Origin of the sequence: Prevotella sp. P6B4, from assembly GCF_000619985.1 — a bacterium.
Taxonomy (GTDB): domain Bacteria; phylum Bacteroidota; class Bacteroidia; order Bacteroidales; family Bacteroidaceae; genus Prevotella.
In genome coordinates, this window is sequence record NZ_JHVE01000008.1 from 57,672 (window position 1) to 115,342 (window position 57,671).

Sequence of the window (57,671 nt, forward strand, 5' to 3'; positions counted from 1 at the left end):
GAGACCTAACGAACGGGGCTGATCGCTCCAAGGTGCAAACGAGCCTCCACTATGGCTGATGCAGGCACGGAACAGGCCCTTAGCCAAGGGTGAGGCACAGAGCATGCTACAGCTGATGGCACCTGCCGATTCACCGAAAATAGTCACCTTCGAAGGATCGCCACCAAACTGCTCAATGTTACGCTGAACCCACTGCAGGGCAAAGATCTGGTCGAGGATACCGTAGTTGCCGGAATGACCTTCCTTGTCCTCCTTAGAGAGTTCGGGATGCGCCATAAAACCTAAGGCACCTGTACGATACTCGATGCTGACAATAACGACACCGCGCTGAGCCAGACGTTTCCACAAGTCGCCACCATACCATTCGGTCTGGAAGCTACCGCCATGGATCCATACCATCACTGGCAGTTTCTCACACTTGGCCTTGGCCGGCGTAGCGATACCGAGATAGAGACAGTCCTCGCTCATCATATCGGCAGTACGACCAGGACGTGTGGGTTGCGGAGGCAGTGGTCCGAACTTGTCGCACACACGTACACCCTCCCAAGCCTTAGCAGGCTGAGGCGCACGCCAACGCAGATTACCAACAGGGGGAGCAGCATAAGGAATAGCCTTGTACACGGCCAGACCTTCGTCGAGAACACCCTGTACATCACCAGTTTCTACATGGGTAGCCAATAGTGGCTGCTCCTGTTTACAGCAAGCTTTCTGAGCCTGCACACCGACTGCTGCCATCACAATGGCACACAGCACAAGTTTTCTAAGTAACAGATTCATAAATCGTTTTTTTAAATAATTATTTTTTAGTTGTTGTACATTCATTGACCAGATAAACAATACTCATATAAGGAATACCCGTATTCGTTTCGAGACCAATCTCGCAAGTACGGCTGTTCGAGTAGCCCACCTCAATATGATTGGCCTCAATCTGTGGACGAAGCTTACGCAAGCCATACTTATTCAACTCGGGGAAAGTAAATCCTCGATCGCCGGCAAAGCCGCAACAGCCCACACCCTCAGGCAGATATACCTGGGTTGAACACATCTTTGCCAGATTGATCAGATCGTCGGCCACACCCATCTGACGGGTAGAACAGGTGATATGCAGTGCGATAGGCCGATGGATAGGATGGAACTCCAATCGGGGCACCAGATACTTCATGATAAATTCAGCGGGTTCGTAGAGTTTCATCTTATGCATCACCTTTTTCATACGGTGCAGACACGGACTCTGCGCACAGAGCACTGGATACTTACCCTCTTCGGAGGCCTTCCACAGAGCAGCCTCAAGTTCGGCACTCTTACGGTCGGCAATATCGAGCATACCCTTCGATTCCCAGATCTGTCCGCAGCACATACGCTCCATACCCTCTGGGAAGATCACCTCATAGCCAGCCTTAGCCATCAGCTGGATCACCTCATCCACCAGGTCGTGAATCTTACCACCTCCCCTCGACTGTCCCATGGTCTGATTGATACAGCTGGGGAAGTAAACCACCTTGTATTCAGAGTGTTCTTCCTCCTTATGCGGAATTGACTTTTCAATAATAAATTGTGTCAGGTCGCTCTTCTTCGGCTGGCGATGCTTCTTCGGCATAGCGGTAGTCCATAGCGGCAGTCCCATCTTGTTCATGGTACGGCAGACGGTCGTCATCAGCGTAGGACCGAGGGTGACGTGGGCAGCATGCGCCACATCGAGAACGACACGCAGTCCACTCTTGATACCCGCCATGTGGTTAGCGGCAAACTCGCCCAGCTTATAGCCCATCGGGCTCTCGTTCATATCCATCTGACGAATCAGGTGGGTCAACTCACCCGTATTGATCTTCATCGGGCACGAGGTTGAACACAAGCCATCGGTAGCGCAGGTCTGGTCACCGTAATACTTATATTGTTTCTTCAGCGTGGCCAAGCGCACAGGATCGGAGCCCGTCTTGGTAAGATAACGGATTTCGCGCTGAACAGCAATACGCATACGGCTCGATAGTGTGAGTCCGCACGACATACAGTTCACCTCGCAGAAGCCGCACTCAATACACTTGTTGGCACGCTTCACCTGCTCGATAGTTTCCTTGGCTGTAGAGAGCGAAGCATCCATCAGATAATGCCCACCATCAGGCACGCTGTCGAAATCGAAGTCAAGCACAGGCAACGGTTTCAGACACTTGATGAAACAATCGGGATCATCGTTGAAGATCACGCCCTGGTTCAGCAATCCATCCGGATCGAAGATAGCCTTCAGTTCCCGCATCACCTCATAAGCCTTCTCGCCCCACTCGTACTTCACGAATGGTGCCATATTACGACCTGTACCATGCTCAGCTTTCAGCGAACCGTCGTAACCCTCAACCACCAACTTAGCCACATCGCGCATCATCTCGGCATAGCGTGCCACCTCATGCTCATCGGCAAAGCTCTGGTTCAGGATAAAGTGGTAATTACCCTCAAAGGCGTGACCATAGATACAGGCATCATCATAGCCATGGTCGGCAATGAGTTTCTGTAACTTCACCGTAGCCTCAGGTAGCGACTCGATAGGGAATGCCACATCCTCAATCAGGCATGAGGTGCCTACCGGACGGGTACCGCCTACCGATGGGAAGATACCGCTTCGGATAGCCCAGTACTTGCCATACACAGCAGGATCTTCGGTAAACTCGGCTGGGATATAGAGTCGGAATGCGCCTAAGCATGCCTTAATCTTCTCTATCTTCTGGAGCAGCTGCTCGTGGGTGATGCCCTTGGTCTCTGTCAGGATGGCGGTCAGGTTGTGATAGTCGCCTGGCTCCACGCCCTCTATCTTACCGGCATCCACATCCTGCTTGTACTGCAGATATACCGGATCATCTACAGATGATAGCGACTTATAGTCGAGCATCTCGGCACTCTTTACCATCAGGTTCTCGGCACTCATCTCGATATCCTCATCGCCAGCCTGCAGTTTCTTCATGGCCACCACAGCCTCGCAACTCTCCTTCATGGTCAGGAAGTAAACCATGGCCGAAGCCTTGAACGGATAGTCCTTCAGCGTCTTCATCGTCACCTCCGAAAGGAAGGCGAGTGTACCCTCAGAACCAACCATCGAGTGGGCAATGATGTCAAACGGGTCATCGTATGCCACCAGCGGACGCAGGTTCAATCCAGTCACATTCTTGATACTGTATTTCTTCGTGATACGGTCGGCCAGCTCCTGGTCGGCACGAACCTTATCACGCAGCGCCTCAATCTTCTGCAGGAATTCCGGATGCGACTTCCGGAAAGCCTCGCGACTCTTCTCATCGCCAGTATCCAGAACGGTACCGTCGGTCAGGATGATACGAGCCGAAATCAGCATGCGGTCGCTATTGGCATGCACGCCGCAATTCATACCCGAAGCATTATTCACCACGATACCACCTACCATCGCCGAGCCGATAGAAGCGGGATCTGGCGGGAACACACGTCCGAAAGGCTTCAATATCTGATTTACCCTTGCACCTACGATACCCGGTTGCAGCTTGATCGACTCCAGATTCTGCCCCAGCTCATACTGCTCCCAATGCTTACCAGCCACAATGAGCACCGAGTCGGTACAACTCTGTCCGCTCAGCGATGTGCCTGCCGCACGGAAGGTGAACGACAGCTGGTGCTGCTGGCACAACTTGACAATCTGCGATATTTCCTCCTCGCCATCGCTACGGATAATGACCTTCGGAATCTGACGATAGAAACTGGCATCGGTACCCCATCCTAAGGTACGAAGCTCATCGGTATAAATACGGTCTGAAGGCAAGAATTGCCGCAGTTCAGAAAGGAATTGTTTCAGCATAGGGCACGTAAGTATTTAGTTAGACTTTAATTTTGTGAGCAAATATACAAATTTTTTTATTACCAATGCACAAATTAAGAAAAAAAACGTATCTTTGCCCCCAATAAATGTCTAACGGCGTTATGTACCATCGACTATTGCCCATACTAACCATGTGGTTTTGCGCCCTATGTTGTAATGCGCAGAACTTCGAACTGAAGAAGGAACACGACAGTCTGTTTTTCTTGAATGACTGGCGCCTGCCCTACCCCGTATATCAGTTCCAGACGGGCGATGTGGATGGCGACGGCCAACAGGATGCCATCGTAGGCGTAGTGAAAGGCACGCGATTCTATCCTGAAAAGGGGCGCCGTATCTTTATCTTCAAATCCGTGAATGGTAAGGCACGCCCCCTGTGGCTCGGCTCAAAGCTGGGCGGCATACTCGAGGACTTCCGCTATGTCGATGGGAAGATACGAGCCATAGAGAAGACAACCGACGAGCACTATGTTGTATCCGACTATCATTGGGGCGGCTTCGGCATGGTTTTCGACCACTATATCGTAAAAGGAGTAAACAAAGAAACAGCAATAAGTACCTTCAATCAATGAAAAGTAAAGTATTCGTATGGGTATGTGTGGCAGGCTTGATAGCCGGCTGCAGTCAGAAACAGAATGTAGTCATGCCAGTATCGACCATTGATGCCGAGAAACTGGGCGACAGTATCGATTATAACATGGACGTAAGCGGGCTGAACCTCAGCGATGTGCGCCTGCTACGTAACGCACCTGCAGCACAGAGGGGCTATCCCTTCAAGGACTCATATCTGCGAGGCATCTACGAAACTACCTCTTGGTACGACTCGTTAGTTTGGAAATTCGATGAGAAAATGCCGGATGTCAAGTGCAAACAGAACGAGAGCTGGCGAGATGCCTATATGCGCACCATCGACGAGCAGCAGCTCATCAGCTATACCGATGAAGAGAAGAACTTTATCCAGCGACTGAAAGACCGCGAGGACGAGTTGGCCAAGCAGAACTTTGAAGTAGGCGATGGCTTATTGGTGAACATGGCGAACCTGCTGAACCCGAAACAGTTGAAAGATTTTGACTCCACACTCTGTCAGAAGCTCGGTGAGGAAGGATTTGCCATTGTACCGTCGAACCACGCACAACTGTTCCATATCTATGAGCAGAACGACTACAACAACTTCCCCAACTTCGTTACTACCGACCTCTATCTGCAGCTCTATCATCTGTATATCGACTGTATGTTTCGCGAACTGGAGGAATACCAGTTACTGCCTTTGATGACGGCATTCACACAGGATATGAAGGAGGCGCTGACCACCATCATCCGTCATGCCAATGGCGATGCAGAGACCATCCGTATCGCAGGTCGTAACATCCAGTTCTTCGATGTGGCCCTGCACTTATTTACTGGTCAGCCGGTTGCCGATGCATCACTCAACCGCACAGTGGCCGAAGAGGTGAACCATTGCATAGAGGCCACAAATGCCCGTAGCGGCATGCTGATGGATTACATGGGCGACGTGAATTTTCCATACAGTCTTTTCCGTGCTCGTGGACACTACACCCGCAACGATGCGCTGAAGCGCTACTTCCGAGGCATGATGTGGTTGCAGTCGGCCCCCATGGGTATGGATCACGATACCGAAGTAAAGCAAGCGGTGCAGATGGCTTATATGCTGAAACTGAATAAGAACATGCGCCAGAAGTACGACCAGATAAACGAGTTGATAACCCTGCTGATGGGACAACCTGACAATCTGAGTCTGCCACAGGTCTTGGCCGAAGTCGATAAGACAGGTATGGCAATGGAGAAACTCCTGAACGACAATCAGGCGATGAAGGCTATCACAGACAAGCTGAACGATATCGGCAACAAGCAGACCCGTATCCGTCCGAAATACGAGAAGACCAGTCATAATAAGATATGTGTGATGCCACAGCGCTATCAGCCCGATGCCGAGGTGTTACAGGAGATGGTTGACTATCAGAACTGTCCGCCCCAGCGTGCCACCCCAAAGGGACTCGATGTGATGGCAGCCATGGGTGTCACGGCTGCCGAACAGATCCTGAAGGAAGAAAAGACCGACTGGAAGTTCCTGCTGCCCACCCTCGACAAGATGAAGAGCCGTATGGGTGAGATCAACTGGCAGGAAACCATCGCCACCCAATGGATGGCCACCCTGAAAGATATGTGTGTAGCCAATGCCGCAACAATCAACTCGGAGAATACGCAAGCCACCGCCCTGCCTTACTTTATGCAGAATCCCGCCTGGGGCAAGAAAGACCTGAATGCCGCCTTGGCCTCGTGGGCAGAGCTGAAACACGACGCAATCCTCTACGCCAAACAGCCAATGGGTGCCGAATGCGGTGGTGGCGAAAATGTGCCCGATCCTGTCGTCAAGGGCTACGTGGAACCCAACGTCAAGTTCTGGAAGAAAGCCGCCGACCTGTTAAAGAATACCGCTAAGCTACTGGAGGAGCAGCACATGATGACGGAGAAGATACAAACCGTGACCGAACGTATCAGCGACGAAGTGACTTTCCTGCTACGTGCAAGCGAGAAGGAACTGGCTGGTCAGGAACTCACCGACGAGGAGTACGACCAGATAGGCTATATCGGCGCCGTCTTCGAGAATATCTCACTTGAACTGCTCCGCTCGCCCGATCATGAGCTGTACGGCTGGACCGATATAGAGGGAGCCGACCGCAAGGTGGCAATCGTAGCCGATGTATATACAGCCAATGCCGACAACAACGACAAGAAATCCATCCTCTTCGAGGGTGTAGGCGATGCCGACGAAATCTACGTCGTGGTGGAGATTGGCGGCTATCTGTATCTGACTCGTGGCGCAGTGCTGAGCTATCGCGAGTTTATCCAGCCCATCAACGAGCCTCGTCTGACCGACGAGGAGTGGCAACAGCAACTGGAAAAGAACCCACGCAAGGGTACACCCGAATGGATGAAACGTATCATCGTGCCACTCAACAAGAAGCCACAACCCAATGAAGAGGTATTTTATAGCTCTGGTTGTTAGTATACTGAGTGTACCGGCCTTGGGTGCCGACACACTTAGCATCGTATTCACAGGCGACATCCTGCTCGACCGCGGGGTGCGACGAGTGATTGAGAGAAAAGGCATCGACCATCTGTTTTCCAAAAGCATCGACTCCTTGTTCCAGTCGTCACAGGTGGTGGTGGGCAATCTGGAGTGTCCGGCAACCAAACGGATTGCTCCCGTACAGAAACTATTCATCTTCCGTAGCGAACCCGAATGGCTCGAAGCCCTCCACCAGCATGGCATCACCCACCTGAACCTGGCCAACAACCACAGTATCGACCAAGGACGCGAGGGCCTGATGGACACCCGCCGCCACATCATTGAGACCGGCATGGTGCCGGTAGGTGCCGGTCGCAACATGTCAGAGGCCGCAGAACCCGTTCTGCTGGCATCGAGTCCACGCAAAGTATGGCTGATATCCTCGCTCCGTCTGGCACTCGAAAACTACGCCTATCTGCCCGACAAGCCCTGCGTGAGTCAGGAACCGATGGACTCGCTGCTCAATCATGTACACCGCTTGCGCCAATCCGACTCGACTGCCGTCATCATCGTTTCGCTGCACTGGGGCGGCGAACATACGCTGAACCCCATCAACCGACAGCGGTGGGATGCCCACCAGCTGATACGTGCCGGTGCCGATGCGCTGATCTGTCATCACACCCACACCCTGCAGAGCATCGAGGAGTTCCAAGGCAAAAAGATATACTACAGCATCGGCAATTTCATCTTCGACCTATCCAAACCACTCAACACCAAAGGCTGTGTTGTCAGACTGAAAGTGACGCCTCACAAAGTAGAAACAGAGACCATTCCTATTGAAATTCACAACTGCATACCAACAATCGAAGGCCATTTTTGATTTTTTCACTAAAATATTGAATATGATTTAAGAATATTTCGTATATTTGTCCGCAGAACTTATATATTTAAAACGAATAACTAAAACCTATGGCAGCAATTGTATCTGTTATCCCTATTATTCTGCTCTTCGTATTAATGATGGGTCTCAAGATGTCAGGCTGGAAGAGCGCGTTAATCACACTGATAGTAACCATCCTGCTGGCAGTACTTGTTGCTCCGTCGATGGGCATCGTTCCTGAAAAATACTCGGGCACATCCATCTATGGCATCACCTTCTGGTCAGTGGTCGAGGGCTGTCTCAAGGCTTGTTTCCCCATTATCCTGATTATCATCTGTGCGATTTTCAGCTATAATATTCTGGTGGAGACCAAGGAGATTGAGACCATCAAGACCCAGTTTATCCAACTGACCAGCGACAAGGGACTGCTGGTACTGTTGCTCACATGGGGCTTTGGCGGTGTGCTCGAAGGTATGGCCGGATTCGGAACAGCCGTGGCAATTCCCGCTGCCATTCTGATCGGATTGGGCTTCAAGCCGATGTTCTCAGCCGTTATCTGTCTGGTAGCCAATACGGTAGCCGTAGGTTTCGGTGCAGTAGGTCTGCCTGCCACCACTCTGGCCAATCAGGTAGCCGATGGAACCGCTTCGCCCGAGATGCTGTGCGAGGTGGCCACCTTTATCATCCTGCAGCTCTCGCTGATGTTCTACATCACGCCGTTCCTTATCCTGATGATGACCGACCGCACCAAGGTGATGAAGAATATCACGCTGGCACTGTTTGTAGGCACATTCTCTATCCTCGTACAGTTCTGCTGTGCCCACTTCTTAGGTCCCGAAACACCAGCCATCTTAGGTTCGGTAGCGGCTATCATCGCCATGCTCATCTACAACAAGCTGTTTATCCGTGATGAGAATCCTAACGACGAGGTACATATAGAGAAGAAGAAGTTCGGCATCGCCAAGACGCTGAAGGCTTGGAGTGTGTATGGTCTGATTATCTTCTTCATCCTGATTTCAAGTAAGATTGTACCAGCTATGAATGAGTTGCTCAAATCCACGCTGGTCACCAAGTTTGATATCCCCGTGATTGGCAACACCTTCTCGTTCGGCTGGCTATCGAATGCCGGACTGATGATATTCCTCGGCGCTATGATTGGCGGTCTGATTCAGGGACTGAGTTTCAGCAAGCTGATGAAGATGCTGGCCAAAACCACCATCAACCTGCAGAAGACAGCTATCACCATCTGCTGTCTGGTAGCACTGGCCATGCTGATGAACAATACTGGTATGACGTTGGCCATCGCCACTGGTCTGGTAGCTTTGACGGGTGTAGCTTTCCCATTCTTCGCCCCACTCATCGGTTCTATCGGCACCTTCGTCACAGGCTCGGCTACATCGGCCAACATTCTGTTCGGCAAGCTGCAGGCTGCTGCCGCTGGTCAGTTAGGGCTGGTAAACGATGCCCACTTCTTCGGTGTGAGTGGTAACGAGACCAACTGGCTGGCTGCTGCCAACTGTGCCGGTAGTGAGGGAGGTAAGCTGCTGTCGCCACAAAGTATCGCCATCGCTACCGCAGCATGTGATATGGAGGGGCAGGATGGCGACATTATGCGTAAGACCATGCCGTTCGCTATCTTCTGGATATTGATGAACGGCCTGATGGTATTCCTCGGACTACACGTTATTTAGCCGGTTTCAGATACCAGCGAACCGTCCAATCAAGCGATTCACCGGGAGCCAAGGTTGTGTATGCACCTTGGCTCTCGATTTCTATATACGTCTTGCCACGGTTCACGTAAACCTGAATCTCAGCTTCGTTGGGTGCAGGCTGTCCGGCTTGCAAATCGGCAAACTTCTTGGTCAGCACCAGCCCGTTGTTCTTGTAACTCAGCCATCCCTTACCATCAGCGTTTATCTTTCGGTTCTCGGGCGCTTCATCGGCCTGGTAGCATACCACGCCATCCTTCTGCTCAAACTTCAGCAACCCGGCAGGCGTGATACTCTCTAATGGAGCATCAAAGAAAATGGCGCCCTCGTTGGGCACACGGGTAATCTCCCATGGAGCTACCTTGCGTTCCTCGTCGCTCTCGTTGATAATCGAATAGGTTATCACAATGGCGCCATCCTTAGCATCGGTACTGAAGTCCTTACGGATGCGGTACTTGAGTTTCTCGGATACAGGACTGGTCATCACCAGGTGTCCGTCTTTCTCTACCACCTCGTAGTTACCCTTGTCAATTTCGGGTACAGGCGGCCAGTACCACTCCTTCTGCGGACTGGTCCAGAAGGTGCTGCCAAACGATTCCGGCCAGCGCAATTGGGAAATCACTTCCTTGTCCTGATACTTGAGCGACAGTATCTTCGCACCCTTCTCGGGGTTGATGGTCATCGTCACGTCGCCCACTTTCACTTCTCTGTTCTGTGCCATCACGGCCGATGACATCAGCATCGCCATGGCGGATAGTAATACAGTTCGTTTCATACTTATAGTTGATAGTGCTATTTTTGATGTTAGACGTATACAGAGGTCAAAAGTTAAGTCGCATTATACTTCGTTAACGTTAGTTCTTTTGTTTTATGCTCGCTTAATCGTACCTTTGCACCCACAATGGAAAAACTCTGGAATAGGAATTACTGCAAGGTAATGGCGGCCAACTTCACGTTGTTTTTCGCCTTCTACGTGCTCACACCACTGTTGCCACTCTATCTGAGCGAACACTTCGGTGCCACCAAGGACGTCATCGGACTGGTGCTGTCGGGCTATACCATCACCGCCCTGCTGTTCCGTCCGTTCAGCGGCTATGTGGTCGACTCATTCCCTCGCAAAATGGTGCTGATGATCAGCTTCGGTGCCTTCGCTATCTTCTTTGCCGGCTATCTGGCAGCCTCTACCCTACTGTTGTTCACCATTGTCCGCACGCTGCATGGCGGTCCCTTCGGTGCCCTCACCGTATCTAATTCTACGGTGGCCATCGATGTGCTACCAAGCAGTCGCCGCACCGAAGGCATCGGCTATTACGGGCTGAGCAACAATCTCGCCATGGCTATTGCGCCCACCATCGGTATCTTTATCTATCAGCTCACCGATAGTTTCGAGTTCCTGTTCTGGCTCGCCCTTATCGTGGCATGCCTCGGTTGGCTCATCGACTCAACGGCGAAACTGCCTAAGAAGGAGATTGTACGCGAGAAATCCGCTTTATCGCTCGACCGATTCTTCTTGACTCGTGGTTGGCTGCTTGGTCTCAACATGGTAGCCTTCGGTTTCAGTTTCGGTGTTCTCAGCAACTACCTCGCCATCTACGGCAAGGAGGTGATGGGTATCACCGGCGGCACCGGCACCTACTTCATGCTCTGTTCGGTAGGTCTCATCCTATCACGCTTGCAAGGCGCCAAGGCGCTCCGTAATGGCCGCGTCACCCACAATGCCGCCACAGGCATGGTCATCTCATTAGTAGGCTACACCCTCTTTATCCTGATGCCCACCCTGTTCCCCCATCAGCATGTCCCTATCATGCTTGGCTATTACGGCTCTGCTTTGTTGATTGGCTTAGGCAACGGACACATGTGGCCCGCCTTCCAGAATATGACCATCAACGTAGCCACTAACAACCAGCGTGGCACCGCCAACAGCACCATTCTCATCTCGTGGGACATAGGCATGGGTCTCGGCATCCTCGTAGGCGGAATCGTTTCCGAGCTCATCAGCTACAGCGCAGCCTTTTGGACCGTAGTGCTTATCAACGCTACTGGTGTCACCACTTTCTTCCTTGCTACCCGTGCCTTCTTCACCCGCCGCAATCTCAACCCCACCGTGCGGTAGAGATGACCAACTCCCTAAAATCTAATATCTCTTCACCCATGCCTAAAACTATTTCTGCCGCAAAGATACAAATAAAATCTCAAACCTGCTAATAATCCCCCCCTCGCAAGCCTTGCGAAGATTAATTATTTCTGTTGAGTAGTTCTCATTGCCAATATTATGGCTTCGCCAACTAAGGCAATGTTAGCGATTAGGTAGTGGTTCTGGCCAAGCCAACTTACGGTACTACCACCTATTTCTGCTGTCTTCAGTAGTTGGTTGCGGAATTCCATATCACCCAGACTTGTGGCACATCCTATGGCAAAGCCAGTACCCGATGGACTCAGATTCATGATGACAGGTCCTGCATCAATATCCACACCAAACCAGCAACTATGGTCGTGATATTCCTTGATTCCAGTAACGGGGAATGTCTTTTTGAAGTGTTTCTTCAGCAGTTTATATTGCTCCTGTGCAAACTCCCTGTCCATCAGCGACAAATAGTAGCAGTTAAGTGCAGAATACGACCCCTTTATCGGAGGCGCAATCTTCAAGCTATCATGATCAACTTCAAGAAACGAAGCCAACATACCAGTCTCTTGGTCAATCCATTCATGTTTAGCCTTATCCACCCAAAGTTTCACTGTCTCAGAATATTTCCCGCCATTCTGCTTTGCATAATAGTTCAGCGCCACTATCGCTACAAGCATATCTGGCACATAGATGCACTCTCCCGGATACGTAGGCAGATTCAGATACTTGCTCTCACGAATTCTGCGGTTCATCGCTTTGCATAGAGTGTGGTACTCCATATCATACTTATTGTCTCCCCCAATTTCCTTATACCTACTAATCATCCATGCCAAATGACTATAATAAGATATGTGACTCAGGTCGCCATAGATTCCATCCATCGGATCCTCGCTCCAGCGCAATGCATCGTATTCTCGAATATCTTCCGACAAGGCGATATCAATAATCTTGTCTATGAACTTCAGCGACACCTCTTTATTCTGAGGATACAGCAAAGCAATATTAGCCAACGCAGCAGATGTCATCGAGCATGTATATAAGGCCCACTCCCCCCGAAACTGTTCCCCGATAGCACTCGGCATCTCATCCAATAGTTGTTGTGGCGATGTTGCAACCCTCTCCGTCAGATAGTTCGCCCTGCGGATAATATCTTTCCTTTCACTATTCCAATCGCCATGCCCACTAGTAGCACACACCACCCAAACCGCTTTAATAACGATAAGGGTGAATAAAGTAGTGATCACTATTATTACGTATCTTGTCTTTTTTGTCCTGATCATGTAGATACGTATACGCTTTTTTTTTGCTTATATTCAGTTATTTTACTATTTCAACTTCTGGCTTCGTTTTTCTAAATTCGGGCATGCACATTCCTATGGACGCGCCAATATATGTTGGGTCACAAATTATGTATTGTTTGCCATTATATGTATAGCCGTCAGCATTTAGATTTCTTGAGAAATTAACAGCAGTGCACTCGTGATTGGGGTAATGGATTAAATGCACATCTCTTCCTAGCAGTTGGGTTATTAGGTAGTGATATAGGATTGACCTGTCTTCACAATCACACTTGGGATAGAATAGACTTTCCTCGATAAAGAAAGGCTTTTCATATCCGAACTGTTCATCATCTGTTGCGTATTTGAATGATTGGATGAACTTTAAGATGAAGTTTGCTGCTTCAGTTTCTGTCTTGCCATTAATGAATTGCTTCATTTGGCTTAGCAATTGTTTTCTTGCTTTGTTGTCTCCTTCAGATATTGCATAAGAAGGGATTGGCATTTGAGGAAACTTGGACATGACATTTATAATATTTTCATTTACCTCTACAGATAAGGTATTGCCAGAGAAAGAGTGGGTAAACCTCTTTGCTTTATACTGGATATTCATTGGTCGAGTCAACACTGCGTTTACATATTTGCCTGTTGCATCTGGAATGGTTGGTGTATAGAATCCTCGACCATTCTCCGCAGTTCCTTCACCAAATATATAATAAGGCGTATTGTTTATTAATAAGTAGCTTTTACCATATATCTGCTGTTGAAATGGAATCAGGTAAAATAGCTTCTCTCCATTTAGTGAAAGACGCACGTCGAATCCAGAGCTTACCATCATATACCAGCATATAAAATTTCGTGTATTTGTATTTGCATCAGCTTTTATTGTGTTGACATAACTCTCAATCAAAAGATATTTACACCAATCATTAAGATTGGCATTTTGGGTTATTGTTTCCAATTGTGGAATAACCTCATTGTTTATTTTGGAGTTTTGCAGAATATTAAAATACTCTACAATATGTTCTTTTTCTATTCCATTTAAGTTCTCTTTGATTTTAGCTTCAGGAAGTTCAAATACCATGCCACACCAGTTAAAAGTGGTCTGTTTCTTTGAAGGAGTTACAATAGGCTTAGGTTTTGGTGTTTGCTCTTCCACAACGGGTTCTGCGGGTTCTACGATTTCTGGCTCTATCGTTGTTGGATTAGGTACTGGCTCATCTTCCTTTTTTATTGGTTGCTCCTCTGGTTTTGGCTTAGGGTTAGCTTTCTTCCCAGCAAACACTTCATAATCTTTCCAAATACCATCTAAGAATTTGGCGTAATCATCTAATATGTTTTTACGAAATCCCTGAAAACCTTCAAGTATTCCTTTCCGATAGTTCTGAAAGTCTTCGTTCTTGTCCTGGGCCTTCAAACAAAGGGAAGACAAACAAGCTAACAATACAATTGCACCTTTCTTCATCTGATAGACAAATAGTCCTCAGCCGTTTTTGTAAACGACTGAGGAAGTAAATATAATTAATTATTTATTAGAAGGATCAAATCCCTCTTTTACGAATTGAGAAACTTTCTCTGCATATTTTTGCGCTGCTTCCGACTCTTTAGCCATATTCTCTAAAGCACGAATTCTTGCCTTAGAAGCAGCGTCTTCACTTACAATGAAGTAAACCTGCATCTCATATGTGCCATCTCCTTTCTCATGAATGACACTGAAACTTTCTCTAAGTTCGCCTCTAATTTCTTTTTCAACCAATCTCTCGTATGCTGCGTAGAATTTGTCAAACTCAACGCTTATATCGTTAGCATTTGCAGCCATATCGCTAACAACTCTTCCCTTTACGTGTGAACCTGCTTGAGTTGCATAAAGGTTACATGCATTGTTCGTCGCCATTTGTACTCCCACATTCTTAGACTTAAAAGCTCCTGCAATTCCAACAATCTCGTAATTAGAATCACTTTGATTAAGTTTGTCATAGTGAGTAAGCAATGCTACATCCAAACTGCGTGAACTACCATAAATCTTCCAGCCTTCTTTTTTGTACTCCTTCATTTTGGTTTTGTACTCTTTCTTTCGGGCCTTTTGTAATTCCTTGCTTTGAGCATCAACTGTAGATGGGCATAAGAATGCCATCATTAACAATGTAAATAATACTTTTTTCATAATAATAATTTTTTAGTGAAACATTATACTAGTCATTATTTTGTTTACCAGAATCCCATATCAAACAATCCAAATTCTGGATCAGGCTCTGGTTGCCATGTTCTAACTTTTATTATTGGTTGTTTTCTATCCTCTAAATCCACTTGAATATAGAGATATCCTTCATCACCATAGGTTGCAGAATAGTAATCCTGTTTTATTTGGATTCCATATTCTTCTTCGCCCTTGGCTTTGCGAACATCATTGTTTGCAAAACGGATGTTTATAAACTCATTGCTTCTAAAGCAACGCTCCAAATTTTTCAAGTATTGATCTTTTGTATATCTGTTTGTCGTTATGTATTTCTGGTTTCGCATAGTTTTCCCGTTGTCGCCAGATACAGAAACCATCTTATTGGCTACATGACCTACAATAATAACCGCGTCATCATCAAAAATGGTTCTCAGATAATCAATTCGCTTTAAGGCGTATGCTGTCTTATATGTCTCAAGAAAACCTATTAGTGTTTGACGAGCTTCTGGTGTCCATTTCCCTTTATTCAAGATGTCGTTTTTGGCTTTTTCGTCAAGTCCAAAGGCAATACAGTCTATCTTTCCGTCTTTATTAAAAGTGAATACTACATCTTCAACAAAGTTTCTGCGAATACCATTTTTAAAAGAGAATGACATTTGGACACTGCGAGCTATTACGTCTTCACCAAATTGATAGAATAAGCAATCATTTGTGTTAATCACTCGTGCATTACCATACATTATAAGGCTCTGAAACATTTCCATACCCTCCTCAGAGAAACAATCAGAAACGTTTTTATATGATCGATTCTTGATGGCATTAACTACTCTTTCTAGAGTAGTACGATAGCCTTTTTCATTACTTACAGGAGAAATGCTTTCTGATGATTTTTTAGACTTTTGTAATGCAGTTCTATCTTGTTGTCCAAAAACGTTTAAAGTCACTCTGGCTTTTCTTAAAGGTTGGTTCTTGACGACATCAAGCACGCTTTTTATTTCTTGATTAATATGCGCTTGTCCTTTATACGCATACTCATACTTTATTTGGATGTTTTGGGGAATCATACCTTTTGAGAACTCCATAGTGCCACGCCCATTCTTAACACTGGAAATGTTACTCCAGTTTCTACCATCAAAATATGTATAATCAAGCGAACCAACTGGATCTCCTTTGTAGGTAAACATGAGGTCAACATTTGAGCTATCTTTTGAAACCACTTTTACATCTAGGCTGCCCAGTATACTATTCATTTCTTCAGGTAACCATGTTAGTGGATGGATTTCCTTATTAGAATCTTTGTCCGTATACATGATTTCAGCTGGCCTTTGAAGTGTTTTTAGCAGATTAAATGCCCAGTAATAATTGCGCAAAGCATCGTCTATTTTATTCGCCTTCTCTGCCATTAATCCTAGACGTATGTGCTCTTTGACTGTTCTTTCTCTTGCTTCAAATATTCTGTTTATTTCCGCACGTCTTATAAATCGGCCAATATGGAAATTTTCCTCGTCGCTTGATATAACAATACGTTCAGTATTTGTTAAAGTAGCGTTTGTGTACGTTTGAAGCTTGGACTTATAGTATGTCACGCCATCAATTTTACCATTGAGATTTTTTTCTTCATCTGTTATAGTAACGTTACTACTAACTGCAACAGAAATCTGGCTAATCAAAGCGGCTAATGCCTGTTGATCAGCTTCTTCCACAGTTGTTCCCCATCCGTCGCCTGAAAGATATACTTTCGAGTTCTTTTGAACCTCATCCCAGCTTTGAGAATATACAGGAATAAGAAACCGAATAAGTATGTATAGTACAACTATTGTTCTTGTCATTTTCAAATATAAATTATGGACAAACGAGAATCATGCGAAAACCAACACTATAACTACTACTACTGTAAAAAGAATAATTTGAAGTATTGGTTATGTATGTAGATGACGATGTGTAATCTCCGCCATACGCAGAATTACCACTTGTCATTTCTGCGACATTACCACTCATATCATATATGCCGAGTTCATTGGGTGCTTTTGTTTTTACTTTTTGTTTAGAACTTGCATTTGCAGCATACCAAGCGACATCGCCTGGCGTGTTACTTCCACAATAGGTGTAGTTTTGAGAATTTTTACCACCTTTAGCTGCATATAACCATTGTTCAGCACTTGGCAATGCAAAGTTTAGCTTAGTTTCATTATTTATCTTTTCAATCGCGCTCTTTGCCTCGTTTCTAGTAATATTTGTTTTGGGTAAAGCTGATGAAGATGTTGTTCCATTTACGCTATTATACAAGGCTTCTGTTACTTCTGTCTCACCTATTAAAAAGAACCCTTCCGTGTAACCGGCAACAGGAATCATCTTAAACTCTACACCGCTAGCTTTTACATATAGTCCACTTCGCCAATTATTATGAGATGCATCAGACGGTATGGCCATATAACCACTTTCGCCTATCTTCAACATTTCTTCTGTACAAGTACGGGTAAATGCATAATCGGAACCAACTAATCCGAGATTTCTATCAGCATCAGAAAATTCTCCATAGATGTATGGCGTACTTCCATTTGATGCCACCGTAGATGTTATCATAGCATTTGAAGTGGAGAATGTATTGATGGCAGGAGAGAAGGTTGTATACACTGATATTCCTGTTGTGTAAATCTTAGTATCTGCTGTTCCTGTAAAGCGAATTCGTCCCGTCTTTGGAGATAGAGATGCTTGAACGGTCAGCGATCCGTTATTATAGGTATATGTACCACTTTTATCTTCATATATCTCTGAATTTGAGTTCAGAGACACAAGTGATGCGCTTGAAAATGTAGCATTTACAAAGAATCTTGCTTCACATTTAAGATTGGAACCTGTTGCGAGATTTCCGTCGTAACTAACTGTCCATCCTGCGGAAGTGCTATATGTAGCTTCGCCTGGTACAATTACGCTTCCGTTATAGAATGTGATGTAAATCTTGTCGCCATCAGACCATGAAGTGCTTGTGCCTCTTGTTTGAGGCTTGCTTGATGCTGACTGTTGGTCAAAACCAACTACACTACCAACGAAGTTCATCTTTACGGTGTGTTTCGTTGATGCTTCTGTAGGTTGTTCTTGTCTAGACCCGATGATGTCATCGTTAGAACATGCTCCAAAGAAACAGCAAAAACATGCTATCAGGAGACTTCTTGTTAGATAATAATTGTGTCTCATATTATACCGTTTTTTGTTATTATTTCCAATTTGAATCGCTGCCATAACCATTCTTAGTTATTGAACCAGAGGTATTTGTTGATGAGTCAAGATTATTGTCTGTCTTGTACCCCGTAACATTGATAGTCACCTTTGAGCTAATACTTGAATCCCAATTGCTATCACTCTTATAATCTGAAATGGTGAGAGTTGTTCCACTAGTCGTTGTCGAATCATAGCTTTTATCAGTGCCAAATCCTGAAATTGTCAGGCTTGTTGTTGTGTCTTTATTGTTTTTATCGTAGTTGGTGTCTTCGTCATAACTGTTGAGCAGGAACGATCCACCATTGTTAAGCTGGGTTACAGTCAATGTAAGAGAATAGGTGCCCTCCACAAGGTCTGTAAGTGATATATTAATCTTTCCTACACGGGCGTCGCTACCTTCGTTCTCTGTTGCTGTTACGGTGAACGTGTTGTCTGTTTGATTAATTGTGAGCCAAGAATCTGTGCAGTCGATTTTAAAAGTTCCATCTGTGGAAACCGTTATTGTTTCGGATGTTCCGCCTTTTGCGTAGAATAGAACTTCACGTGTGTCAACAGTAAGATAGCGGGCATCTTGTGTTATTGAAATCTTAACACTTTGACCATGGTTTGCCTCAATAACAATAGAACCAGAGCGCTCGTTTACTGAAGCGTTGTCACTAATTATTGCTTCTATGTCAGCTGTACCATTCCCCCTGTTTTTAGAAAGTTTAATCCAAGAAGCTCCTTCTGATACGGTAGCTGTCCACGTGTCATTGGTGGAAATTGTTATATCGATACTACCTCCTTTACTTGTGCATGTAAGCAGTGGATTGTTAATAGTAAGATATTTACCTTCTTGGCTAACAGAAACAGACAAACTTTTATCTCCCATTGTGATAGTAACTGTTCCGTTACGCTTGTCTTCTGTGGTGTTCTCGGATACTGTAACTGTCAGTTCTGAAGTGCCGGAGCCTGAGGATGGCGCAAGAGAAATCCACGCATCTGTTGTAGTTGCTTTCCACGTTCCGTCTGTTTCAATTGCTACGGTTTGGCTACTTGACTTGTCTGTGAAAGATAAAGATGTTGGAGTTATTCCAAATGACTTACCGCTTTGGGTAACTGAAATGGTCGATGTTTTGTCGCCCATCTTAACGAAAACAGTGCCAGAACGCTCATTTACAGACATGTTTTCGGAAACACTAATCTTTAAAGTCGAATTGCCTGTTGCCTCTGTTGGTGATAGAGTTATCCACGTTTCTTCGGTTGAAGCACTCCATGCGCCATCTGTTGTTATTGTTACGGTCTGGGTGCCCTTGACACTAGTAAAAGTCAAGGTGGTAGGCGTTATATCGAACGTTTTCCCTTGTTGAGTGACATTAATAGTTTTGCTTTCATCTTTTCCATCTATTCCCAAAGTAATAGATCCTGTTCTCTCTGTTACATTGGGATTATCTGTGGCTGTGGCTTTGATTTCTTGATTGCCTTTTCCGCTAGTCTTGGATAGAGTTAGCCACGAAGGATAATCTGAAAGCGTCCAATTGGTATTGCTCGTGATGTTAAATGATACATCTCCACCCGAAGCAGGGAAGGTTAGGTCAGATTTGTCAATATCAACAGAAAATACTTTGGCGGTCTGAGAAATTGATACAGAAATCGTTTTGTCGAGCATGCTGACAGAAATTGTTCCCTGACGTGACTCTTCTAATTCGTTATCTGTTACTGATACAGTTATAGTAGCATTGCCTTTTCCTGATGATGGAGTAATGCTAATCCAATTATTGTCATTTTTAATCTCCCACGAATCATCTGCTGAAATGTTTATAGAACTTGATGATGAGGTATCGCCAAAAGATAACGATTGTGGAGAAACATCCAATGTCTTTCCTTGTTGAGTTATTGTAAGAGTTGCTCCAATGTCCATTCCATCCTGCGTAATACTAATTTCGTCAGAACGCTGGTTTGTACTTGGATTATCGTCGGCAGTAATTGTTACATCAACATTCCCCTTACCGCTAGATTGTGATAAATGTATCCACGAAGGACAGTTTTTTAATTCCCAATCAGTATTGCTGGTTACACTTATAGAAAGTGCTTCGCCAGCAGCCTTAAAAATAAGTGAAGTCTTGTCTACTTCTATGAAGATGCCGTCTTGTCTGATAGGTATCTGTATACGTTCTTTGTTTCCTATATTTAGTATAACATATCCAGTTCTATTATTGGTCGATGTATTTTCTGCAATGCTTATAGTCATGACAGATGAGCCAGCTGTTCCTGCTTCGGGGCTAATCTCTATTCAACTACTAGAAGTTGTGGCTGTCCAATTGGCTTCAGAGTTAATGGTTATATCAACTTTACTAGCACTATTTGTAAAATCTAATGTTTCTGTAGATGCTGTAATAGATGCAGGTGCCTGACGTACAATAATACTCTCAGAGGTGTTGCGTGTTCCTGTATGACTTACATTTATAGTAGTGCTTCTATAGTCATTTGTTTCATTACTTGTCGCTTTCAAAGTGATACTGTTGTCTGTATAAGTTACAGATAACCAATCAGATTCTGAAGTTACAGTCCAGCTACAATTCGCGGAAACATTAATAGTTTCAGAATTAGAAGCGCCTGTAAAATCTACCTCGTTTTTTGATAGAGTGATAACTGGTTGAGTGCCAGATTGTGTTATTGATACTGGTGCCTCATAATTCCAATCGTTCATATTGGATTTGAAATAGAATACACCAACTCGTGCATCGTCTCCTGATTTATTTTCAGAAACATTTACAGAAACTGATGCAGATGTGCTGCCTGATGTTGGAGATATTGATACCCAATCAATGGCGTTTTCAAATCTCCATGATGTTTGCATACTTTTTACTTCTAGTGTTTTTGATTCTGATGAGGATGTATAGGTCAGAGTCGTTGGCGAAACGGCTAAATACCTTGGCGTAAGTGTAGGAGTCCATCCTAAACTTTCGTCATATTTCTCTGAACAGCCTATAAGCAGTAGTGTCGCTATTATAATAAGGTGTAGTCGTTTCATATTTCAAAAGAATGCTGTTATTCCGAGTTTAACATTAAAACCTTCTCCCCATTTCTGTATTTTTGAAGATATGTCAGATAGAGCGGTATATCCTTTAGATTTGTTCAACAAAAACAGATACTCAGGAGTGAAACTAATCGCAAAATGGTTAAATAGGGCAGCTGAGATTCTTAAGGAAGCAACCCCATTTGTTACATTTGCACCATCAGCAGATACATTATTCGTCGATTCTTCGATTTTCTCAGTTAACTTCAAAATACTAATACCAACCTGTGGAGTTATACGAAACCTTGTGGAAACAGGTATTCCCCAACCGATTTTTGTAGATATATTCATTGAAGGTGAGTAATTACACGATGCAGGCTGGCTGTTGTTATTGCTCCAATATATATTTTCACTTTTATCTGTTCCTAAAAGATATGAAATTTCTGCATTTAAATTTTGGATATAGCATCCGATAGACGCACCATATGCGACAAATGCTCCAGCCTTAACATTCCCTTCGATGTAGAACTCATTTTTGTAGTTGTATATCTTCTTTAACGGAATATAGATAGTAGGGGTGGAGCTATTCAATTGTATACTTCTATTGAAATCTTTGTAGCCAGGCTTAGTCGCTTTTATTGTATGTAATCCAGTAACAAGTTCTTTGCTGCATGGGGTTGCTCCTACGTAATCTTTGTCGATAGTGACATGGGCGTCTGTAGGATTACTGGTTATTTGATATATTGCTTTTTTAGAAAGATGTACAGAAAGAAATTCCGTGGCTTTCTCAGAAACGTTAATGGTTCTTGTCTCATCTTTATGTCCATCTGCGATTATTCTCACAGAGTGCTTTCCAATTCGTAACTCGAAGGGCTCGATTTTATTTGCATTTCCCATGAACTCTGCATCTATGAAAACTTCTGCAGTAGATGGATTTGCATCCACTCGTAAAAAACCTGTTATAGGTACAAGTTCAATCGTAAGCTCCTTAAAGTCTTTGTTATCGTCTATAGATACTATGCTGTCTTTCTTATAATAGCCTTCTGCTTCAACAGAAAACTGATTAGTTACATATGGCAGTTCAAGTTCTTCCTCAGGCTCACCATTTTCATTTAAAATGATTTTTACTCCATTTAACCTAAATGTTGAGTTTGCAGGAATTACTTTAAGCTTAATTTTTTGATGTTTAGAATTGTCAAAGGTATTCACAACGCCTTTGTCATATTTTAGTTTCATAATGTATGTACGCCCTCCTCGCAAAGGCTCTCGAAAATCATAACGTTCAAGAGTTCCATACTTTTTATGAGAAATGCTTATATGTCTAGCACCTTGACCAACATAAACCCATATTTCTGCCACATGGTCTTCATCTGGTGGTTCAGAACCTATGGAGCCTACATCAAAATGAAAACCTTTATCTGTTGTAAGAACTCGAATGAGTGCATACCTATTGCCATCATCGTCTCTTTTTTCTGTTTTGCGACTCTGCGCTGTTAGTTCTGAAGATAGATGAAATTCGTCAACTTTTATCTCTTGTGCATTAAGATGTACAGAGAAAAACACGATAAGCCATAATACTATGTATTTTCGTTTTGCCATAGAATATTCTATAACCAACCGACCTCCCTAGTATGGCCATTTTCCTGCTTTAGGTTATAAACGAAAGACGTGGGAGTCACTACTAGTCCGCTTATCCCAGGTCCCAGGCTCTCGCATTGCCTCTCTCTTAGGACAAGCAACTCGAGTTAGCCCACGCCATGATATACTGTAATAGGATACAATACACCCAACGTGGACGTTTCAGTTGCGTTTCCTTCGAAGAGAGTTCAAATTTGCGAGATTTGGAACCTCGAAGATAACGTTTCGTAAACGTCCTTTTACCAATAAGTTAATGACCCGCGGCCCCTTACGAGCTAACTGAGTCTGTGCAAAGATAAGGAGTTTTTCTGAACTTAACAAACTTTTATGAGTTTTTTTACAAAAATGTGTGTTTCACAAGGCTTGTGGATAAAGCAAAATAAAAAACGCCATTACCCATTGATTGGGGAGTAATGACGAGGTTATGGGAGATACATTAATGATTAATACTTTTGCATCAATTGCTCTATAGCATCCTTCAATGGTTGTAGATCGTCATTGATAACGGATACGATTATATCTTCGTCGATGTTAGCGTATTCATGAGATATAATATTTCGCAATCCATAAATTGCATTCCAAGGAATATTGGGATAACCGTCTAATGGCTTTGAATCATTCTTTATGAGTTTGCCAATGTGCTCGCCTATTACTTGGAGCCTCATAACACAGGCATTAAATGCCATAACTCCTGTAGATGACGACATAAAATCATTTACAGTATTTCTTCCATCACTCCATTCTTGTATAAGGTTGATGGATTCCAAAACATCTTCGAGTCTGTCGTGGATGGTTAGTTGATTATCAGACATAGATAGCATCTCTTTCAATGTTAGACTTAAAGAGAGGACGTAGCGAATCGCGGAATCTTACCAGATCTACCTCGCAATTGAATAGTTGCTTCAAGGCTTCTTTAAGCTCATACATCAACTGCAATGACGGCTTCTGCACTTCGACCACGATGTCAATATCGCTATTCTCGGTATTCTCTTTCCTGGCTACAGAACCAAAAATGCCGAGTTTTGTTATGCCAAATTTCTGTGCGAATGCGCTCTTGAAATCTGCTAACTTGTTGATACAATCTTGAAGCTCTAACATATTAATATCACTTTATTCGTTTGCAAAGATACAACTTTTTCTGAAATAGAAAAGGATTTAGATAAAAAAAATGGATTTCACCGTTTGACCTATGATCGCTTGGCTAAGCCAAGAAGGCTTGTTCGAACAAACGAACCAAATCAGCAAACTGGTAATTTATCTGGGAGCATATCTATCAGCGCCTGTTTTTGTTGTGAGGCTCTCTCTTTTAAGAGAACCATCTCCGCATGAATAATATCATGAGCCAGGAAGAAGTTGCTGAGTCTGATTTCAAGATACTTTTTTATGTCAAGTATCATTGGGCGATAGAGGATATTGGTTGTGCAATATGCCCCCATAGCATTATATTTCTCATCAATGAAATAGACTGTAGTTATATCACCATCTGTATTGGCCTTATTTATAGCTTGCTTTAATCTATCCACTTCTTCTGTATCATCAAGATCTGCTTTAATCCAACAATAGTCCATTATCTCAATATAATGATTATCTGGTGACAGGATAAGCAGGAATTGAGTGCCTTGGAACCATATCTCAAGATCACCATCCTCATTTTCTTCACAAGGGCAGCCCATTTCTTGGAGGCACCTTTTAAGCACAACTTTCATTGCCTCGTTATCAGGCATATCAGCGAATTCTGCCAACTTTTCTTTTGCCATCTTCAGGAACTCTGGTGTGTAGCCTTCTGGATGGTCAACGACATATTGGAGTTCATATCTACTCTTTATACTAAGAGCACTCTCCCATTCTGTTTTGCGTGATTTGGCTGCCATAACGTAATAATCTATTATACTACATACGTTTGCAAAGATACAACTTTTTTCTAATCATTAGTCAATTTGACACAAAAATATTGTTTCGCAAGGCTTACGGGTGTCTTACCCCAAAAAACCGTGAGTTAACTCAAATCATCGATTGAGCTAGCTCGATTCATGAATCGAGCTAGCTCATGCGGAGGGTACCTATTTTTGGCTTGACTTTTCCTGATTTCACAAAACACCGTATTACCACCCTGCGGGGAGGACGATGTTCTCTACATCGTGGGCCTTGGCGAAGAGGGGGGAGATCTCTTCGTTGGTGAAGCCGGCTATGCCGCAACCGACACGGGTAACTAAGAAGGTGAGGTCGGGACGGGTCTTAGCAAACTCGATGAACTCATCGACATAGGGTTTGATAACATCAACCCCACCATGCATGGTGGGGATGCCATAGCTCTGACCTTGCAGACCTACGCCCTGGCCCCAGATGGCACCAAACTTACGATAGGCCAATAGGGCCGCGCCACCGCCATGGGCACCAGCCAGATTGCTACCAAATACAAACACTTCGTTCTCGGCGAGTTCTGTAATACGCTCAGGGGTTACTCTTTTCTGTTCCATATATCTATTAGCGTTTGGTGGTGTAATCGAGGGCGGCACCGATAGCAGTGCAGTACTGCGAATACTTGGGGATGTGGAAACGGATGTTATAGAGCGTTTCCAAGGCAGGGAACACCTCTTTGCACTGCGGAAGCAGGGAGAGGTTGCCAATGAGCACGAAATCGCGTATATCGCTGCCTAATGAGGCAAGCCATGCGGCAGAACCGATAGACTGTAGCACCATGTGGATGAGTCCGGCAGCAATATCCTCCTTAGAGGCATCGCTCTGGGCATTGGCAAAGTTACTGGCGGTGGTATCCATGGTGAGACCAGGCACTGGAACGGCGCTGATATCGCCAATGGTCAGGTCGATATTACGGATATTGCCATGCTTGGCCAGCGTAGCCACCTGTTTGATATCGCTGGTATTAAGCATGAGACGGGCCAGACCAGCCAGCGTACCTCCACCAACACCGATACCACCAATATGGCGCATCTCGTTGCCGTCGCACTTCACAAACGATGTACCTGTACCCATCGACACCACAATAGTGTGGTCGAGCTTCGACTCAAAACGGGCACCAAGGCCATCGGCCACGAACTCCTGACTCTTGGCTGTAGGCAGGCCGTAAATGGGCTGATCGATATAGGCGGAGCCTACACCAGTAAGCATTACCTGCTCGACATCCTTCAAGTCGATATCATTATCGTGCAGATATTTGCCGAAAGCACCAAAAAGAGAAGTGACTGGATCGGCAGCAGTGATACTGATAGGGGCCGACACCTTACCATTCTTGATTCCAACAATCTTGGTCGTTGAAATACCAACATCGATACCAATAACAATTCCCATTGAACTTTGAATTTTGAACTTTGACCTTTATATACGAAAAAACCCGGCTGCATTACTGCAAGACCGGGCTAATGAAAGGAGGAGTGGTACCTCCAGGAATCGAACCGGGGACACACGGATTTTCAGTCCGATGCTCTACCAACTGAGCTAAGGCACCAACATTTCAAATTCGTTTTGCAAACATCCTTTCGTTGTTTTGCGGGTGCAAAGGTACGACTATTTTTTGAACCCACCAAACTTTTTAGCACTTTTTTACAAATTATTTTTTGTGCGCTATGCCTATGCAAGGGGGTTCCAGCCCTGTGCTTTCAACGTAAACTCCTGATTATCACGAGTTACGAGTACCTGACCGAACTTTGCATCGGTGATATGGCCAATAAGCTTGATTCCGTCGATCTGCTCGATTTTCTCATGATCGCCGATAGGAACAGTGAACAATAATTCGTAATCTTCGCCACCATTCAGGGCGCAAGTTGTGACGTTCATGTTCATTTCTTCGGCCATCACAGCGGTCTGATAGTCGATTGGAATGTTCTTCTCGTAGATACGGCAGCCCACCCCACTCTGCTTACAGATATGCATCAGCTCGCTTGAGAGACCGTCGCTCACGTCCATCATGGCTGTAGGACGGATGCCAGCCTCGCGCAACTTCTGGATAATATCGCCACGGGCCTCGGTCTGCAACTGGCGCTGCAGCAGATACTCCTTGCCACTGAACTCAGGCTGGAAGTGAGCCAGTTCTTCAAGAGCGCGCTTATCGTTCTTCTTACGTGCTTCTTCTACCTGCTGATAATAAACACTCTTCTCACGCTCCAACAGCTGCAAGCCCATATAGGCGGCACCCAGGTCGCCACTCACGCAGATAAGATCGGTATCCTTGGCGCCGTTACGGTAAACGACATCCTCTTTACGGGCCTCACCGATACAGGTGATGCTGATGGCCATACCTGTATAAGAAGAGGTGGTATCGCCGCCAATCACGTCGATGCCCCACTTATCGCATGCCAAACGCAGGCCGGTATAGAACTCCTCGATATCCTCGACCGAGAAGCGTTTGCTGATGGCCAGCGAAACGGTCATCTGGCGTGGTGTACCATTCATGGCGAACACATCGCTGATATTCACCATAGCCGACTTGTAGCCCAGATGCTTCAAGTCTATATAAGTAAGGTCGAAGTGTACGCCCTCCATCAGCATATCGGTGGTGATGAGCACCTCCTTGTCGGGATAGCTCAACACGGCGCAATCGTCGCCCACACCTTTCTTGGTGCTGTCGTTCTTTATCTCAATATCCTTTGTCAGACGGTCGATAAGACCGAATTCTCCTAATTTTGCTATTTCCATCCTTCTGTTGGGTGATCTGTGTTAAACTGTTCTTTATTATGAGCTTCGATACGCTCTGAACGCGCAATCATCTCGCGCATGATAGCTGTCATAAGCGGCTGCGCCATGTTGGCAGCCTCCTGCACTTCCTCGTGACTCACCTCAACGGGGACATCGAAGCCTCCCAGGTCGGTAATCACAGAGATTCCAAAGGTCTTGATGCCACAATGGTGGGCCACAATCACCTCGGGCACGGTTGACATGCCTACGGCGTCGCCACCAAGGATGCGATACATACGATACTCTGCAGGGGTCTCAAAGGTAGGACCTTGAACACCAACATATACACCGTGCTGCACCTTAATACCCTTCTCGGCAGCGATTGCATCGGCCTCAGCTATCAGATTATGATCGTATGGCTCGTGCATATCCGGGAATCGGGGACCGGTGGGGAAGTTCTTTCCACGCAACGGATGCTCGGGGAAGAAGTTGATATGGTCGGTGATAATCATCAGGTCGCCAATCTTGAACTCAGGATTCATGCCACCAGCAGCGTTAGATACGAAGAGGGTTTTGATGCCCAACTCGTACATAACACGAACAGGGAAGGTGACATCCTTCATCGAGTAGCCTTCGTAGAAGTGGAAACGACCCTGCATAGCCATGATATCAACACCGCCAAGCTTACCGAATATCAACTTACCGGAATGGCCTTCAACAGTTGATACGGGGAAGTTGGGGATTTCCTGATAAGGAAACTCGTATATATCAGTTATTTCTGAAGCTAATTGTCCGAGGCCTGTCCCCAACACTATCGCTGTTGTTGGACTTGTGGTCATTCTTTCCTTTAGCCAGGATGCTGTTTCTTGAATTTTTGTATACATATCCTATAATTTTTTGATTGAATTCTTCTTCCTGATCCTGCATAATGGCAATACGCAGCGGCAGCATATACAGATGTTTCTTCACGTCATCGCTCAGCCCTTCAGTAGCTTGCAGGCGCGTGGCATCCTTCTCGGTTGTCAGCACCAGACGTGGTTCGGGCAGTGAGGCAAAGGCATTATTGATAGTCTCAATATCCTTACGATTGAAGTTGTGATGATCAGCAAAGGTGAGCGGCGTGATCTGCGAATCGAACTCCTGAAGGTCATGCATCAACTGCTCTGGTGAAGCAATACCCGTGAGGAGCAGAATATTCTTACCTGACAGTCCTACAAGGCTATCCAGACCAATAGAGCCAGTAGGGATGGCCACATTCCTGAACACAGGCTGTGGTGCATCATACTCCAAGGTAGAGAAGTACAACTGCTGATAGGGATAGAGTTTCATGGCCTTAGTGATAACACGGAACTCCATCGGCTTCAGATCCTTGGGGCACTTGGTGATAATCACGATATCAGCCCTGTCCTTAGCCCTGACGGGCTCGCGCAACCTACCAGCCGGCAACAGACAGTCATAGATAACCAAACGGTGATAATCAACCAGCAGGATATTAATGCCAGGTTTGACATAACGATGCTGAAAGGCATCGTCGAGCAGTACCACATCGATATCCAAGCCACTGTCATCAGCAGTGAGCCTGCTAATGCCACGCGTACGCTTTCTATCCACAGCCACAGTGACATCGGGGAACTTCTGCTTGATCTGGTAGGGCTCATCGCCAATCATATGCATTGAGGTGTTCTCATCCGAGAGGATATATCCCCTACTCTTGCGCTTATAGCCACGACTGAGCACTGCTACGTTAAGCTTATCTTTTAGCAAACGGATAAGATACTCAACATGCGGGGTTTTACCCGTACCACCCACAGTGATATTGCCTACAGAGATGACTGGGGTACTAAAGGAACGGCTCCTCAAGATGCCCATCTCGAACAGCAGATTCCTGATACCTACGCCCAAGCCATAGAACCAGGCTAAGCCTAACAGCTTTTTATTGATTGTTATAAAATCGCCTTCCAAAACTTTTCTCTATTCACTATTTCACACGGATATCGTCAAGCATACGAGCCTGAACGCGACTGTTGTTCTTGATATCATAGCGAATCTGCATCAGCGGCAGATAGGCATCGCCCAACAGCTCGCGGAGCTCAGAATCCAGATAAGAGCCCTTACTCTCCTTAGCCAGGAACTGATCCAGCCAACTGGTCTGACCAGGATAGCTGGCAGTATGATACTCCTTCAACTTAGCCAGCTCGGCAGCCTTTTTCACAGCATCGTCGAGACTACCCAACTTATCCACCAACTTGATCTTCAGGGCATCGCTGGCAAGCCATACACGCCCCTGAGCTATCTCATGAACCTGCTCTGGCTTGATGCCACGACCCTCGGACACGATAGTCAGGAAGTTCTGATAACCACGATTGATATAGTTCTGCAACTGACGCATAATCTCGTCAGTATCCTTACCCATAACCAGCTCATTCTCGTAACCGGCAAACTGATGGGTCTTCGCACCATCAAGGGTTACCCCCAACTTATCGGTGAGCAGACCGCTCACGTTTGGGATCAAGCCAAAGATACCGATACTACCGGTGATAGTTGTTGGCTCAGCATAGATATAGTTAGCAGCAGAACTAATCCAGTAGCCACCCGATGCAGCTGCGCCACCCATAGAAACTACAACAGGCTTCTTGGCCTTCAACATCTTGATGGCATGACGGATCTGCTCAGAGGCAACAGCACTACCACCACCAGAGTTAACACGGAAGACAACAGCCTTGACATCATCATCGTCAGCCAGCTTACGGAGATCCTCTGCTGTCGACTTACCGACTATGCAATGACCACCACCGCTCAGAAGATTCTGAGCCTCGCTATCAACAATGCTACCGTATGCATAATAAACAGCAATCTCTTCGCCCTTGTCCTTCTTCTTCGACTTCACATTCATCATATCCGACAAGGTGAGCTGAGAAATCTCATCGTCCTTGTCGAGCTTCAGGCGCTTCTGGATTTCAGCTTTAATCTCCTCGGGGAACATCACTTTATCAATCAACTTGGCCTTTACCAGTGCATCGGCAGGTGTAAATGCCAGCAAACTGTCGTTCACTAGCTTATTCAGCTCGGCAGCATTCACCTTACGACCATCAGCCATCTCCTTCAGCCAGTAGTTCCAGATACCATTCAGATAAGCTTCACGCTGTTCGCGATCGTATTCACTCATATCTGAACGTGTGTCGCTCTCTACAAAACTCTTATATTTACCAACTTTGGCAGCCATATACTTGACGCCCAGTTTGTCGTAAAGTCCCTTAAAATACATATTCTTTCCACCAAGACCACGCAAATCGACAGCACCCTCATCATTCAGGTAAATCTTGTCGGCTACAGTAGCCACGTAGTAAGAAGCCTGCGCATACTGGTCGGCATAAGCCACAATCCACTTTCCACTTTTCTTAAAGTCCTGCAGGGCATCGCGCAACTGCTGAGCTGTGGCTGGGCTATCGAAACCAGCAGAACCACCCTCAATATAGATACCCTTGATGTGTTCCTCGTTCTTTGCCTTTCGGATGCTGGCAATCAGATCGTCGAGCCCCATAGAACCAGAACCATCTACTCCCAAAAGATTGTCGAAAGGTGTTTCTGCTTCGGCACGTTCATTGATTTCACCGTTCAGCTTGAGCACAAAAACAGAGTTATCTCTCACCTTGGTTGATGCCGAATCACTCGCCACCATCCCTACTATTGAGATAACGAAAAACAGTCCCATCACAAGACTGAAGACTACAATACCACAAACGGTGGCTAGAGTCATTTTCAGAAATTGCTTCATAATAGTCGTTTATTGGTTACGTAACAGATTGCAAAGATAACAACTTTTTCTCATAAAACAAATATTTTCTGCGAAAAACTAAAAAAAAACTGGATGTCATCACGACAGCCAGTTCAAAAAAAACAAACTACTTAAAAACTAATCTACTAAAACAAATCAAAAAAATTATTATTTGCGTTTGCAAAATTAGCGGGTTTTCATTGAACCCGCAAATGTTTCGAGCATAAAAATACAGCAAATATTTTAAATTAACTAAAAAAGGGGACAGATTATATAATCCATCCCCTAATTTGTTATGTTAGCTTTACAAAATTACATCATACCACCCATGCCTGGGGCACCACCCATTGGCATAGCGGGCTCCTTCTCAGGCTTGTCGCAGATGATGCACTCTGTAGTGAGGAACATACCAGCGATAGAAGCGGCATTCTCCAGAGCCACACGAGCCACCTTAGCAGGATCGATAACACCTGCCTCACGCAGATCCTCGTACTTGTCGAGGCGGGCATTGTAACCGAAGTCACCCTTACCCTCACGAACCTTCTGAACAACTACTGCACCCTCGCCACCGGCGTTGGTAACAATCTGACGCAGAGGCTCCTCGATAGCACGACAGATGATGTTGATACCGGTCTGCTCGTCGGCGTTGTCGCCCTTCAGGTTCTTCAGCGCCTCCTGAGCACGGATGTAGGTCGTACCACCACCAGCTACAACACCTTCCTCGATGGCAGCACGGGTAGCGCAGAGAGCATCGTCAACACGATCCTTCTTCTCCTTCATCTCAACCTCAGAGTTAGCACCTACATAGAGTACTGCTACGCCACCAGCCAACTTGGCCAGACGCTCCTGCAGCTTCTCCTTATCATATGAAGAGGTAGTAACCTCGATTTCCTTCTTAATCTGAGCGATACGATCCTGAATGAGCTGCTTGTCGCCAGCACCATTCACGATAGTGGTGTTGTCCTTAGAAACAGTTACCTTATCGCAAGTTCCCAGCATATCGAGTGTAGCCTGCTCAAGCTTCAGACCCTTCTCCTCGCTGATAACTACGCCACCAGTCAGTGTAGCGATATCCTCGAGCATAGCCTTACGACGATCGCCAAAGCCAGGAGCCTTAACAGCGCAGATCTTCAAGCCGCCACGCAGACGGTTTACAACGAGTGTGGTCAGAGCCTCAGAGTCAACATCCTCTGCGATAACCATCAGTGGGCGTCCGCTCTCAGCAGCAGGCTGCAGGATGGGCAGGAAATCCTTGATGTTAGAGATCTTCTTATCGTAGATCAGAATGTATGGGTTCTCCATCACGCACTCCATCTTCTCGCTGTCAGTGATGAAATAAGCTGAGAGGTAACCACGATCGAACTGCATACCCTCAACCACACCGATGTGGGTATCGCGGCTCTTGCTCTCCTCGATGGTGATGACACCGTCCTTGCTAACCTTGCGCATTGCCTCAGCCAGCAGTTCACCAATCTCCTTATCGTTGTTAGCAGATACAGTAGCTACCTGCTCAATCTTATCATAGTTGTCGCCTACCTGCTCAGCGCTCTTAGCGATGTGCTCGGTTACAGCCTTAACAGCCTTGTCGATACCACGCTTCAGGTCCATAGGATTAGCACCGGCGGTAACGTTCTTCAGTCCCTCAGAAACGATAGCCTGGGCCAGGATGGTAGCAGTGGTTGTACCGTCACCAGCATCGTCACCAGTCTTAGAAGCAACGCTCTTAACGAGTTGAGCGCCAGTATTTTCAAACTTATCCTCGAGCTCAATCTCCTTTGCTACAGATACACCATCCTTAGTAATCTGAGGTGCACCGAACTTCTTCTCGATAACCACGTTGCGGCCCTTAGGACCAAGTGTTACCTTCACTGCGTTAGCCAACTGATCAACACCCTGCTTCATCGCATCGCGGGCGTCAATATTGAATTTAATATCTTTTGCCATAATACTTTCAGAAATTTAAAAATTTAATAATTTAAAAATGTAACAATTCAATTTTTACATTGCAATTATCTCTCGATGACTGCAAGTACATCGCTCTGACGCATCATCAGATACTTGGTTCCCTCGAACTCGAGCTCAGTGCCGCTATACTTTCCGTAAAGCACCTCATCACCCTCCTTCAGAATCATTGTCTCATCCTTGGTGCCCTGGCCTACAGCCTTGATAGTACCATGAAGGGGCTTCTCCTTTGCAGTGTCAGGAATGATAATACCGCCAATCTTCTCTTCTGCAGGTGCTGGCAATACCAACACGCGGTCTGCTAATGGTTTGATGTTCATAATGCTTATATTTTTTATTTTAAACTTATTTTCTGCCATGCGTTCTGCCAAAAGTGTGCCAAACACTGACAATATGCCACTTTGTCACAAAAAAAATCCTCTTGCATCTGTTTGCAAGAGGATTTATGATATCCTTTATATATAAGGTATTACTGCATGTCGTAAACTACTTGCATGAGCTGCTTACCCAGGTCGTCGGCCTGATCCATGCTCTGAGCCTCACTATAAACACGGATGATAGGCTCGGTGTTTGACTTGCGCAGGTGTACCCAACGATCTGGGAAGTCGATCTTTACACCGTCGATATCGTTAACAACAGCACTACTGTCCTTGGCAAACATCTCCTTGACCTTGACCAAGATAGCGTCAACATCGGTCTCTGGTGTGAGATCGATACGATTCTTGGCAATCTGATAGTCAGGGAAGGTTGCACGAAGCTCACTCACCTTACAGCCCTTCTGAGCCAGACTCGACAGGAAAAGAGCGATACCAACAAGAGCATCACGACCATAGTGGCTCTCTGGATAGATGACACCACCATTGCCCTCGCCACCAATCACAGCGCCTACCTCCTTCATCTTGGTAGTCACATTCACTTCGCCAACGGCTGCAGCGGTGTACTTACCACCATGTTTCTCAGTCACGTCGCGCAAAGCACGAGTTGAGCTGAGGTTTGAAACGGTATTTCCAACAGTGTGGCTCAGAACATAGTCGGCTACAGACACGAGTGTGTACTCCTCACCAAACATGGTACCATCTTCACAGATAAAGGCCAAACGGTCAACATCGGGATCAACCACGATACCCAAATCGAAGCCACCCTTCTTCATCTTATCCATGATGCCATGCAGGTTTTTCTCCAATGGCTCTGGGTTGTGAGCGAAGTCGCCAGTACACTCACCATTCAGAATCTCGAAATCCACATCGAGAGCCTTGAACAACTCTGGCAGAATAATACCGCCTACCGAGTTAATGGTATCGGCACATACACGGAACTTACGTTTGCTGATAGCCTCACGGTCAACCAGCTTCAAGGCAAGCACAGAGTCAATATGGCGTTTATTATACGAGTCGTCAACGGTACAAGTACCCAGATGATCAACCTCAGCATAATCAAAGTCCTCAGCCTCTGCCATACGCAGTACTTCTGCGCCATCGGCAGCTGTCAGGAACTCACCCTCGCGGTTCAACAACTTGAGGGCATTCCACTGACGGGGGTTATGTGAGGCGGTGATGATGATACCACCATCGGCACCTGCCATACGTACTGCCAACTCGGTTGTTGGAGTCGTGGCATAGCCAATATCAATTACATCGTAACCCATGCCCATCAAGGTTCCAACAACCACGTTGCGAACCATGAGACCAGAGATACGACCATCGCGGCCTACGACTATCTTTTTTCCCCCAATAAACTGGGCGTAGGCTGTGGTAAACTTAACAATGTCTAAAGGATTGAGCGTGTCACCAGTATGACCGCCGATAGTACCGCGGATACCGGAAATAGATTTGATCAGTGTCATATTAATTAGGAAAATAAATCGTTATGATTCTCGCTGAAAGGTCAACTCATAATAGCAAGGTGTGACATTGCTCGATGCAGTAGCATGACCCTGAGAATGAGGTACAATCAGACGTACCTTGGCACACTCATCGGTTAACGACTGCGGACGACCCACTTTCACATAAGTCAGGGGCACCAGCCAACCGGAAGGAACTGATGAACTGCCATAGACAGTATACATGACACCACTCTCGAACGAAGCTGTGAAAGAGCCACTACTACGCGATACCTGAATAATATCAGGCAACGCGACTACCGACCTGCCATTCAATGACAAGTTCGGTTTATTGTTGCAGATAGTAATAGTGTCCTCGAGGATATCAAACTCAGAGAAACGGCACACCAAACGGGTGTTCTCGCCATCCTGCAGCTTGGTGCCACAACCCTCACGTACAATCTGCATGTAAACACCACTCTTATCGAGCTTTACAAACTCATTGCGCACAATATTAGTTGTATAACCCTGCTGGTTAAACTGATCCTCGCTGATCACTACGATAGAAGAGTCTGAAATAAACTTTGCTATCGCATTACGCTCTTTTTCCTTCTTATCGCCGTAGGTCTCGTAGTCGTTACAACTGCTGAGAACAGCGGCAAAAGCTATCATGATAAATAGTATCTTCTTCATTTTTATATCGATTGACGGTGCAAAAATACGAATTATTTCGTAAACAACATCAATATTAGGCTACTTTAACTTGTTTTGATACGCATAAATCGCCTTTTTGGTGATTTCAATAGCCTCTTCGATGGATGTCTCCAATCGTCCACCCGATGCATTCAGGTGTCCACCGCCATTAAAGAACTCCTCTGCCATCAGATTACAGGGGAAATCATCAACCGAACGCAGACTCACCCACACCAGGTTAGGCTTATCAGTATCCTCGCGCAGGGAGATTGAGAGTTTCAGTCCCTTTATCTGCTGGGGGATATTCACCAGTCCCTCGGCATCACCCTTGATGAAATTAAAGCGTTTCAGCTCATCGCGCGTGAGCGAATAAAACGCAGCATGATAATCTGGTAGATATACCAGTTTCTCGTACATCACATAACCCATCAGACGGATACGGTCCTCTGAATAGTTGTGATAAACATTACGATAGATACGGTCCTTATCGATACGCTTAGTGAGCAACTCACTGATGATAAAATAGATTTCAGGACGGTTGCTGTTGTAAATAAAACCGCCTGTATCAGTCATCATACCGCAATATACTGGTACGGCGAACGCCTTGTCGAGCTGAGTGAAAGCGCCCATCTGCCAGACAATACGGAACACCAGTTCGCTGGTGCTGGACGCCTCTGGAAGCGATACCACCAGATCGGCTTCCACATCGGGCCTCAGGTGATGGTCGATAAGCACCTTCTTGGCAGGACTGTTCACCAGTGCCTGCTCCATCTCATCTACACGACTGGGCGTATTGAAGTCGAGACAGAACACCAAATCGGCAATTTTCAACAGCATATCGCCCTTCTCCGTGTGCTTATCATAGCGCACAATCTTTTCCGTATTTGGCAACCACTTCAGGAAGTCAGGATACTGGTCGGGCACCAACACGGTAACATCTTTCCCACGCATACGCAGGAACTCTGCCCAAGCCAGCGACGAACCGATAGCATCGCCATCTGGGCTCTTGTGACAAACTACAAGTATGGTATTTGCATCAGAAATCAGCTGGTCCATCAGGGCCAGCTGATCTTGACTTAATATGTCGATGTTCATTTAAAACAACTTGTTAGGATATACACCCTCGTCGACGAGCTGCTTGATACGAGCAACAGTAGCATCGCGATCAGCTGCATAGGTTACACCGAACCACTTGCTGGTGGTATCGAGAACCTCAACAGTAGCAGTACCATCGTTGATCAGTTTGTTGACCATCAGAGGAATAAAGAACTCAGCCTTCAGGTTCTCAATATTCTTAGGATCGCTGAGGAACTCCTTGAAGTAAGCCTCTGAATACTCGAAGTAATCAGGAGTGAAACCCCACATATTCATCGATACAGGTGTATTATCAGCAACCTCTACCCACTTGCCATCCTCGTCCTTGAAACGGATTGGCTCGCTGGCAGCGCCTGCATTCGAACCATCAGCAGCACAACGAACAATCTCTGTGCGCTCTACAACTGTTGTCAGATGACCCTTATCGTTCTTTGAGCAGATACCACGAGCCACAGTACCATTCTCTGACAAGGTGTTACCAACACGGAAACCTACCATGGCATACTGGTTCTTAGCACCCTCGGGGAGGTTAGCCAAATACTTTCCGATAACCATGAATGCATCGCGATTATAGAAGTCGTCGCAATTGATGACACAGAATGGCTCCTTAATCACATCCTTACCCATGAGCACAGCGTGGTTTGTACCCCAAGGCTTCTGACGACCCTCAGGAACACTGAAGCCCTCGGGCAGTGCATCGAGCGCCTGGAAGCAAAGCTCACACTTTACTTTTCCCTCGTACTTAGCGAGAATCTGTGTACGGAACTGCTCTTCGAAGTCCTTACGGATAACCCATACAATCTTGCCGAATCCAGCCTGGATGGCATCGTAAATACTGTAATCCATGATGGTCTCGCCATTAGGACCCAGACCGTCAAGCTGCTTCAGACCGCCGTAACGGCTTCCCATACCAGCAGCAAGCAAAAATAAAGTTGGTTTCATAAGCTATTTTTTATCGAGTTATATTAATTTGCGTGCAAAGATACAAAATATTTTGGACTTTAAAACAAAAGTATCGAAAAAAATACGTATTAGAACGGATAGCCGACAGCAAAATGCAGCGTATGCGCACCTTTGAAGCTGGGCACATTGAAATAGCCCGACTTGCCAGTCTCGTAAGGGCAGTGGATGGCCAATCCCCAATCGAGTCGAATCACGAGGAAGCCCATATCATAACGGATTCCCAGACCCGTACCCAGAGCTGTCTGCTTGACAAGTGCCTTGAGTGATTTTGGGAATCCTCCATCGGTAACGAAATCATCATTAAAATCCCACACATTACCTGCATCGAGGAATATAGCCCCGTTCAAATCGCCAAACAGCTGGGTGCGATACTCCAGATTACCCACGAGTTTAACCTCGCCATTCTGAACGAGATAACCCAGCTGGCGACCCAATCCTGTACCATCGAACGCACCGGGACCGATCTCACGCACACCAAAGGCTCTAATGGTATTGGCACCGCCTGCATAGAAATATTCACTATATGGCGCCTCGCTACTGTTACCATAGTTATAGAGGACACCGCCACTAACATGACCTACCAAACGTGACGTAGAAGAGAGCGTCCACGTCTTGGTGAAATCAGTCTCGAATCGCAGGAACTGCGAATAAGGAGTCTTAAAAAGCGTCTTGCCTTTCTCGTTGAAAGCATGTCCACCTACATAATCCCAAAGCGACAACAGATTACCCGACTCCTCAACGGTAAACTCCCAACGGATGGGATGACGCTTCGTAGCCGGACTGGTGTACATATATGTATAGCGCATCTTGGGCGTAAAACAGTCTTCCATCGAAGCTGCCAGATACGGATTAGCCACAATAACAGAGTCGAACTTATCCGTATGGCTGTTCATATACTGATACTTCAGCGTGAGGGGCGAGAACTCATGACGACTATTGGCCGATGACTGCCAGCGATAGGTCCACTCACCAGAAACAATGTGCATCTTGTAGTATTCCGGACGACGAATCACGTCAACCGACACTTTGGCATAGGTTGTTGGCGATGAGTAGAAACGACGACGAATGGGGCGTCCATTCTTATCGCGACGGATGCGGTCACTATTATAGAAAGGAGCGATGATTCGGGGGAACTCCAACGACATGTCGGCACCATACTGATAACTGTTCATATCTGCATTGGCACTCTTCTGCCATTCGTAAGAGCCGTGCAGGTTCAGGTCTAGTTTCTCACCGGCTCGGAAGGCATTTCTGCGCGTCAGACCAACCTTCAACTCAGGGCCATATCGCCCACTGGTACGACCAATGGCATTGCCTTCGATATAGAAGTCGTAGGGTTTATCGAAAGTGCAATTCAATCGGAGGTCGAGGGTATCAGAATCGGTACGAGGGGTGAACTGGAAGTCGGTACTGCTGAACACACCCGTAGCGTTAATCTTACTGGCCGACTCCATATACTTCTCATAGCTGAACTCCTGGCGCGGACGCAGACGTAGATTCCTGAGTACTACGCGCGGCATGATAGGCGACTTCTTACCATTGAAATGTATCGTCAGATAGCGACGTTTTACAGAATCATTCAACTGTTCGCGAGCCGTCTTACGGAAGTTTACATCGAGTTTACCGATATACCATTTATGCAGGGCGGCATCGGGGACACCTTGCGCCAGTTGGAATCGCAGTTGTGCCTTGTTATCAACCGCAAAGGTATCAGCCAGATACGAAGCGTAGCTGGAGTTATAAAAATAATAGCCATTGTTACGCAACAGACTACTGATACGTGAACGCTCAGCATCAAGATGGTTGATACTAAAGGGCGACTGGCTCTTAATCATACTTTCGTCGCTGGTAGAATCGATCAGCGCCTGGATAGGTGCAGGAAAGTTGACATAGCTCACAGAGTCGAGCGTGAAGAGTGAATCAAGATGGATGGTATAGCCAATCTTACACTTCTTGGGATTTTTTTGCTGCACCAGTTCATAAGTCACATCACCACGGAAGAAACCGTTATTACGCAACACCGATTTAGCCACGCTACTGCGAAGCGTTGGGTTCACCTGACTCATCAGTACGGGGGCCTTACCAAAGGTCTTGGTCATCCAACGGGCAAAACCAGAATCCTTGCCCGAGAACTTATTATATACCCATAGATGCCACGACCAGGGAACCGTGAAATAACTGCTACCAAACAGCGATCCATTCGGTTCTGTGGCAAGTGCAGCCTCCAATTCGGCCTTGGTAGTTTCCAAATGGTCGTTGTAGGCTTCAACATCATATTCTCTCTCATCGTCATAGGCCATCTTGGTCAGCCCCGTGAAGAGCTGATCGTCTTCGGGGATATTCTTTGTCATCGAACAGGAAGCGAGACAAAGCACCATGGCAATATACTTGACTTTACTTAGCATGACGTTCTCTGTTTATGGGTCGTACACTATCTGTCCGCACGGTGTCACGAGGCGTGGTGGGTCGTGGCATCATCACTGGCTGGTCTTTCTTCCAGAAGGTCAACACATCAAGCAGACTGTTCATCTTCTTACGCCAAACAAAGCCGAGACCATATTCGCCAGTATAACCTTCAAGCCAGTCGTAAACATTCTGGTTATAGAACAGCTTCAGATTCTTAGTAGCATCCTGATTCAATCGATATTCCATGGTCACATTATCGAAGAACGACTGGTTCTGTCCGCCACTCATGGCATCGCTGTTTCCTGACGATACCTTTCCACCTAACTCTACCTTCAAACGGTTATTGAAGAATCGTTTGGCGAACTTGAATGAATAGTCAGTATGCATCATACCCGAGGCATCGGTCGAGTTATCGATACCAACACTCAGGTCGAGTGTCTTCAAAGCCGACCCCGCAATACTATTAATCTCACTCTGCAGGAACGAACTCAAAGCCGAGTTCATCGAGAAGCCACCAGTATTACCATCGGCCAGATACATGCCTGTAGTGAGCATGGCCACAGCCATCTTTCCCCTCTCCTCTTTCGACATGGTAGCCAATTCGCCGCTCACCGTCTGGTCCTCAGGGGCATCGATAATGAATTCAAGTCCCATATCGTTCAGCGTCTTGGTGATGATCACACCGCAATCGAACTGCACAGTTCGACTCACACCCGCCTCGTTAGTCACATTCGACTTGGTGCGCTCCACGGCTGTGATGTTCAACTTGGGGTTCATCGGGTCGCCCGTAAACTCCACATAGCTGCCTTCCTTCACGTGGAAAGTCCTCAGTGGGATGACGGGCAATGAATATTTCATCTCACCACTCGACAGCGTATAACGTCCTGTCAGGTTGATACCCTCCGAGTTATACAACATACGCAAGTCGCCACCTCCCATCAGATCCACATAGTTACTCTCGTCGGCATTGAGGTCGCAGACGATATGAGCACCCTGTGATACATTGATTGTCAGGTCGATATTCAATCCCGATGGAGCCGGACGGGTAACAACAGCTATTGTTGAGTCGCTGAAATCCGTAAATTTCACCAGCTCATCCAGTCGTGTATCTGTACTCAACGGCGAGTCGAGCAACAAATAGGTCATATCCGTTGAGCCTAACACATCCAGTCGGCCACGCATATTCAGTTCCTCCAATGGTCCCTGCAAACGAGTCAGGAAGTTCACGTAGGCCTTACCCCATGCCACGCTATTAGGCCGCTGTTTCGAATCAATCAGCAGGAAGTTACGAGCACGCATACGCATATCCATCATGATATGATCCATGTCTGAGAAGTCGATGCTACCCATCAGGTTCAGCAGGTCGTTATTGCTCGAATGAAGTCCGAAATTCTCAAGCATCAGTTTAGAACCTACAATACGTACAGGATCATCATCAAACCGCATACGGATGCCGTAAGGGATGCTGACCAGATAAGCCGAGTCGACATACATCTCACCATTCACCTCAGGATGACTGGTGGTACCACGGATAGTCAGATTGCCCTCGCCATAGCCTTCCAAGCCTACTAACTGATCAGGTACGAAACCGTTGACCAACGACAGCGGCAGTCGTGTCATCTTGAAATCAGCATCAATAAAGCCCTCACCTTCGTTCTTATAGATACCGCTCAGCATACCAAACTCCACATCGTCGAGCATCAATCGGGCCTCAACAGCGTGAGTATCGTCTTCCTTCATCAGATAAACCAGCTCAGTGCTCAGGTTACCAATGGGCGATCCTTCGTAAGTCATCTGCTGCACCCCCATATCACTGGCTATAGAGATATTCTCGTTCTGATCCTGCAGAATGTGGTAGTCGCCATTCAGCTTACCCGTTATACGCGGCAGATACGGGATTACAGATGTCAGTTCACCCAGATCCAGTCGATTGATACTCAAGGTGATATCCTGCAACATGGTAGAATCCTGATTCTCCGTATAGAGTTTGATACCCGTTTTATCGTCGGCTATCAGATCAACCTTTGCCTGCAGACGCTTGTTACGCCCCATGAACAGATAGTTATCCTTATTCAGATTGAACACCTTATAGCCAATGGTGGGTTGCTCTGGCAGCAGTTTAAAGCGAATGCCATCACTCTCCATCTCTGCCGTTACCCCCAGACGGACACCCATTTTATCGTGCTGGTCGTAATAGCGCACCCCCGCTAAGATACCATGCTGATGGATGGTGCCATCGATAAGGGTGTTGAATACAAACTGCGGATTACGACGGTTATTCCGTATCTGTCCCTGATACGTCAGACGTTCGCCTTTCTGCGTCAGATTCAGTCGGATGGTGTCTATACGCGTACTATCATATATTAATGAATAAAGATAGCTCTTGCCGTTGATACCCGTTGTGGGCGAAGTGCTCACATCAACCATCATCTCCTTAAACTGGATATCCATTGCCTTCAGCAGACTCGCCATCGGATTGTCGCGTTTACTTTCGATATGCAGTTTCATATCGGGCAACAGGCGCTTGATGGCAGGTTGATCGATGATACGCTTGTCGAGCTGCGTCATCACCGAGTCGCCCAACATGGTCAGATGTTTCAGCAGCCGCTCGTAGTTGCCACTGGCATCAAATTTCACAATGAAGTCGCCACTCTGGATACGTCCAATCACGGTATCAACGGTCGTGTTGATATGTAGTCCGATGAAACCAGGACGCAAGGTTTCTTTCTTGCCGGCGATATAGATTTCGTCCATCAGGCCAGTCACACGGTGGGTGAGTTTCATGTCCGACACCACATCCACCGAACCACAAAGTCCTATCGAGAGTGGATTTTCCACCAAACGCATACGGTAGAGGTCGGCTTTATCAAGATCGGCGCTGATAGTAGCCATCAGTTTCCTGGTGTTCAGCAACGCATCTACACCGATGGTGCCTTGCAACAATTCGTTATAGCCTACTAGCTTTGCCAATGCATGGCCATTGGCCAATGTGGCCTCAGCTGTGAGGTTCTTCAGATTCCAACTGCCATACTGCAACTGGTGTACCTTGACATCGGCAGTCAGTTTACTCTTATTCGACAGGAAATTGGTACCATTGCCTTTTGCCTTCACATCGGCAGTAAATGTATAGATAGAATCGCGCGGCATGAAGTGATGCAGATTAAGACGGTTGATGCTCACGTCAGCATCATAGCTCATCAGTTCAGTCAGCAAGTCGCCATTGGTATTGACAGGAATGCTGGCGCTACCCTTCAGCTTGATGGTCCCTGCCCCTTCGGTAGCTACCAAGTTGGTAGCATAACGCGTACCCTCGGTCTTCAGCGTGCCATCGAGTGTCATACCGTAAGGTATCCGATAGTTACGCATCATAGCAGGATCGGCCAATGCCAAAGCAAAATTCATATTCTCAGTTCTGGCATGCATACTGATGTCGGCCTTCATCTTTGTGATATCCGTCACATTAGAAGCCGTACCATTGGCAGTCATGCGGAAAGCTGTAGGCAGATTGACATCAAGTCCGGTAAAGGTCATATGCTGCATATTACCATTAACAGAGCCTTTGATGCTGACAGGATGGTTGGGATAGCTGCGCACGAAAGCCTGCGGCATATCACCCATGAAACGCATCAGGTCCTGCTTACCTATCTGGGCATTTAAACGGAACTTCATGCCGCCCGGCTGCTGCTCATCAAAGGCATTGAAGTCCATGGCAAGTTCGGTTTCGATCTCCGTATCAGGTGTTCTCAGCTTCAACTGTGGGATGGCCACCCGCTTATCATCCATGGTGACCTTCGCCGACAAGTGGCTGATCTGCAGACCACTCTTCTCCTTGGCTTGCAGGTCCTTTATAATCAGCGAGGTATTCGGTTCGATATATTCAATGGATTCCAGTCGGAGATTGATGTCCGATAATGCCAGATGGTTATAGTCCAGACCGCTTACCTCTGGCTCGTAGCGGTTATTATAGTTCAGGCGGCCGTCCAACCAATCCAGACTGCCAACCTTATAGATGCTCTGTCCCAAATCGGCCAACACCTTGCGGGCCACCGCCCTACCCATATAGGCTTGGGCGTTCAGGGTATCACCAGGCAGATGAACCATGAAGTCTGACTTCAGGATACGCACTGAATCGGCATTGATAACCCATTTCATTGTCGATTCGGTGGTGTCAACAGCCGCTGTATCGCTCAAGGAGATAACCAGTCGGGCTTCTGATAGTCGGGCACCATTTACCTCAACAGTCTCTTGATCGAGGTCGATGCCCTTGGACGACAACCATAGTTCCTGCAACTCACCCTTCACACGCAAGTCGCCAATAAAGCCATTGGTATTGATGCTTGCCTGTGTCAACGACAGCTCATCGATAACCACCCGTTTCTTTAGAAGCGGCAACAGACGCACGTCGCATACCATCTTCTTGACATCGGCGATGGTGTCCATCTGATTGGCTATCGAGTCATTAGGATGCAACGCACGGAGACCTTCGATACCCAGATCGAGCGGGAACTCCAGATTCACGTGCTGTATCGTGATGTCCATGCCCGTTTTCTCCGACGCGATGGCAGCTACCTTCTTCACCGCCCAGTTCTGTACGGGTGGCAAGTAAATCAGCGCGGCTATTATCACTAAAATCAGTATGGGTGTCAAGACCGCTATGCCCAACCACTTCAGGACTTTCTTCATGATTTTACTTAGGTGCTATAGCCTTCCACAACGGATCGTCGGGTAATGGGGCTTCAACGGATATGGTTTCTTTGGATACAGGATGAACGAACTCCACTCGGTGCGACAACAGGGAGATGCTGCCATCGGGATTGCTACGAGGCGCACCATATTTCAAATCGCCCTTGATAGGACAGCCCATGGCTGCCAACTGACAGCGGATCTGGTGATGACGACCCGTCATAAGTTGCACTTCCAACAAGGTATAGTTGTCCGAGCGACCTATTGTACGATATTTCAGGATGGCCTTCTTAGCGTTGGGGCGCTCACGATCGTAGGCATAACTCTTATTCTGCTTCTCGTTACGCACCAGCCAGTGCTCGAGTGTGCCCTCCAACTGTTTGGGTGTATTCTTCACAATGGCCCAATAGGTCTTGTGTACCTCGCCCTCGGCAAACATCTTGTTAAGTCGGGGCAATGCCTTAGAGGTTCTGGCAAAGACCACAAGTCCTGAAACAGGACGATCGAGACGATGTACCACACCCAGGAAAACAGCTCCTGGCTTGGCATATTTCACCTTGATATAGTCTTTCACCAAATCAGAAAGGGGGCGATCGCCAGTTTTATCACCCTGTACGATCTCCCCACTCTGTTTGTTTACGATGATAATATGGTTGTCTTCGTATACGACTTCCATAACCGTCAATTACATGTTCATACCACCATCAACCTGGATAACCTGACCGCTAACATAGCTTGACATATCAGAAGCCAGGAAGGTAGCTACGTTGGCGATATCCTCAACCTGTCCACCACGACGCAGAGGAATCTTATTGCACCACTCCTTACGAATATCCTCAGGCAGAGCAGCAGTCATAGCTGTCTCGATGAATCCAGGAGCGATAGCGTTGGCGCGGATACCCTTTGGACCCATTTCCTGTGCGATACTCTTAGCCAGAGCAATAAGTCCAGCCTTTGAAGCGGCATAGTTAGCCTGACCAGCGTTACCATGAACACCCACTACTGAGGCCATATTGATGATAGAACCACCACGCTGACGCATCATGACGGGTACACAAGCGTGGATGAAATTGAAGGCACTCTTCAGGTTAACGGCGATAACAGCATCCCACTGCTGCTCGGTCATGCGCAGCATCAGACCGTCCTTGGTGATACCAGCGTTGTTAACCAGAATATCGATAGAACCAAACTCTTCCTTCACAGCCTTAACCACTTCCTCAGTCTGTGCAAAGTCGGCAGCGTTAGAAGCGTAGCTCTTTGCCTTAACGCCGAGAGCGGCGATTTCCTTCTCAGTTTCTTCGTTCACCTGTAGGTCGGTGAATGCGATGTTACAGCCCTCAGAGGCATACTTCAGTGCGATAGCCTTTCCGATACCGCGTGCAGCACCTGTAATCAGCGCTGTCTTACCTTCTAATAATCCCATAATTATTTTCTATTATTAATAATGTGTAATGTTTTACTTTCTCTGAATCTTACCAAGCGCACCATAAACCACCTTGGCAACCTGGGGCTTGGTATCCTCCTCCTTCATACCGTGCGCAATACGTCCATAGATATATGGCACCTCAAGACCCTTGATACAGTAGTGCGTAATGTCTGCCACCAGATCGACATTATCGATATCGAACTCGCCGTCCTCCTTGCCTTCGGCATACACCTTACGAAACAGTTCAATCTCTGCATCATCGAAATGGCGGCGCACTTTCTCCACCATCCATATATTACGGAAGAACTCGGCACGCAGGTTACCGTTGCGCACTACCGTTTCACGAATCATACTGAGATGGGTGTAGATCAGTTCGATAATCTTGTCCTGTGGGCGGATTTTACGAGCAGCCACTTCATCAAGTTTATCACTCAGTCGCTCCAACTCACTCTCGATGACGGCGTAGTAGATTTCCTCCTTTGATTTAAAATAGGTATAGAGTGTACGGCGACCTTTGCCCGACTGCAATGCAATATCGTTCATCGTCGTATTCTCAAGCCCGTTTTTAGCAAATAGCTGTCGGGCTACATCTACCAGCTTTTGTCTTGTTTTGGATATCGACATGACTGTTTCCTCCTAAAAATTTAAAATTGCACACATTTCTACAGTGTGCAAAAGTAAACTATTTCTTTGAATTACACAAGAAAAACGGGCAAAAATATTACAAAAACAACAATTTTATAAAAAAATAGCTCGAAAATTTGGTCAATTCAAAAAATAGTCGTATCTTTGCACCCGCAAAACAGAAAACGACCTGATTTGCCACCGAAAATTAACATCGCGGAGTGGAGCAGTTGGTAGCTCGCCAGGCTCATAACCTGGAGGTCGCACGTTCGAATCCTGCCTCCGCAACTCTGTAGAAAGCCCGACATCTGTCGGGCTTAATTTTTTGTAGCAACCAAAGAAAACCAAAGGCATAAAAACAAAATACCCGATCGTCAGGGTTATACCCTTGACAATCGGATTATAAGGATCCTTCTATTTCATCTTGGCCAGCACCTTACGGTAGTACTTGTTAGTAGCCTTGACACTGTACTTAACTCCTCCATTCCAAGAACGTATAGCCTTCTCGACGTTGTTCTCTGGGTTATAGTACTTTTGGATTAACAGGAACATCTCCTTCGATTTCTCTACACTATAGCGATCGCTTAAAGTGTATCGCTTATTACTCTTCAACTTCTTCAGAATATTATTGCATTCTTTTACGAAAATCGGAGTAATCTGCATCGCGCCTACTGAGTTTCCACTCACGGCTCGGGGATTCCCTTCGCTCTCTACTAAAATAATTGCATCCATCACTGGATTCCAGTCAAAGCCTGACGTTTGATTGCTCTTCGTAGTCTTTCCTCCTGCAGTAGTAGTCATGCACACCAGCATTAGAGCCATCAGGCAAAGAACTGCCTTCTTACTAAATTGAATCATATTCTCTATACTTTAGGCGGCCTTTTCAGACCGCGTTATCCTTTAGATTTCTTCTTCACTTTGAAGCGACTTCACGTCGATTTCCGGTGCAAATATACGAATTATTTCGATAGGCAATCCTAATGTTAAAGTCTTTTAACATTTATTGGGAAGTATGAGTGACATACGTCAATAAATTAACAATTTTCACAAAACGGCTATTCCAAGTCGACTACAGTAATGCCTGAACCTCCAAACTGCACGTGTTCATCACGGAAATGCGACACGTTGGGGATAGTACCTAAATACTGTCTGATAAGCTGTCGCAGTACGCCTGTACCAGTACCATGGAGAATGCGTACACGACTCACTCCCACCAGTATGGCATCATCAATAAAATAGGTAATGGCATTGATAGCTTCGTCGCCACGCATGCCACGCACATCGATATCCTGCTTGAAGTTGAGTTTACGGTTATCAATCACGTTGCGGGTATCCTTCGATACTACACCATACGATCCTGCTATATTCTGATTACGTTCTTCAGCCTTGGTAGTCGCCGTTTTAGGTTTCTCCGCATGCTCCAAACGCTCCAAGCGCATCTTGGTTTTCATGCCACCAAAGATTACAACCGCCTTGGCGCCATCAATACTATCGACGACACCCACCGAGGTCAGTCCTTTGATACGCACGGTATCGCCAGCCGCCAGCGGTGCACTCGCCTTAGGTGCAGCTGCCGTCTTAGGTTGCTCCGTATGAGCAGATTGCTGTTCATGTCTCTCGGCCTTGCGCTTCTCGCGACGCTCCTTACGCTCCTGAATCTGGCGCATCTTCTTTGCGATAGCCTCATCGGTGGCACGAGTATCCACCTGAGCCAGTTCCTCCTTAAAGGTATCCAGCTCTTCACGTATCTTGCGGGTGCGCTCCTTTTCGGCTTGCGCCTCACGTATCTCACGGATTGCGTTCTCTATCTTCTTATTGCTCTCACGCAACAGCTCCTCAGCCTGCTCTCTGGCCTTACGCAGAATCGCCTTGCGCTCTGCCTCAATCTCTTCCACGGCAGCCTCTAACCGTTCACCACTGGCCTGCAGTTTCTTCTCATGCTGATGGATGGTCTGACGTTTGCCCTCCCAGTAACGCTTATCACGCACAATATCCTGCAGATATTTATCACTCTGGATATAGTCCTGACCTACGATATCACTGGCATCCTTGATTACCTCCTCGGGGATACCCGTTTTGCGGGCTATCTCGATGGCAAAGCTTGAACCAGGCTGTCCGATTGAGAGTTGGAACAGAGCCTGCATCTCATGACGATCGTAGAGCATAGCTCCATTCACCACACCCTCATGATCCTCAGCAAAGTGCTTCAGGTTCTGATAGTGGGTTGTGATGACACCGAAGGTTTTCTTCTTCCAGAACTGCTTAAGCATAGCCTCGGCAATGGCGCCACCGATGGTAGGCTCGGTACCGCTACCAAACTCATCGATGAGCAGCAGCGAGTGTTCGCCGGCATACTTCATCATCTGCTTCATATTCATCAGGTGACTAGAATAGGTACTTAGATCATTCTCAATACTCTGTTCATCACCTATATCAATCATGATGCTCTCGAAGATACCCGTGGTAGAACGCTCGCCTACAGGGATGGGCAGTCCGCATTGCAGCATGTACTGCAGCAACCCTACCGTCTTCAGGCACACTGATTTTCCACCGGCATTAGGTCCACTGATAAGTAACAGACGTTTTTCGCGCGTCAGCGTGATATCCAGTGGTACCACTCGCCCACCCTTCTTTACCAGTGACAGCTGTAGTAAGGGGTGGATGGCCCGAATCCAGTCGATCACGGGGACACCCTTAACCTCTGGTTCGAAGGCGGCAGTGAGTTCTGCCCATTTGGCCTTGGCCTGAATCAAGTCAATCATCGCCAACAGCTGATACGAGTCGATTATCTCGCGCACATGCGGGCGTACCTCATCAGTAAACACAGTCAGAATACGAATCACCTCGCGACGCTCCTCGGCCTCCAACTGGCGCACCTTATTATTAGCCTCAACCACCTCGGTAGGCTCGATAAACACGGTTTTACCTGTAGCACTCTCATCGTGCACGATACCGTTGATACGACGCTTCAATTGTGGCTGCACAGGTATCACCAGTCGTCCATCACGCATAGCGGGTGCGGCATCCTTGTCCACCAGGCCGTCGCGCTGAGCAGCATGCAGTATCGTATATAATGTACGCGAGATACTACCTTGCGTTTTCTCCAAATCATGTCGGATGCCAGCCAGAGTCATCGAAGCCGAATCCTTGATCTTGCCGAATTTATCCAGTATCGAGTCGATGCGACGAATCATGGCAGGGAATGTAGCCACGCCGTCGGTCAGACGGTAGAGTGCCGGATAGGGATACACCACCTCACCATTAGCTTTCTCATCGCCATCACGCTGAAGAAAGCGCACGATGTTAGCGATTGTCTCTAATGAGCGGCGCAAATCCCACACCTCATCCTCCTCCAGATGGGTGTTCTCCAGACGTATGCGCGCAATACTCTCGCGCACGTCAAAGAAGTACTGCATAGGGAAATCATCGTGCTCAGCCGTTAACCTACGGAACTCGCGCACCTGCGTCAACCATTCGTTCACTACAACGGCATCGGTCGAGAAAGCCATTTCGTCGACCTTCTCCTGCCCCAGCGTGCTCTGGCAACGTGCCTTCAGCAGCTTTCTAATCTCATCGAATCCGAGCTTATGCTCAAAGTTATTTGGATAAATCACGCTGCAAAAGTACGCATTTTCGGGCGAAAAACCACTAATTTTGCAATTTATTTATAAAAAGTTGGCGAAAAATTTGTTTATTCCAAAAAATCTCCTTACCTTTGCACCCGCTTTCAAGACAGAAGAGCACTGGAGAGATGGTAGAGTGGTCGATTACAGTAGTCTTGAAAACTACCGTGCTGAGAGGCACCGGGGGTTCGAATCCCTCTCTCTCCGCTGATAAATCCGCATAACAAATAAGTTATGCGGATTTTCTGTATATATTAAGTGAAATGTTGATAGTTTAAGTTTATAGCATGAAGGAATTATTCTTAGTCTGCATTGGCAGCTTCTTTGGAGGTGGCGCACGTTATATAGTTGGCAAAGTTGTACAATCGTGGAGAGTCTCATTCCCGGTCTTTGACCGCCTACCCGTAGCCTTTCCTTGGGGTACAATGGCTGTCAATGTCATTGGCTGTTTTCTGATTGGTCTGCTTTCAGGGCTGTCGCTTGGAGGACAGATTTCATCAACAACGAAGCTGGTGTTAGTGACTGGCTTCTGTGGTGGTTTCACTACGTTCTCTACGTTTATGAATGAGAATCTGCTGTTAGGTCGCGACGGAGCGATGCTTTCCGCCGTACTATATACATTGCTCAGCCTCGCCCTTGGGCTAATTGCTGTGATCGTCGGTTATCAAATTGTGAAATGATAATGTTTAGAGAATAACTGATATATTTATAATCATCCTAAGTTGTATTCTTTTTCCATCAGTCATTACAATTGCATGCTCATACTCATCGATGCGCTTTACATTACCAGTGTAGGACTGATAGGAGCCTCCATCCTTATGCTTGTCTGGCACGAAATACTCGATTATAACATAAGGCTGTTCAGAAATCTTGGATAATAGCAACTCCATCTTTCGGTCCAGCTCTTCATTGCCAGAATCTCCCAAGTCTAACCATTTATCCGTCAAACGGCCGGATTCCAGAATGGCATCATCATAGCCAGTCAATGCAGCAAAGGGTGCAAACTGGGCTGCACGGTTCCACATAGACATCCTCGGATGATGCTTTGGCTCATAATGCGGTAGATTGATGATATCGTCGTAACTTTCCATAAACTGTAAATTGTCAAATAGTAATTGTCTACGCCTTGTGTCCTCCTATTTGCTCGTTGCGCTCCTTGGCCGTAGCCCCTTCCTCGAAGTTCAGACCTCGAAGGATAGCATTTTTGCCGAAACGTTTCTTGATTTTCAACTGTGCCTCCTGCATTCTTCGCTCCTTGTCGAGCTTGGCTTGCTCTTCCTGACGCAGCTTCTCTAATGCTTCGTAGTCGGTGAAGAGATCAAGCTGTTGCGGAACTTTATCCTGCGCCGATACCAATGTCTCTGATACTACATGATTTGTTGTCAGGTTAAGCCTACGGATCAGCAGATCAGGATTCACCTGGCGATCAAACAATTCTGTTGCCCCATCCATGATGAGCCGCGATGATGATGTAGGTCTCTCGAAGTTAAACGTACCATGGGCATGTTTTGGCACAGCCTTTCCATAGTAGTTGGTGCTAACCTCACCATGATACTTCCCGCGAATCTCAGAACGTGTCATACATTCTGCATCATAACCTATAGTCAGCACCAGTTGATCTGTCACCAGACGCTTCGTTACGAGGTCGAGTGCCATTCCTTCGGCCATTTCACGTATCACCACACGGGCTTTCTTGAATGTGTAAGGTTCCTGTAGCACCTGTCCGCTACTGAAGGAGTTGGTTTCAGGACGATATGCTTTCACAGCCTCCATCGTACTCGGTTCCCATCCCCAGGCATGGTCTATCAGTAGTTCCGCATTCACACCAAAGAGACGGTAAAGCAGCCCTTCGTTCTGTATTGACATCCGGGCTATCTTTCCCATCGTATCAATGCCATAGATAGCCAGTTTCTCGGCTATACCACGTCCCACACGCCAGAACTTGGTAAGAGGACGATAATCCCATAGTTCACGGCGATACGACATTTCATCCAATTCGGCAATACGCACGCCATCCATATCGGCAGGCATCATCTTGGCCACAATATCCATCGCAACCTTAGCCAGATACATGTTTGTACCGATGCCTGCTGTTGCAGTGATACCAGTAGTGGCCAGCACATCACGAATCATCTTCATAGCCAAGTCATGAGCCGTCATCTTATAACTGTTCAGATAAGCCGTCACATCCATGAACACCTCATCGATGCTATAGACGTGTATATCTTCAGGAGCTACATATTTCAGGTAAGTCTGATAGACTTTGGTACTTACCTCTATGTAGTGAGCCATACGGGGTGATGCTGCGATGTAGTCGAGTTCAAGATCTGGATGTGCCTGCAGTTCCAGGTCGTTGAATGATTTGCCTGTCATTCTCCAGCCAGCAGCCTTTTTGCGCTCGTTGTTGACATCGCAAACCCTCTGAACCACCTCGAACAATCGCGCACGTCCACCTATGCCGTATGCTTTCAGCGACGGGGAAACAGCCAGACAAATAGTTTTCTCTGTCCGGCTTACATCAGCCACGACAAGATTTGTGGTCAGCGGGTCAAGCCCTCTGTCCACGCACTCCACTGAAGCATAGAACGACTTCAGGTCGATGGCAATATAAGTCCGTTGCAGCTGTTGCATCTCGTGTGCAAAGATACAAAATAATAGCCGGAAAATAGTAGCTATTATAAAAAAACAGACTCATTTTAACTACGTTTTTATGACTTGTCAAGGGAAATCCCCACAAAGGTTTAGGGATTCTGGAATCGCAGAATAGGACTTTTCATTTTCAAATTCCAAAGAATAGCCATAACTTTGCACCGTGATCCAGAACATAAGAGTCTGAACACAGAACGAAAGTTGAACAATTTAAAATTGAAGATTATGAAGAAGATGAATAAGGTAATCGCAATCATGATGATGAGCATTACATTTGCAATGCCAGCAATGGCCGGTCATTATAAGAAGAACAACAACCACGGTAAGAACGACAAAGTTGTTGTGATAGTGAACAACGATAAGAAGAGTTCGCACTTCGACAAGGTTGATAAAAAGACTACCCACTTCAATATCCCGAAGAGCCACGCCTATCGTCCCAACGTGAAGACCTGCACCTTTAAGGTAAGTCATCACAACTCTCATAAGAAGCTTGCAGCCAAGGTCGAGAACATGAAGGGGGTGATGGGAACCAGCTGGAATCCGCGCACTCGCATGTTGACAGTCTGCTACGACGCCAATAAGACTTCAGCTCGCAACATCAAGCACTTCGTGGCTTAAGAGCCATTCTAAATAATTCCCAAAGAAGCCCCGGCTTGCAATGCAGGTCGGGACTTCGATTATTTGGGGGATTTGATGACAATGATTACACCTCATGTATCTGCAACAAAAAAAAATCGATAAAAATACTATATAATTCGGTATTTTTGATTAATTTTGCAGACAAATAGAAGAACTTATAATGACAAAAGCGTATAAATCACTGATAATCATCGGATTGATTCTGATAGCAATAACAGGTTGTTCGAAGCATAAATATACCAATTATGCTGATGCCGATGGCTATAACACTGCCGACTCGATTGTTTCGGACGTGGGGGACGCACGTCAGTGGCTACGATTGCTGGCACTATGCGATAGCTTTGAACAGAGCGGCGACCTACCGAAGGTAAGGTGCATATTCTACAAAACCATCGCCTACAACCTGATGGGACAATACCGTAAATCGCTCAACCTGTACTACCAGTTAGCCAATATCAACGTAAAGGAGCTGCGCACTCAGGCAGATTTAGAATCATACATGTATTCCTATAAAGACTATGTGAGACTGCTATGCGACATGCGCCGCTACGACCGTGCATTGCGCCAGGCACACATAGCCGACCAGAAACTACGCGCAGCAGGTCACCCCTCGTTTGCCGACCACCACGACATAGCCCAGATGATTGGCGAATGCCAGTTGTGCTTAGGGCAGAACGTAGAAGCTGCTAAGAATTTCCAGAAGTCGCTACAGGGTATGTACAAACGTCTGGAAACAAATCACGGCGCGCTGGATTTTCGTGAATGCCAGAAGACCATGAACGCCATCGCTACTGTGTATATGCGCCGCAATCTGTTTGATGAGGTGAACGCTTGGCTACTCAGAGAAGATACGCTCTACGCGAGAGCGCTCGCCCTACCCCGACCCGACTCCGTGTACATCGATGAGATGAAGATGGAAATAAGCTACTGCAAAGCCATGCTGGCGCACGCCCAAGGACGATACGACGAGGCAGAAAAGTACTTCGACGTGTATCAGTCTACCAAGGCTGCCCAGTTGCCCACAAACATCATCAACAGCACCCGCTACCTGATGGCAACTCATCGCTATGAGGAGGCTGCGCGCAACATGACACAGCTGGACCAATTTATGATCGAAAGCGGCTACGAGCCCGACCTGGAGAATATCGGCAGATTTATGTTGCCTAAATTCCATGTGAACCTGTTAGCAGGTCATCGCGACTCTGCATTGCGCGTAGCCACCCAGATAGCCGAAGCCTACGACTCAGCCCTGATCAAACAGAAAATCATCGATGCCGATCTGCTGTCGACAGTCTACGACACGGAGGGAAAAGAGCGCCAGATAGCCGAGCAACGAGCCAAGCTGACCCACCAGCAGATGCTGTGGGTGATAGGCGTCAGTCTGGTACTCATCATCATGCTGCACCTGTTCCTGATGCAGCGTCGCAAGGCTTTCAATGAATTGAATGAAACCAATCGGAAACTGATGCTGGCCAACGAACGTGCCGAGGAATCGGAGCGCATGAAGACCAAGTTTATCCACCAGATATCGCACGAGGTGCGCACACCACTCAACGTGTTGTCAGGCTTCTCACAGGTACTGGCAGCACCCGATATTGAAATCAGCTCAGAAGAATTGCAATCCATCAGCCGGAAAATTGTAGAGAACAGTGAACGCATTACCCGACTGGTAGATAAAATGCTGGATCTGAGTCTGGTGAATGCCCGAGCCTGCGATGAATGTAACGACATGGTAAGCCCTGCCGATGTGGCTTATCAGGCCGTACAGCAATCGGGTATCAAGAACGCCAGCCATTTGGACTTCAACCTGCAGTTAGGCGCTCGTACTGAGAATATCAATATCACCACCCACCTCAAGTCGGCTACAAAGGCGCTGGCGCTGCTGCTCGACAACGCACAGAAGTTTACTCACCCTCTGGCTTATAAGAATGGTAACAAACCTAAGAGTAAGGCAAACGTACTGCTCAGCGTGAACGTAGATACCGAACGAGGCTACGCCATCTTCGCAGTGGAAGACAACGGTATCGGTGTACCTGTCGAGCAAGCAGAAAACATCTTTACGGAGTTTGTACAGTTGGATGAATATACTGATGGTACTGGTATCGGACTATCGATAGCTCGCACGTTAGCGCGACACATGGACGGCGATATCGTACTCGACACCAACTACAGCAGCGGTGCACGCTTCGTCATGAAACTGCCACTATAAAGCAGCATGACGACGCGACTCGCGTAGCTGGTGCCCATACACCAGACAAGCAGTACCGAAATAGGCTGCACTCTGAATCCACAAGCATCTCAATTCTGTAGCCACATCGCCTACACTGGCACCCATGGTGTTCAGTCGCAGATAAGCCCTGACGCCAAAGGTGCTGGGGAATAACCACGACACGCCCTGCCACACACCTGGGATATTGCTCTGGGGCCACGACACACCCGTCATAAACAGCAGAGGCAGCGAGATAAATACCATCAGCAAAATCACATTCTCACGATAGCGCACTAAGCACGAAACAGTCATCCCGAAGAATATGCAGGCCAACAGGTAAGGCATCATCAGCGCCAGCAGATGCTGCCAAGGCGCCAACTGTATGAAATGAAACATCCGAGGTACCACTGTTACGAGATAAGCACCCATCACAGCATAAACCATCAGATAGCACAGAGCCTTACCGCCCACAATACGGTAGATGCCCGAATAAGCGGGATGTGCAGGCACCAGATCGCCATAAGGATTGGTATCACGGGCCGTACCTGCGGCCAAACCGATACCAAGCGCCAGCGTCTGCTGGATAATCAGCATCAGCACAGCCGGCAGCACAGAGGTACCGTAGCCACCCTGCGGATTGAAAACGGCCACCTCCTCCACTTCGAGCGGACTCACCGTTATCACATCTTCACGAGTGGTATAGTTGCCCGCCAAAGCCACCTGCATCATTGCCCCCATCTTTGTACTCACAGCCATCGCCGTCTGGTAGACAGCCTTATAGGTCAGCATCAGCGCCATATCGCAATACACGCTGATGGTTGCCTGTTCCATGCGATTCAGCTTCGTCGCAAAATCCTCAGGAATATAGTAGATACCCTTTGCCACCTGTCGACTCACCAGACTTTTAGCCTCATCCATGTCAACAGCATAGCTGACGATATGCACATCGGGCGAGGCATCGCACATACGGATGAACTGGCGCGACTGATGTGTATGCGACAAATCAACCACCACAACCGGAACATCATGCACAGTCTCGTTATTATACACCCACGAGTAAAGCAGCGGATAAACCAGCGGCACAATGATACAGAACATCAGCACGCCCTCATCGCGGAGCACCTGCTTGAGTTCCTGTCGCCAGATAAAGGCGGCATCATTAATAGCCTGTATGATTCTATGGAATATAGACATATGTAAGCATAGCATTTTTAACCTTACTGATAACAAACCAAGGCATCAGCGTAAAGCCTATTAGCGCCACCAGATGGAACCAGGCATCGATAATAGGATAGCCGTTGAACACCGTAATCTGAAACAGCATGTAGTAATGACGCAATGGGAAAAGCCACGTGAGCGCCTGTAGCGGAGCATCCATACCCATAGCTGGGAAAGCAGAGCCAGCCAGCGAGAAACTGAGCACGCCCCACAACGAACAGATACTCATAGACATACGCAACGAAGGCATCAGGCCAAAGGCAAAGATGCCAAAACCGATAGAGCCGAACACGCTGAGCACCGACAGCAGGATAATCATCAGCCAACTTCCCAGATGTGGGAAGTGGAGCACATGATAGATGTAGAACTGATAGAA

The 57,671-nt window shown here is 46.7% G+C and carries 45 protein-coding genes and 3 tRNA genes (2 of these 48 cut by a window edge); 10 read left to right on the plus strand and 38 right to left on the minus strand.

The features are described from left to right. Positions 1-777 carry the beginning of a carboxylesterase/lipase family protein gene (locus T491_RS0106870; RefSeq protein ID WP_231480200.1) on the minus strand. 819 nt of this gene lie to the left of the window's left edge, so 777 of the gene's 1,596 nt are visible here — the first part of the coding sequence; the start codon lies at positions 775-777; the stop codon falls past the left edge of the window. Positions 778-796: 19 nt separating this feature from the next. Further along, positions 797-3,808, minus strand: coding sequence for an FAD-binding and (Fe-S)-binding domain-containing protein (locus T491_RS0106875; RefSeq protein WP_028903240.1), 3,012 nt, complete (start codon positions 3,806-3,808; stop codon positions 797-799). 122 nt (positions 3,809-3,930) lie between these two features. Between T491_RS0106875 and T491_RS0106880 the strand changes: the two genes are divergently transcribed. From T491_RS0106880 to T491_RS0106895, 4 genes are all read left to right on the plus strand, one after another. Further along, entirely contained in the window at positions 3,931-4,398 is a 468-nt protein-coding gene (locus T491_RS0106880) for a hypothetical protein (RefSeq protein ID WP_028903241.1), read from the plus strand. Continuing rightward, positions 4,395-6,854 carry a DUF3160 domain-containing protein gene (locus T491_RS0106885; RefSeq protein WP_028903242.1) on the plus strand — a complete coding sequence of 820 codons (2,460 nt, stop codon included), beginning with the start codon at positions 4,395-4,397 and terminating at the stop codon, positions 6,852-6,854. The genes T491_RS0106880 and T491_RS0106885 overlap by 4 nt, the downstream gene beginning before the upstream one ends. Continuing rightward, positions 6,823-7,737 carry a CapA family protein gene (locus T491_RS15910; protein ID WP_051523016.1) on the plus strand — a complete coding sequence of 305 codons (915 nt, stop codon included), beginning with the start codon at positions 6,823-6,825 and terminating at the stop codon, positions 7,735-7,737. The genes T491_RS0106885 and T491_RS15910 overlap by 32 nt, the downstream gene beginning before the upstream one ends. An 89-nt stretch (positions 7,738-7,826) precedes the next feature. Then, on the plus strand, positions 7,827-9,428 hold the full coding sequence (locus tag T491_RS0106895) for an L-lactate permease (RefSeq protein ID WP_028903243.1): 1,602 nt from the start codon (positions 7,827-7,829) through the stop codon (positions 9,426-9,428). Here T491_RS0106895 and T491_RS0106900 read toward each other — a convergent pair. Beyond that, positions 9,421-10,221 carry a hypothetical protein gene (locus T491_RS0106900; RefSeq protein WP_155950063.1) on the minus strand — a complete coding sequence of 267 codons (801 nt, stop codon included), beginning with the start codon at positions 10,219-10,221 and terminating at the stop codon, positions 9,421-9,423. The genes T491_RS0106895 and T491_RS0106900 overlap by 8 nt on opposite strands. Positions 10,222-10,347: 126 nt before the next feature. On the opposite strand from T491_RS0106900, the gene T491_RS0106905 reads away from it, so the two are divergent. After that, entirely contained in the window at positions 10,348-11,559 is a 1,212-nt protein-coding gene (locus T491_RS0106905) for an MFS transporter (protein WP_028903245.1), read from the plus strand. Between the two features lie 125 nt (positions 11,560-11,684). Here T491_RS0106905 and T491_RS15915 read toward each other — a convergent pair whose 3' ends face one another. From T491_RS15915 to T491_RS0107055, 29 genes are all read right to left on the minus strand, one after another. Then, on the minus strand, positions 11,685-12,815 hold the full coding sequence (locus tag T491_RS15915; RefSeq protein WP_155950064.1) for a hypothetical protein: 1,131 nt from the start codon (positions 12,813-12,815) through the stop codon (positions 11,685-11,687). Between the two features lie 73 nt (positions 12,816-12,888). Then, positions 12,889-14,313, minus strand: coding sequence for a hypothetical protein (locus T491_RS0106915; protein ID WP_028903246.1), 1,425 nt, complete (start codon positions 14,311-14,313; stop codon positions 12,889-12,891). Positions 14,314-14,373: 60 nt separating this feature from the next. Further along, positions 14,374-15,012 (minus strand): hypothetical protein, encoded by a 639-nt coding sequence (locus T491_RS0106920; RefSeq protein ID WP_028903247.1) that lies wholly within the window; start codon positions 15,010-15,012, stop codon positions 14,374-14,376. A 44-nt stretch (positions 15,013-15,056) separates the two neighbouring features. Continuing rightward, positions 15,057-16,853, minus strand: a complete 1,797-nt coding sequence (locus tag T491_RS0106925) for an LPP20 family lipoprotein (protein WP_036915555.1) — start codon at positions 16,851-16,853, stop codon at positions 15,057-15,059. A gap of 13 nt (positions 16,854-16,866) precedes the next feature. Then, positions 16,867-18,264 carry an SUMF1/EgtB/PvdO family nonheme iron enzyme gene (locus T491_RS17365; protein ID WP_197018819.1) on the minus strand — a complete coding sequence of 466 codons (1,398 nt, stop codon included), beginning with the start codon at positions 18,262-18,264 and terminating at the stop codon, positions 16,867-16,869. Further along, on the minus strand, positions 18,239-20,515 hold the full coding sequence (locus T491_RS0106940) for a BACON domain-containing protein (protein ID WP_369699748.1): 2,277 nt from the start codon (positions 20,513-20,515) through the stop codon (positions 18,239-18,241). Before T491_RS0106940 ends, T491_RS17365 begins: the two co-directional genes overlap by 26 nt. Further along, positions 20,516-21,256, minus strand: a complete 741-nt coding sequence (locus tag T491_RS17370) for a BACON domain-containing protein (RefSeq protein WP_081773282.1) — start codon at positions 21,254-21,256, stop codon at positions 20,516-20,518. Positions 21,257-21,259: 3 nt separating this feature from the next. Beyond that, positions 21,260-22,840 carry a PEGA domain-containing protein gene (locus T491_RS0106950; RefSeq protein ID WP_028903250.1) on the minus strand — a complete coding sequence of 527 codons (1,581 nt, stop codon included), beginning with the start codon at positions 22,838-22,840 and terminating at the stop codon, positions 21,260-21,262. A gap of 482 nt (positions 22,841-23,322) precedes the next feature. Then, positions 23,323-23,691, minus strand: coding sequence for a DUF86 domain-containing protein (locus T491_RS0106955; RefSeq protein WP_028903251.1), 369 nt, complete (start codon positions 23,689-23,691; stop codon positions 23,323-23,325). After that, a complete protein-coding gene (locus T491_RS0106960; protein WP_028903252.1) occupies positions 23,684-23,977 on the minus strand; it encodes a nucleotidyltransferase family protein in 294 nt (97 codons plus the stop codon). Before T491_RS0106960 ends, T491_RS0106955 begins: the two co-directional genes overlap by 8 nt. Positions 23,978-24,117: 140 nt before the next feature. After that, entirely contained in the window at positions 24,118-24,750 is a 633-nt protein-coding gene (locus T491_RS0106965; RefSeq protein WP_028903253.1) for a hypothetical protein, read from the minus strand. A 231-nt stretch (positions 24,751-24,981) separates the two neighbouring features. Beyond that, the gene (locus T491_RS0106970; RefSeq protein ID WP_033148558.1) at positions 24,982-25,356 is read right to left on the minus strand and encodes a hypothetical protein; all 375 of its coding nucleotides are present in this window, start codon (positions 25,354-25,356) and stop codon (positions 24,982-24,984) included. 7 nt (positions 25,357-25,363) lie between these two features. Further along, positions 25,364-26,188 carry a type II pantothenate kinase gene (coaW, locus tag T491_RS0106975; RefSeq protein WP_028903255.1) on the minus strand — a complete coding sequence of 275 codons (825 nt, stop codon included), beginning with the start codon at positions 26,186-26,188 and terminating at the stop codon, positions 25,364-25,366. 84 nt (positions 26,189-26,272) lie between these two features. After that, positions 26,273-26,345: transfer RNA gene (locus T491_RS0106980), tRNA-Phe, on the minus strand. 122 nt (positions 26,346-26,467) lie between these two features. Then, a complete protein-coding gene (gene thiL, locus T491_RS0106985) occupies positions 26,468-27,532 on the minus strand; it encodes a thiamine-phosphate kinase (protein ID WP_028903256.1) in 1,065 nt (354 codons plus the stop codon). Continuing rightward, positions 27,523-28,350: a purine-nucleoside phosphorylase gene (locus T491_RS15925; RefSeq protein WP_231480201.1), complete on the minus strand. Its 828-nt coding sequence runs from the start codon at positions 28,348-28,350 to the stop codon at positions 27,523-27,525. The genes thiL and T491_RS15925 overlap by 10 nt, the downstream gene beginning before the upstream one ends. Further along, positions 28,280-29,473 (minus strand): tetraacyldisaccharide 4'-kinase, encoded by a 1,194-nt coding sequence (lpxK, locus tag T491_RS0106995; RefSeq protein ID WP_028903257.1) that lies wholly within the window; start codon positions 29,471-29,473, stop codon positions 28,280-28,282. Before lpxK ends, T491_RS15925 begins: the two co-directional genes overlap by 71 nt. Positions 29,474-29,489: 16 nt before the next feature. After that, on the minus strand, positions 29,490-31,286 hold the full coding sequence (gene sppA / locus T491_RS0107000) for a signal peptide peptidase SppA (protein WP_028903258.1): 1,797 nt from the start codon (positions 31,284-31,286) through the stop codon (positions 29,490-29,492). A 312-nt stretch (positions 31,287-31,598) separates the two neighbouring features. Continuing rightward, positions 31,599-33,230: a chaperonin GroEL gene (gene groL / locus T491_RS0107005; protein ID WP_028903259.1), complete on the minus strand. Its 1,632-nt coding sequence runs from the start codon at positions 33,228-33,230 to the stop codon at positions 31,599-31,601. 65 nt (positions 33,231-33,295) lie between these two features. Next, the gene (locus T491_RS0107010) at positions 33,296-33,568 is read right to left on the minus strand and encodes a co-chaperone GroES (protein WP_028903260.1); all 273 of its coding nucleotides are present in this window, start codon (positions 33,566-33,568) and stop codon (positions 33,296-33,298) included. Between the two features lie 149 nt (positions 33,569-33,717). Beyond that, complete coding sequence (glmM, locus tag T491_RS0107015) at positions 33,718-35,091, minus strand: phosphoglucosamine mutase (RefSeq protein ID WP_028903261.1); 1,374 nt, start codon at positions 35,089-35,091, stop codon at positions 33,718-33,720. 21 nt (positions 35,092-35,112) lie between these two features. After that, a complete protein-coding gene (locus T491_RS0107020) occupies positions 35,113-35,760 on the minus strand; it encodes a DUF4827 domain-containing protein (RefSeq protein ID WP_028903262.1) in 648 nt (215 codons plus the stop codon). A 60-nt stretch (positions 35,761-35,820) separates the two neighbouring features. Continuing rightward, positions 35,821-36,855 (minus strand): bifunctional oligoribonuclease/PAP phosphatase NrnA, encoded by a 1,035-nt coding sequence (locus T491_RS0107025; RefSeq protein ID WP_028903263.1) that lies wholly within the window; start codon positions 36,853-36,855, stop codon positions 35,821-35,823. After that, a complete protein-coding gene (locus T491_RS0107030) occupies positions 36,856-37,797 on the minus strand; it encodes a nucleotidyltransferase (protein WP_028903264.1) in 942 nt (313 codons plus the stop codon). It abuts the gene before it with no gap. 89 nt (positions 37,798-37,886) lie between these two features. Beyond that, on the minus strand, positions 37,887-40,223 hold the full coding sequence (locus T491_RS0107035) for a BamA/TamA family outer membrane protein (protein ID WP_028903265.1): 2,337 nt from the start codon (positions 40,221-40,223) through the stop codon (positions 37,887-37,889). Further along, positions 40,213-44,907, minus strand: coding sequence for a translocation/assembly module TamB domain-containing protein (locus tag T491_RS0107040; protein WP_028903266.1), 4,695 nt, complete (start codon positions 44,905-44,907; stop codon positions 40,213-40,215). The genes T491_RS0107035 and T491_RS0107040 overlap by 11 nt, the downstream gene beginning before the upstream one ends. A 4-nt stretch (positions 44,908-44,911) precedes the next feature. Next, a complete protein-coding gene (locus T491_RS0107045) occupies positions 44,912-45,583 on the minus strand; it encodes an RluA family pseudouridine synthase (RefSeq protein ID WP_028903267.1) in 672 nt (223 codons plus the stop codon). 9 nt (positions 45,584-45,592) lie between these two features. After that, entirely contained in the window at positions 45,593-46,330 is a 738-nt protein-coding gene (gene fabG / locus T491_RS0107050) for a 3-oxoacyl-[acyl-carrier-protein] reductase (RefSeq protein WP_028903268.1), read from the minus strand. Between the two features lie 33 nt (positions 46,331-46,363). Then, a complete protein-coding gene (locus T491_RS0107055) occupies positions 46,364-46,957 on the minus strand; it encodes a TetR/AcrR family transcriptional regulator (RefSeq protein ID WP_028903269.1) in 594 nt (197 codons plus the stop codon). Between the two features lie 215 nt (positions 46,958-47,172). Here T491_RS0107055 and T491_RS0107060 point away from each other — a divergent pair. Beyond that, positions 47,173-47,245: transfer RNA gene (locus T491_RS0107060), tRNA-Met, on the plus strand. Positions 47,246-47,371: 126 nt separating this feature from the next. On the opposite strand, the gene T491_RS0107065 is transcribed toward T491_RS0107060, so the two are convergent. Both T491_RS0107065 and T491_RS0107070 read right to left on the minus strand, forming a co-directional pair. Further along, the gene (locus tag T491_RS0107065) at positions 47,372-47,815 is read right to left on the minus strand and encodes a transglycosylase SLT domain-containing protein (RefSeq protein ID WP_028903270.1); all 444 of its coding nucleotides are present in this window, start codon (positions 47,813-47,815) and stop codon (positions 47,372-47,374) included. A gap of 197 nt (positions 47,816-48,012) precedes the next feature. Further along, a complete protein-coding gene (locus T491_RS0107070; RefSeq protein ID WP_028903271.1) occupies positions 48,013-50,571 on the minus strand; it encodes an endonuclease MutS2 in 2,559 nt (852 codons plus the stop codon). Positions 50,572-50,702: 131 nt separating this feature from the next. Between T491_RS0107070 and T491_RS0107075 the strand changes: the two genes are divergently transcribed. After that, positions 50,703-50,787, plus strand: a tRNA-Ser gene (locus T491_RS0107075). A gap of 80 nt (positions 50,788-50,867) precedes the next feature. Beyond that, positions 50,868-51,260, plus strand: a complete 393-nt coding sequence (gene crcB, locus T491_RS0107080) for a fluoride efflux transporter CrcB (protein ID WP_028903272.1) — start codon at positions 50,868-50,870, stop codon at positions 51,258-51,260. A 6-nt stretch (positions 51,261-51,266) separates the two neighbouring features. Here crcB and T491_RS0107085 read toward each other — a convergent pair whose 3' ends face one another. Then, positions 51,267-51,671 (minus strand): hypothetical protein, encoded by a 405-nt coding sequence (locus T491_RS0107085; RefSeq protein WP_028903273.1) that lies wholly within the window; start codon positions 51,669-51,671, stop codon positions 51,267-51,269. 28 nt (positions 51,672-51,699) lie between these two features. After that, on the minus strand, positions 51,700-53,211 hold the full coding sequence (locus T491_RS0107090) for a DNA methylase (protein ID WP_028903274.1): 1,512 nt from the start codon (positions 53,209-53,211) through the stop codon (positions 51,700-51,702). Between the two features lie 243 nt (positions 53,212-53,454). Between T491_RS0107090 and T491_RS0107095 the strand changes: the two genes are divergently transcribed. Then, on the plus strand, positions 53,455-53,847 hold the full coding sequence (locus tag T491_RS0107095; RefSeq protein WP_155950065.1) for a hypothetical protein: 393 nt from the start codon (positions 53,455-53,457) through the stop codon (positions 53,845-53,847). 181 nt (positions 53,848-54,028) lie between these two features. Beyond that, positions 54,029-56,077 (plus strand): HAMP domain-containing sensor histidine kinase, encoded by a 2,049-nt coding sequence (locus T491_RS0107100; protein ID WP_028903276.1) that lies wholly within the window; start codon positions 54,029-54,031, stop codon positions 56,075-56,077. Here the strand turns inward: T491_RS0107100 and T491_RS15930 are convergent. Together T491_RS15930 and T491_RS0107110 are read right to left on the minus strand one after the other, a co-directional pair. Then, the gene (locus tag T491_RS15930) at positions 56,072-57,271 is read right to left on the minus strand and encodes an ABC transporter permease (protein ID WP_033148572.1); all 1,200 of its coding nucleotides are present in this window, start codon (positions 57,269-57,271) and stop codon (positions 56,072-56,074) included. The genes T491_RS0107100 and T491_RS15930 overlap by 6 nt on opposite strands. Next, positions 57,255-57,671, minus strand: partial view of an ABC transporter permease gene (locus T491_RS0107110; RefSeq protein WP_028903277.1) — the final stretch only. 753 nt of this gene lie beyond the right edge of the window; 417 of the gene's 1,170 nt are visible here — the last part of the coding sequence; the start codon falls outside the window, past its right edge; its stop codon occupies positions 57,255-57,257. Before T491_RS0107110 ends, T491_RS15930 begins: the two co-directional genes overlap by 17 nt.

Coding starts and splice junctions, on each gene's coding strand:
- T491_RS17365 (WP_197018819.1), bottom strand. CDS start 18,264: ATGGCAGCGATTCAAATTGGAAATAATAACAAAAAACGGTATAATATG.
- T491_RS0106955 (WP_028903251.1), bottom strand. CDS start 23,691: ATGTCTGATAATCAACTAACCATCCACGACAGACTCGAAGATGTTTTG.
- T491_RS0107035 (WP_028903265.1), bottom strand. CDS start 40,223: ATGCTAAGTAAAGTCAAGTATATTGCCATGGTGCTTTGTCTCGCTTCC.
- T491_RS15930 (WP_033148572.1), bottom strand. CDS start 57,271: ATGTCTATATTCCATAGAATCATACAGGCTATTAATGATGCCGCCTTT.
- T491_RS0107090 (WP_028903274.1), bottom strand. CDS start 53,211: ATGCAACAGCTGCAACGGACTTATATTGCCATCGACCTGAAGTCGTTC.
- T491_RS0107040 (WP_028903266.1), bottom strand. CDS start 44,907: ATGAAGAAAGTCCTGAAGTGGTTGGGCATAGCGGTCTTGACACCCATA.
- T491_RS0107055 (WP_028903269.1), bottom strand. CDS start 46,957: ATGTCGATATCCAAAACAAGACAAAAGCTGGTAGATGTAGCCCGACAG.
- T491_RS0106895 (WP_028903243.1), top strand. CDS start 7,827: ATGGCAGCAATTGTATCTGTTATCCCTATTATTCTGCTCTTCGTATTA.
- T491_RS0106880 (WP_028903241.1), top strand. CDS start 3,931: ATGTACCATCGACTATTGCCCATACTAACCATGTGGTTTTGCGCCCTA.
- T491_RS0106885 (WP_028903242.1), top strand. CDS start 4,395: ATGAAAAGTAAAGTATTCGTATGGGTATGTGTGGCAGGCTTGATAGCC.
- T491_RS0106875 (WP_028903240.1), bottom strand. CDS start 3,808: ATGCTGAAACAATTCCTTTCTGAACTGCGGCAATTCTTGCCTTCAGAC.
- T491_RS0106920 (WP_028903247.1), bottom strand. CDS start 15,012: ATGAAAAAAGTATTATTTACATTGTTAATGATGGCATTCTTATGCCCA.
- T491_RS0107065 (WP_028903270.1), bottom strand. CDS start 47,815: ATGATTCAATTTAGTAAGAAGGCAGTTCTTTGCCTGATGGCTCTAATG.
- glmM (WP_028903261.1), bottom strand. CDS start 35,091: ATGACACTGATCAAATCTATTTCCGGTATCCGCGGTACTATCGGCGGT.
- T491_RS0106900 (WP_155950063.1), bottom strand. CDS start 10,221: ATGAAACGAACTGTATTACTATCCGCCATGGCGATGCTGATGTCATCG.
- thiL (WP_028903256.1), bottom strand. CDS start 27,532: ATGGAAATAGCAAAATTAGGAGAATTCGGTCTTATCGACCGTCTGACA.
- T491_RS15910 (WP_051523016.1), top strand. CDS start 6,823: ATGAAGAGGTATTTTATAGCTCTGGTTGTTAGTATACTGAGTGTACCG.
- T491_RS0106915 (WP_028903246.1), bottom strand. CDS start 14,313: ATGAAGAAAGGTGCAATTGTATTGTTAGCTTGTTTGTCTTCCCTTTGT.
- T491_RS0106960 (WP_028903252.1), bottom strand. CDS start 23,977: ATGTTAGAGCTTCAAGATTGTATCAACAAGTTAGCAGATTTCAAGAGC.
- T491_RS0106965 (WP_028903253.1), bottom strand. CDS start 24,750: ATGGCAGCCAAATCACGCAAAACAGAATGGGAGAGTGCTCTTAGTATA.
- T491_RS0107095 (WP_155950065.1), top strand. CDS start 53,455: ATGAAGAAGATGAATAAGGTAATCGCAATCATGATGATGAGCATTACA.
- T491_RS17370 (WP_081773282.1), bottom strand. CDS start 21,256: ATGAAACGACTACACCTTATTATAATAGCGACACTACTGCTTATAGGC.
- sppA (WP_028903258.1), bottom strand. CDS start 31,286: ATGAAGCAATTTCTGAAAATGACTCTAGCCACCGTTTGTGGTATTGTA.
- T491_RS0107030 (WP_028903264.1), bottom strand. CDS start 37,797: ATGAAACCAACTTTATTTTTGCTTGCTGCTGGTATGGGAAGCCGTTAC.
- T491_RS0106905 (WP_028903245.1), top strand. CDS start 10,348: ATGGAAAAACTCTGGAATAGGAATTACTGCAAGGTAATGGCGGCCAAC.
- groL (WP_028903259.1), bottom strand. CDS start 33,230: ATGGCAAAAGATATTAAATTCAATATTGACGCCCGCGATGCGATGAAG.
- T491_RS0107020 (WP_028903262.1), bottom strand. CDS start 35,760: ATGAAGAAGATACTATTTATCATGATAGCTTTTGCCGCTGTTCTCAGC.
- T491_RS0106970 (WP_033148558.1), bottom strand. CDS start 25,356: ATGGAACAGAAAAGAGTAACCCCTGAGCGTATTACAGAACTCGCCGAG.
- coaW (WP_028903255.1), bottom strand. CDS start 26,188: ATGGGAATTGTTATTGGTATCGATGTTGGTATTTCAACGACCAAGATT.
- T491_RS0107025 (WP_028903263.1), bottom strand. CDS start 36,855: ATGAACATCGACATATTAAGTCAAGATCAGCTGGCCCTGATGGACCAG.
- T491_RS15925 (WP_231480201.1), bottom strand. CDS start 28,350: ATGACCACAAGTCCAACAACAGCGATAGTGTTGGGGACAGGCCTCGGA.
- T491_RS0107100 (WP_028903276.1), top strand. CDS start 54,029: ATGACAAAAGCGTATAAATCACTGATAATCATCGGATTGATTCTGATA.
- T491_RS0106950 (WP_028903250.1), bottom strand. CDS start 22,840: ATGGCAAAACGAAAATACATAGTATTATGGCTTATCGTGTTTTTCTCT.
- T491_RS0107085 (WP_028903273.1), bottom strand. CDS start 51,671: ATGGAAAGTTACGACGATATCATCAATCTACCGCATTATGAGCCAAAG.
- T491_RS0106925 (WP_036915555.1), bottom strand. CDS start 16,853: ATGACAAGAACAATAGTTGTACTATACATACTTATTCGGTTTCTTATT.
- crcB (WP_028903272.1), top strand. CDS start 50,868: ATGAAGGAATTATTCTTAGTCTGCATTGGCAGCTTCTTTGGAGGTGGC.
- T491_RS0107010 (WP_028903260.1), bottom strand. CDS start 33,568: ATGAACATCAAACCATTAGCAGACCGCGTGTTGGTATTGCCAGCACCT.
- fabG (WP_028903268.1), bottom strand. CDS start 46,330: ATGGGATTATTAGAAGGTAAGACAGCGCTGATTACAGGTGCTGCACGC.
- T491_RS0107045 (WP_028903267.1), bottom strand. CDS start 45,583: ATGGAAGTCGTATACGAAGACAACCATATTATCATCGTAAACAAACAG.